We start from the raw sequence: 53,498 nt of genomic DNA on the forward strand, positions 1-53,498 counted from the left end.
GCTGATGGACGCGATTTCGACCCATGTCGCCAAGCAGAAGGGCACGCTGGCGTCGTAAAGTTTCAGGATCGGGGCAGCCGGTGAGGTTTTCGTGGCAACGATGACCCCACCGACGCCTCGGCCGCGTCATTGCGACGGTCGCGGCCGAGGCTATTCTATTTCGCGCGGCTCAATTCGGCGTGCGTGACCAGCGCACGGTCAGATCTCTCCTCAGCAAAAATCCGAAAATCTTTCGTCCGTCGCCCCGGCCGTCAGAGCCGGGGCCTACTTGCGTCGCGTCTCGCCGCAGTGCCGGCTGATCGGGGATTGGGTCCCGGCTCGCCCTGACGGGCGTCCGGGACGCCAAGAGGGAGATGCCCTAGAGGGAAACCCTTCGGCGAGGTGCGGCCACGCCTTTGCTCTAAAGCAGCTTCCCTGGATTGAGAATGCCGAGCGGGTCGAAGGCCGATTTGATGCGGCGCATCAGCTCGATCTCGAGCGGCGCCTTCACCTCCGGCAGCAGGTCGCGCTTCATGCGGCCGATGCCGTGCTCGGCGCTGATCGAGCCGCCGAGTTCCAGCACCACCTCGTTGATGGCGTGCGTGACCTCATCCCAGCGGGCGAGGAAGGCGGCTTTGTCCGCGCCCTCGGGCTGGCTGACATTGTAGTGGATGTTGCCGTCGCCATAATGGCCGAACGGCACCGGACGGCAGCCCGGCACCAGCTTGGTGACGATTTCGGTGGCGCGGGCCAAAAATTCCGGCAGCGCGGCGACGGGCACGGAGACGTCGCTCTTGATGCTGCCGCCCTCATAAAGCTGCACCTCCGAGAGCATTTCGCGCAGACGCCAGAAATCGCCGGCCTGGGTCAGCGACGCGGCCACCACCGCGTCGGAGACATAGCCGGCCTCGACGCCCTGCATCAGCAGCGACTCGGCCCGCGCCTGTGCCTCGTCCGGGCGCTGGCTGGCCAGCTCGATCAGTGCGTACCAGGGATGCTCGGCGGTCATCGGGTCGCGGGTGCCCTCGACATGGCGCAGTACGAAGTCGATGCCGATGCGCGGCATCAGCTCGAAGGCGGTCAGCTCGCCCGCGCCGAGATCGTTGGCGAGTTCGAAGAAGCGGGCCGCCGCGTCGAGGTCGGGCAGGGCGGCATAGGCGGTCGCCTTGCTCTTGGGCTGCGGCAGCATCCGCAGCACCGCCGCCGTGATGATGCCGAGCGTGCCTTCCGAGCCGATGAACAGATCGCGCAGATCATAGCCGGTATTGTCCTTGCGCAGCGCGCGCAGGCCGTCCCAGACCCGTCCGTCCGGCAGCACGACTTCCAGGCCCAGCACCAGATTGCGCGCATTGCCATAGGCGAGCACCTGCAAGCCGCCCGCATTGGTCGCCAGATTGCCGCCGATCTGGCAGGAGCCTTCCGAGCCGATGCTGAGCGGGAACAGCCGCCCGGCCTCCTCGGCCGCCTTCTGCACGCCCGCCAGCGTCACGCCGGCCTCGGCGATGAGGACATTGCCGCGCGGATCGACGGAGCGGATGCGGTTCATGCGCTGCAAACTCAGCACGACTTCGGTGTCGAAGGGGATCTGGCCGCCGACGAGGCCGGTATTGCCGCCCTGCGGCACGATGGCGGTTCCGGTCTCACTCGCCAGCGCCATGATGCGCGAGACTTCCTCGGTGCTGCCGGGGCGCAGGATGAGCGGGGTCTTGCCCTGGTAGAGCCGCCGCCACTCCGTCAGATAGGGCGCCTGGTCGTTGCCGTCCGTCAGCGCGTATTTCTCGCCGACGATGGCGGTGAAAGCGCGGATGGTGTCGGCCGAAGGCGCGGCGGGGAGGGCGAATTTGGCGGTCATGCTGTCAAGTCCTTGGGGCGGCGGCGCGGCGCAGCCGGTCGTTGATCGCTTCGCCGAGCCCGGCTTCGGGGATCGGCGCGACGGCGATGGTTGCGGTTTCCGCCGCGTCGAGCAAGCGGAGATGAGCAAAGAGATTGGCGGCGGCTTCGCGGAGGTCGCCTGAGGCGCTGAGATTGAGCGAGGCGGCAGCGGTCGCCGCGTGCGGGCCGAAGCCGAGGAAGGCTTCGCCCGGCTTGGGCCGTTCGGCGTTGAGACGGAGTTGCGCGCGGGGCGCATAATGCGAGGCGAGCATCCCCGGCGCTTGCGGCTTTGCGCTCGCCTTATGCGCGGCGAGCGGGCGGCCCAGCACCGCCTCGATCGCCTCGCGCGGGACGGCGCCGGCGCGCAGCAGGACCGGCTCGCCATCGGCAAATCCGACGATGGTCGATTCCAGACCCTCCGCGCACGGCCCGCCGTCGAGGATCATATCGACGCGGTCGCCGAGATCGGCGGCGACATGCACCGCCGTCGTCGGGCTGACCTGTCCGGAGAGGTTGGCGCTCGGCCCTGCAAGCGGCACGCCCGCCGCCCGGATCAGCGCCCGCGCGCCGTCATGCGCAGGCACCCGCAAGGCCACGGTCGGCAATCCAGCGCTGACCAGATCGCTTAAGCCCGCCTCCGCCCGCCTCGGCAGCACCAAGCTCAGCGGGCCGGGCCAGAAGGCGGCCGCCAGATCCCGAGCGTCCGGCGAGAACGCTGCCAGCGCCTCCGCCCCGGCCATATCGGCGACATGCACGATCAGCGGATTGAATCGCGGCCGCCCCTTCGCCTCGAAAATCCGCGCCACCGCCTCGCCGTCCAGCGCATTCGCGCCGAGGCCGTACACAGTCTCCGTCGGAAACGCGACGAGGCGGCCGGCGCGGATCAGCCGCGCAGCTTCACGCATATTTTCCGGGGAAATCTCTGTAATCACGGGCATTTTCGGGCGGCGGCGCTGGCCGGTTGAAGGCATCCGTGGAAATCGGAACCTATCCTTGCGGTTAAGACCATTCCCTATACATTATATAACTAACCGAAGCTGCCGAAAAACCGGGCAGCCGCATGTCCGGGGAGGAGTCATGGCCTATAAAGCCCCTGTCGCTGATATTTCCTTCGCACTCAATAGCATAGCCGGGTTTTCAGGCCATTTGCAGGACGGCATGTTCGGCGATCTGGACGCCGCGACCGTCGAGGCGGTGCTGGAGGAGGCGGGCCGTTTCGCCAGCGAGGAACTGGCGCCGCTCAACTGCAGCGGCGATGAGGACCGGGCGCAGCTCAGGGACGGTGAGGTCGTCTTACCGCCGGGCTGGGCGGAGGCCTACCGCAAATTCTGGGAAAGCGGCTGGAACGCGCTGCCCTCGCCCGTCGATCATGGCGGCCAGGGGCTGCCGCTGGCGGTGTCGATGGCCGTTTCCGAGATGTGGAACGGGGCGAACATGGCCTTCGGGCTCAATCCGATGCTGACTCAGGCCGGCGTCGAGGCGCTGTCGAAATACGGCTCCGAGGAACTGAAGGCGAAATATCTGCCGAAGATGGTGTCGGGCGAATGGACCGGCTCGATGCAGCTCACCGAGCCGCAGGCGGGCTCCGACCTGCGCTTCATCAAGACACGGGCCGTGCCGCAGGGCGACGGCAGCTACCGCATCAGCGGCACCAAGATCTTCATCACCTTCGGCGAGCATCCGCTGACGCCGAACATCGTCCATATCGTGCTCGCCCGCCTGCCCGACGCGCCCGAAGGCACCAAGGGCATCTCGATGTTCCTGATCCCAAAGTTCCTGGTCAATGAGGACGGCTCGCTCGGCGCGCGCAACGATGTGCATTGCGCCAAGCTCGAGCACAAGCTCGGCATCCATGGCAGCCCGACCTGCGTGCTGAATTACGGCGATGCCGGGGGCGCCATCGGCTGGATGGTCGGCGAGCCCAATCGCGGCCTGACCTACATGTTCACCATGATGAATCAGGCCCGGCTGGCGGTCGGGGTGCAGGGCGTCGGGCTGGCGGAGCACGCCTATCAGGATGCGCTCGCCTATGCGCGGGAGCGCAGGCAGGGCAGCGTCGAGGGCACGCCGCCGAACGAGATGACGCCGATCATCAATCACCCGGATGTGCGCCGGATGCTGATTTCGATGAAGGCGAAGATCGCCGCCGCCCGCGCCATCTACGCCGTCAACGCCATGGCGATGGACGTCGCCCGCAGCAGCGCCGACCCGGCGGCCCGCGCCCGCGCCGAAGGGCTGGCCGCGCTGCTGACGCCCGTCTCGAAAGCCTATGGCTCCGACATCGGCGTCGAGGTGGCCTCGGAGGGCATCCAGGTGCATGGCGGCATGGGCTTCATCGAGGAAACCGGCGTCGCCCAGCATTATCGCGACGCCCGCATCGCCCCGATCTATGAAGGCACCAACGGCATCCAGAATGTCGATCTGGTCGCGCGCAAGCTGCCGGCCAACAATGGCGAGACGGTCCGGTTGTTCATCGGCGAGCTGAAGGCGACGCTGGCCGAGCTAAAAGCCTCCAATGAGCCGGCTTTCGGCGCGATGTTCGAATGCCTCTCCGAAAGCGTCGCCGATCTCGAGGAGACGACGGAATGGCTGCTGCGCAAGCTGGCCCAAGACCGCGACGCCGCGCTGGCGGGCGCGACGCCTTACGGGCGGCTGTTCGCCAATGCGGCGGGCGGCGTGTTCCTGGCGCGCGGTGCGCTGGCGGCGGCGCGGTCTTGGGCCAGCTTGCGCAGCAGCCATTNGCGCTGGCGGCGGCGCGCGGCGCCAACGGCTCCGGCGCGGCGGCGGACGGGCATATCGCGCTCGCCCGGCATTTCGCCGAAACCCAGGCGCCGCAGAACGGCGGCCTGAAGCGTATCGTCTTCAACATGCATGAAACCGTCAACGGCAAGGCGGCCGACGCCGCGCTTGCCTGAAAGCCAAGCAGGGACGCATGGACACGCTCAAAGGCAAGACGCTCTTCATCACCGGCGCCAGCCGCGGCATCGGCCTCGCCATCGCCCTGCGCGCCGCCCGCGACGGCGCCAATGTCGCCATCGCCGCCAAGACCGCCGAGCCGCATCCCAAGCTCGAGGGCACCATCTACACCGCCGCCGCCGAGATCGAGGCGGCGGGCGGCAAGGCGCTGCCGCTCGTCTGCGACATCCGCAATGAGGAGCAGCTTGCCGACGCGGTCGCGAAAACCGCCGCGGCCTTCGGCGGCATCGATATCTGCGTCAACAATGCCAGCGCCATTTCGCTGACCGGCACGCTGGCGACCGACATGAAGCGCTACGATCTGATGCACCAGATCAACACGCGCGGCACCTTCCTGACCTCGAAACTGTGCATCCCCTATCTCGCCAAGGCGGAGAACCCGCATATCCTGATGCTGTCGCCGCCGCTCGACATGAAGCCGAAATGGTTCGGCCCGCATGTCGCCTATACGATGGCGAAATTCGGCATGAGCATGTGCGTGCTGGGGATGGCGGAGGAATTAAAGCCGCAAGGCATCGCGGTGAACGCGCTGTGGCCGCGCACCACCATCGCCACCGCCGCCGTCAACAATCTGCTCGGCGGCGATATGCTGATGCGCATGAGCCGCAAGCCCGACATCCTGGCCGACGCGGCGCATCTGATCTTCACCCAGCCCTCGCGTGAGTTCACCGGCCGCTTCCTGATCGACGACACGCTGTTGAGCGAATTCGGCGTCACCGATTTCGACCGTTACCGCGTCGACCCGAGCAAGGACCTCGCGCCGGATTTCTTCGTCCCCGAGGACAGCGTTCCGCCGGTCAGCCTGAAGGCGCTGACCGCCTAGCCACCGCCGCGAGCGGGCCGCGTGCCCGCCCTCCGCCTTGCCGAATCTTGCAAAGCATGGTCACCTAGCCCCATGGCGACACTCTACCTCACCCATCCCTGCCTCGTGGAGCACGACACCGGCCCCGGCCATCCGGAGCGGCCGGACCGCATCCGCGCGGTCGAAAAAGTGCTCGCCCATGAGACGTTCGACGCGCTCATCCGCGAGGAGGCCCCCGAGGGCGCCGAGGAGGACATCGCGCGCGTCCATCCGCGTGCCTATATCGAGGCCATCAAGAACGTCGCGCCGGCGCGCGGCCTGGTCTATCTGGACGGCGATACGCCGATGTCGCCCGGCACGCTCAACGTCATTCTGCACGCCGTGGGCGCGGGCACCCGCGCCGTCGATGCGGTGATGACGGGCGAGGTGCAGAACGCCTTTTGCGGCGTCCGCCCGCCCGGCCATCACGCCGAGCCGAGCCGCGCCATGGGCTTCTGCATCTTCAACAGCGCCGCCATCGCCGCCGAATATGCGCGCGCCAAGCACGGCGCCGAGCGCGTCGCCGTCGTCGATTTCGACGTGCATCACGGCAATGGCACGCAGGCCGCCTTCTGGTCGGAGAAGAACCTGTTCTACGCCTCCAGCCACCAGTCGCCCTTCTATCCCGGGACCGGGCGGACGGGGGAGACGGGCGTTGCCGGCAACATCGTCAACGCGCCGCTGCGGGCGGGCGACGGCGGCCGCGAATTCCGCGCCGCCTACAAGGATCTGATCCTGCCGTCGCTGGTGAATTTCGCGCCCGACCTCTTGATCCTCTCCGCCGGCTTCGACGCCCATCAGGAAGACCCGCTCGCCGAGATCAACCTCGTCGAGGAGGATTTTTCCTGGGTCACCTATCAGCTTGCCGAGGTCGCGCAGAAATGGTCGGGCGGGCGCATCGTCTCGATGCTGGAAGGCGGCTATAGCCTCAACGGGCTCGCCCGTTCGACTGCCGTGCATGTCGCCGCGCTTATGGATGCCGGGCGCTGAGCGGCGCACCGGCGCCAAGAATAACGCTGAGAAAGGATTTCCATGGCAAAGCCACCTGCCACTCATGAGGACATTCAGGCGCTGAGTTTCGAGCAGGCGCTTAAGGAGCTAGAAACCATCGTTGGCAAGCTCGAGCGCGGCGACGTCGAGCTGGAGCCGTCCATTTCGCTCTACGAACGCGGCGAAGCCCTGCGTGCGCATTGCGAACGCCTGCTTCAGCGCATCGAGGCGAAGGTTGAAAAGATCACCTTGGATGCCCAAGGCGCGCCGAATGGCAGCGTGCCATTGGAAGCCGGACAGTGACATTTCGTCTCATAAAAAGGCAATTATGACAGTGTTACGGCATAATTTCCGTGATTTTGAGGCGAAGATTGGGGTCTAATCACGAGGATATGGCCGACCCCGACCGGGCCGGCTTACTTTTGAGGAGACTGCCTCGTGACGGTTCCGAGTAAGACACCGCTTCTCGATCAAATCAAAATCCCCTCCGACCTGCGCAAATTTACCGAGAAGGATCTCATTCAAATCGCCGGGGAGTTGCGGCAGGAGACGATCGACGCCGTGTCGGTGACCGGCGGCCATCTGGGCGCGGGGCTCGGCGTCGTCGAGCTGACCGTCGCGCTGCATTACCTGTTCGACACGCCGGACGACCGCATCCTCTGGGACGTCGGCCACCAGGCCTATCCGCACAAAATCCTGACCGGCCGCCGCGACCGCATCCGCACGCTGCGTCAGGGCGGCGGGCTCGCCGGTTTCACCAAGCGCGCCGAAAGCGAGTATGACACGTTCGGCGCGGGCCATTCCTCGACCTCAATTTCGGCCGGGCTCGGCATGGCCGTGGCGCGCGACCTCGAGGGGCGAAAGAACCACGTCATCGCCGTGATCGGCGACGGCGCCATGAGCGCGGGCATGGCCTATGAGGCGATGAACAATGCCGGCGCCATGGACAAGCGGCTGATCGTCATCCTCAACGACAACGACATGTCGATCGCCCCGCCGGTCGGCGCGCTGAGCGCTTATCTCGCGCGCATCAATTCCAGCCACACCTATCTGGCCATTCGCGATTTCGTGAAGCAGCTCGCCAAGCGCCTGCCCAAGGACTGGGAGCGCCGCGCCGCCCGCGCCGAGGAATACACCCGCAGCTTCTGGGCCGGCGGCGTGTTGTTCGAGGAACTCGGCTTCTATTATGTCGGCCCGGTCGACGGCCATAATCTGGATCATCTGATCCCGGTACTGCGCAATGTGCGCGACGCCGATGTCGGGCCGGTGCTGATCCACGTCGTCACCCAGAAGGGCAAGGGCTACGCCCCGGCGGAGAAGTCCCCGGACAAATATCACGGGGTCAACAAGTTCAACGTCATCACCGGGGCGCAGGCCGTCGCCAAGCCGAACGCGCCGAGCTACACGAAGGTCTTTGCGCAAAGCCTGATCCAGGAGGCGCGCAAGGACGACAAGATCGTTGCCGTGACCGCCGCCATGCCCGCGGGCACCGGGCTCGACCTGTTCGGGCGCGAATTCCCCGATCGCTGTTTCGATGTCGGCATCGCGGAGCAGCATGGCGTCACCTTCGCCGCAGGCCTTGCGACCGAGGGCTATAAGCCGTTCGCCGCGATCTATTCGACCTTCCTGCAGCGTGCCTACGATCAGGTCGTGCACGATGTCGCCGTGCAGCATTTGCCGGTGCGCTTCGCCATCGACCGCGCCGGTCTCGTCGGCGCCGACGGGCCGACCCATGCCGGCTCCTTCGACGTCGCCTATCTGAGCTGCCTGCCGGGTTTCGTGGTCATGGCCGCCGCCGATGAGGTCGAGTTGCGCCACATGGTGGCGACGGCCGCCGCCATCGATGACGGCCCGTCCGCCTTCCGCTATCCGCGCGGCGAAGGCTGGGGGCTGGACATGCCCGAGGAAGGCACGCCCCTGGAGATCGGGCGCGGCCGTATCCTGCGCGAGGGCACGGCGGTGGCGCTGTTATCCTTCGGCGGTCGCCTCGCCGAATGCCTGACCGCCGCCGACCAGCTTTCCGCGCGCGGCCTCTCGACCACGGTGGCGGACGCCCGCTTCGCCAAGCCGCTCGATGAAGCGCTGATCCGCCAGCTTTGCGCCCATCACGAGGTGGTGGTGAGCATCGAGGAAGGCTCGACCGGCGGCTTCGGCGCGCAATTGCTGCATTTCCTCTCGGCGGACGGCCTTCTGGACCGCGGCCTGAAGATCCGCACGCTGACCTTGCCCGACCGCTTCATCGATCAGGACAAGCCGGAGCGCATGTATGAGCAGGCTGGGCTGGACGGAGCGGGAATCGTGCGCAGCGTGTTCTCGGCCCTTTCGCTTTCGCCAAGGGCCGAGGCCGATTTCAACGCCTGATGCGGCGGGGGACTCAGCTTTGGCCGGCGATATGGCCGTTTTGCTGCGTCCCTGAATAGGTCGTGTTGAAGGCCCCGGCAAAGCTCGGGTCGAATTCGTAATAATTGCAGGTGATCTCCTCACCGGCGGCAATATCGCGAATGGCGTAGCCTTGGCTGAACTCGGTGAAATCCGTGTTCGGCTGCTCCGTATGGTTCATGAACCGGCCATTATCCAACTCGATCACGAGATGGTTGCCGTTCTCGACATGGGGAAATGAATATTTTTCGACGAACTCCCTGGTATGGGGCGGGAGCTCTTCTATATCGCTAGGCGAGAAGCTCGCAATGAATTTCGGGTTGAATTGCCAGATCAGCGTGCCCGAAGGGATGAACTCATCTGCGTAGACGCCCAAGCCTTCAATCTGGCTGGGAGCAACATACGTGCGGACAAGCATCATTTTCTACTGATTCCTCATATGGGTTCGGGGTTGGGTCGCGGTAATTTCACGTGCATCAGCACTTCAAGCTCTCAATATTTCCATGCGCGATATAAAGGGCGAACCCATCACGCGACATCAGTAGTTTTGCTGCAAAAACGCTCATAGATTCAATACTCGACTGCGGTTCACTCAGATTCCGCTGAGTTTCATGCTGCGGAGACTGAGATTCCGACGGCCAGCGGTCGGCCGACCGTCAAAAGTGGTCACCGTTATGCCGTATAAACGCGTATGTAAAGCGAAAAAACAACTGTCGGCTTTTTTTGACGGATGGGCCGGCCGGCCGCACCCGTCAGCGCCGCCGCAGCCGGTCGATCCGCCGCTGCAGGTAGGGCGAGAAAAACCCATGATAACGGTCCCATAGCGCGGGATCGCGCCAGTCATTGCCGGTGATCCGGCCCCGGCAATTGCGCGCTCCGCAACTGCAGAAAAACTCGTCATAGGACGAGCCGTCCGCCATGGCGTAATCGAAGGTGATTTCTTCGCCCGGCAGGATGTTGCGCATCGCCACCAGCGAGATCTGGCCGGAGAGCCCGGTATTGGGCTCGCAGCAATGGTTGACATAGTCCGGCGGCTCGCCGGCGTCGAAGGAAGTGAGGTACAGCCCCTCCTCGACCTGCACGGTGTAGGTCTTCAGGATCGCCGACAGGAAGGGCAACTCCTCCCAGGAGACGATGCGTCCGCTCCAGACGCCGATGAGTTCGCCCGCCGGGATCGGCTCGCGCGCGATGACGGCATGACCGCCCTTGGCGGTGGCGCCGACGACGTAGCATTTAGGGGACAAATAGGAGAATGAGCGCTGCGCTAAGGCAGGCTCGGCCAACTCGGATTGCATCGATGATTCACCGAAGGAAAGCAGCAATTCGTTGTGGTTGGGATTATGTCACCCACGCGGGGAGCGTGGGCGCGCGAGGCGGAAATCAAAGATCAGCACCGCAATTTCGACGACCGGCATTGGGCCGACAATCGATGGCGTGATCCAAAAAAGGTAAAACTCTGCCAGGCGCCCTGACGCCAGATAAGCCGCCAGTGACTATGCCGGTCTTTCGGTTTCATTCGGTCCGGACCAAGCCGCTTTCGCGTTGTGGCATGATCGTGCGTGCCTCCAGGGCGCGGCGAAAACTTCGCTAAACTCATGCATTAACACAGAAGCGCAGCAGAGGCGATTACGAAAAATCGGCCTGCGGAACTTACCCATAAGCAAATGGCGAGCACCGGCAACGGTTTTGGCACGGCGCCCGCTGCGTCAAAACAGCTTGCCGCCATTGGGGACGGCGAGACTCGGCCCGATCAGCACGACGCCGCCCTCCTCGTCGGGAAAGCCGAGCGTGAGCACTTCGGAGAGGAATTTGCCGATCTGGCGCGGCGGGAAATTGACCACCGCCGCGACCTGCCGGCCTTTCAGCGTATCCGGTGCGTAATGCCTGGTGATCTGGGCCGAGCTTTTCTTGACGCCGATCTCCGGCCCGAAATCGATCCAGATCTTGATCGCGGGTTTGCGCGCTTCGGGAAAGGCCTGCGCGTCGACAATTGTGCCGACACGGATATCCACGGCCTCGAAATCGGCAAAGCTGATGGTGCCGCGCGGCTCTGTTTCGGTCATGCTCGGGCTCTGTTGTCCGTGGCTAGAGGGCAGGCGCTGGACCGGGTTCGCCGCCGCCCGGCGTGTGCCCGTTGGGTGATGGGGCGGGGGCGGCCGCAGTCTCGGGCGCGCCGGCCGAGGCGCGCTCGCGCCGGGACGGGACGATGCTGTTGAACATCCGCTTCGCCGCCGCGCCGATGTCGTCGGTGCGCTGCATGACGCGCTCGCCGCGCCGCAGGCGGCTGTCGAGGGCCGCCATGGTGCGGGCAAGGCCGGGATCGGTGTCTTCCAGCCAGATGTCGAAGACGCGGGCATAAATGCCCATGATACCCGGCAGCCGCAGCGCGCCGCGCGTGCCTTCGGCGTCGATGCCGGCGGCGGCCAGCATCCAGTAGAGCGAGCGGGCCGCGACCCCGAACTGCGCGAGGCTTTCGCCGGGCCGGTATTGCAGATCGTCTTTAATGCGGGCGAGGCCTGCCTTATGCGGCGCCATCAGCTCGAAGCGGGTCATCAGCACGTCGAACAGCCGGTCGCGCGGGGCAAGGGCCGCATCGGCGGGGCTGATCTTGGCCAGCACGGCGTCATCGATGCTGCGCGTATAGGCGGCCAGAATATGCGCCTTGGAAGAGAATTCCTTGCGGAACTGGGCGAGGCCGACGCCGGCTTCGTTGGCGATCTGGTCGAGGCTCAGCCCGTCCCAGCCTTTGCTGGCGGCAAGGCGCAAGGCTGCGTCGACGATCTTTCCCCTGATGCTCGTGAGGTCCAGCATGGCTTGGCTCCCGTGATCCCGCGGTTCAGGCTCGGCCGCTCCCAAGGGGGCGGTCCGTCACCATCACTTAATGGCTTCGGGGTTCAACTTAAAGGCCGAAATGGGCCGAGTTCGCGGTGGTGGCCGAGCTTGTTCACCAGCGCTTCGAGGCGGCGGTCGAAAATCCCGCATTCGCGTAAGTGCCGCACCGTGTTTACCACATAATCGATATTGATGCCGGAGCGGCCGCGCCCCTGACGCACCAGCCGCGCCTGGACTTCGAGCGGCAGGTCGCCCGCATATTGCCGGTGATGGCGGTTGACCATGTAGCAAAGCGCGCGGACGTCCTCGCCGTCCCTGGCGGTCAGGAGGATGCTGCGATTGACGGCGCGGTAGACATTGTTGGCTTGCTCGCGCCGGCGCAGATAGGCGAGCGTCGCGCGGATATCACGATCGGCGACGCGGTAGGCGATGCCTTCGCAGCGGCCGCCCGCATCGAGGCCGAGCACCAGCCCCGGAACCGCTTTCGTGCCGCGATGCACATGCGAGTAGATGCACAGAGCCCGGTGGCCGCCGGGGAAAATGGCGTGCTGGCGCTCCTCATAGGGAAAACCCGGCCGCCACATCAGCGAGCCGTAGCCGAACACCCAGAGGCCGCCGCCCGCGCTCACGCCGATTTTTTCTTCTCGGCCGTCGCGCCATGCGGACGCCCGAAATCCGGGGCCGGCGTTTCCTGGCCGGCCTCGATGATGGCCCGCCGGATCGCCCGCGTCTTGGTGAACAGGTCGAACAGCGCATCGCCGTCGCCCCAGCGGATGGCGCGCTGCAGGGCGGCGAGGTCTTCGTTGAAGCGGCCCAGCATCTCCAGCACGGCTTCCTTGTTGTTGAGGAAGATGTCGCGCCACATGGTGGGGTCGGAGGCGGCGATGCGGGTGAAATCGCGGAAGCCGCTGGCCGAGAATTTGACGACTTCCTTCTCCGTCACCTTCTCCAGATCGGAGGCCGTGCCGACGATATTGTAGGCGATCAGATGCGGCACGTGGCTGGTTATGGCGAGCACGAGGTCATGATGCTCGGCCGTCATGATCTCGACCGAGGCGCCGCAAGCCTCCCAGAAGCGCTTCAGCCTGGCGACGGGTTCCGGCTCGGCGCCGGGCAGCGGCGTCAGGATGCACCAGCGGCCGTCGAACAATTCGGCAAAGCCGGATTCGGGGCCGGAATGTTCCGTGCCCGCGATCGGGTGGCCGGGAATGAAATGCACGCCCTCGGGAATATGCGGGCCGATGTCGCGCACGGCGGCGGTCTTCACCGAGCCGGCGTCGGAGATGATGGCGCCGGGCTTCAGCGCCGGGCGGATCGCCTCGGCGACCGGCCCGAAAGCGCCGACCGGCGTGCAGATGATGACGAGATCGGCGCCAGCCACGGCTTCCGCCGGGTCGGCATAGACGGCGTCGCACAGCTTGATGCGCTCGGCGATTTTGCGCGTCTCTTCCGAGCGCGCCGCGCCGGTGATGCGCTTGGCGAGGCCGCCGCGCCGGATCGCATGGCTGATCGAGGAGCCGATCAGGCCGAGGCCGATCAGCGCGACATGGTCGAAATGTGGGCCCGGCATCAATGCCCGCCTTTCATGAAATCGCTGAGCGCCGCGACGACGGCGCGGTTATGATCCTCGAGCCCGACCGTCAGGCGGATGCCCTGCGGAATGCCGTAAGCTTCGAGCCGCCGCGTAATGATGCGGCGGCCGCCCAGGAAGGCGTCGGCATCGGCGGCGGTCTTGCCGGGCGTATCGGCGAAATGCAGCAGCAGGAAATTCGCCGCGCTGTCGGTGACGGGAATGCCGAGCGCCCGGATCTCCTTCGCCAGCCATTCCAGCCATTCGCTATTATGCGCCTTCGAGCGCTCGATATGCGCGCGGTCGTCCAGCGCGGCAATGGCGGCGGACATGCTGGGCCCGGCGAGATTGAAGGGCCCGCGAATCCGGTTCAGCGCGGAGGCGATTTCGGCGGGGCAGTAGACCCAGCCGACGCGCGCGCTCGCCAGCCCGAAGATCTTCGAAAAGGTCCGCGTCATCACGGTGTTCGGCGTGGTCGCGACCAGCTCGATGCCCGCTTCGTAATCATTGCGGTTCACATATTCCGCATAGGCGCCGTCGAGCACCAGCAGCACGTTGTCGGGCAGGCCCTTGCGCAGGCGGCGGATCTCGCCGAAGGCGACATAGGTGCCGGTCGGGTTGTTCGGATTGGCGATGAAGACGGCGCGCGTGCGCGGCGTGACCGCCGCCAGGATCGCATCTACATTGGCGCAGAAATCCGTCTCCGGCACGACGACCGGCGTTGCTCCCGCCGCCAGGATGACGATCTTGTAGACCAGAAATCCGTGCTCGGTGTAGATCGCCTCGTCGCCGGTCGCGAGATAGGCCTGGGCCAGCAGGTGGAACAGCTCGTCCGAGCCCGCGCCGCAGACCAGATGATCTGGGTTCAAGCCGTAAAACGTGCCGAGCGCCTGACGCAGCGCCGTCGCCGAGCCGTCCGGATAGCGGTCGAGCTGGCCGGCGGCCTCGCGAAATGCCGCGACCGCCGCCGGGCTCGCACCGAACGGCGTCTCGTTGGAGGACAGTTTTATGACCGGCCCGGCGCCAGGGAGCTTGCTGCGCCCCGGCACATAGGCGTCGATCTCGAATACACCCGGCCGCGCTTGCGGCCCTTGCGCCAGAGACACGTCCCTCTCCTTAAATCTTTTGCCGCGGGGCTCACCCTAACATGGCCCGCAGCAGCCGGAACTCATAGGATCGGATGGCGTCGAATGCAAAGAAAAGATTGACTTTAGCTGCCGACACCCTAGCTAACCATCAAAGCGCTGCCCCAATTTCGTGCAGCCTTCGCGCGCGCCCGGCCCCCCGCGCGAAAATCCTGTGGTGGTGGCCGGGTCGGCTGAGGGAGGCTCCATAGCATATGGCGCAGGCGTCGACGGCGCAGTGTGATATTGCGCATTTCTCCGAGGATGAACCGCTTCCCCTGGATAGCGGCGCTATGCTCGCGCCTTATTCCATCGCCTATCAGACCTACGGCACGCTGAACGCGGACAAATCCAACGCGGTCGTGGTCTGCCACGCGCTGACCGGCGATCAATATGTCGTCGGCACGCATCCCGTCACCGGCAAACCCGGCTGGTGGGCGACCATGGTCGGCCCCGGCAAGCCGGTCGATACGGACCGCTATTTCGTCATCTGCCCGAACATCATCGGCGGCTGCATGGGCTCGACAGGGCCGGCTTCGCTCAATCCGCGCACCAACAGGGTCTATGGGCTGGATTTCCCGGTCATCACCATCCGCGACATGGTGCGCGCGCAGGCGCGTTTGATCGAGCGGCTCGGCATTGACAGCCTGTTCTGCGTCATCGGCGGCTCGATGGGCGGCATGCAGGTGCTGGAATGGGCGGCGAGCTACGGCGACAAGGTGTTTTGCGCCGTGCCGATCGCCTCCGCCCCCCGCCACTCCTCGCAGAACATCGCCTTCCACGAGGTCGGCCGGCAGGCCGTGATGGCCGATCCGGACTGGCGCGGCGGCCGCTATCTCGACGAGGGCGTGTTGCCCCGCAAGGGCCTGTCGGTCGCGCGCATGGCCGCGCATATCACCTATCTGTCCTCCAAGGCGCTGCACGAGAAATTCGGCCGCAAGCTGCAGGACCGCGAGACGCTGACCTTCGGCTTCGACGCCGATTTCCAGGTGGAGAGCTATCTGCGCTACCAGGGCTCGACCTTCGTCGACCGCTTTGACGCCAATTCCTATTTATACATCACCCGCGCCATGGATTATTTCGACCTCGCCGCCGACCACGGCGGCACGCTGGCCAATGCCTTTGCCGACATCAAGACGCGCTTCTGCGTGATTTCCTTCACCAGCGATTGGCTCTATCCGACCCGCGACAGCCGCGAGATCGTGCGGGCGCTGAATTCCGTCGCCGCCAATGTCAGCTTCGTCGAGATCGAATCCGACAAGGGGCACGATGCCTTCCTGCTGGACGAGCCGGAATTGTTCGGCACCGTCTCGGGCTTCCTGAACGCCGCAGCCGCGCGCCGCGGCATCGCGCCCGCGCCGGCGCGCATCCTGGCGAGCGCCTAACCTTGCGCGCGCTGAACACTATCCCGCTGGTCCCGGCCCGCGTCGACCATTTGCTGATCGCGGAGATGGTGACGCGGGGCGCCCGCGTGCTCGACATCGGCTGCGGCGACGGCGAACTGTTGTCGCTGCTGGAGGTCAATCGCGACGTCGACGGGCGCGGCATCGAGCTGAGCCAGTCGAACGTGAATCTGTGCGTGGCGCGCGGCCTGTCCGTGATCCAAGGCGACGCCGACCGTGATCTGGTGCATTTCCCGGATAAGAGCTTCGACTACGCCATCCTAAGCCAAACCTTGCAGGCGACACGGCATCCGCGCCACGTGCTGGAGCAGCTTCTCCGGATCGGGCGGCACGCGATCGTGTCGTTCCCCAATTTCGGCCATTGGCGCATCCGGCTGCAATTTCTCATGCATGGCCGGATGCCGGTGACGCCGAACCTGCCCGAATCCTGGCACGAGACCCAGAACATCCACTATTGCACGATCAAGGATTTTCTGGCGCTGTCCGAGGCCGTCGACGCCAAGGTCGAGCGGACCGTGGCGCTGAACGCCTATGGCAAGCGCATGGGCCTGAACCTGCCGCTCGCCTGGCACAATCTGATCGGCGAGCAGGCGGTGTTTTTGCTGACGCGGAACGGCACGGAGTAGCGCGCCGGCAACCAGCTTTTCGACGAACCTCTCCTCCTCGTCGTCCCGGACACCGCGAAGCGGTGAGCCGGGACCAAATCATCGATCCGCGGGCACTGCGGGAAAGAGGTGAGGCGAGTAGGCCCCGGCTCTGACGGCCGGGGCGGCGGAGGATTTGACCCCTGCTTAAGCCCGCTTCGCGCCGACGAAATGGTGCAGATAGCGGACATGGATCATCACATCCATGATGCTGGCGAAGAACAGGATCACGAAAACCGAGGTCCAGGCCAGCGGCACGAAGAACAGCTCGATGCTGGTGACGACCAGCAAGAGGATCGAGCCATAGAGGTCATATTGGCTGCCGGTGAAATTGCGCTCGACGCCGTAGCGCACCATGCGGCCCATCTCCAGATAGAGCGCCACCAGGATGCCGAAAGTGATGATGGCGCCATAGGTGATGACGAATGCCGGCCCGCTCGCGCCGATCAGGCTGCCGAGGTCGAGCACATACAGGCTCTCATGCAGAAAAGCTTCGTTGGCGCCGGTCGCGACCGGGCCGCCATTATAGAGATGCAGGCCGGCAATGATGTGGTAGAGCAGCCACGCGCCCATGAGCCATGTGAACATCGAAATTCCCCTGCGCCAAAAAACTGATGCCGAGCTTTTTGCTGTTCGGCGGAAAGCGCAAGGCGTGAAACTGGGGCGCCCGGAGCTATCTACAATTTTCTTCAAAGGGCGCGGACATGGCAAAACCGCCAGCGAGGGCTGGCGGTTTGTTGATTCGTCGGGAGCCTGAGCGCCTAGCGCAGTCCGAGGCTGGACATCAGGCTGTCGCTCTGGCGGCTGCCATAGCGCTTCAAGTCGCGGATGAAGCGGCGGCGCTTGCCCGAGGTCGACAGGTCGATGTCGCGGAGCCAGCGCGGCGGGTTGCTCCAGTCGAAATTCGCCATCAGACGGCGCTTGTTGACATTGGCGTCGGGCAGCCAGTCGCTGCTGGACGAGAAGAAGTCGGAGATCGAGCGGCGCGACGGTGCGTTGTCGTAGAACCAGCTTTTGGCGCGCGAGCCGGTTTCCTCGGCGGTGTCGCGCAGATCCGGCCAGATGCCTTGCCAGCGGTTATTGGCCTGGGAGAGCAGGCGGTCATGCCAGGGACGGTGCCGCTCTTGGGCGGCTGCCGCGCGGGCGACGACGAGAAGCGCAAAGCCAGCCAGCGCGATGGGCAGCCAGGGGCTGATACGGCCGCTCGATTGCTGGCGCGGACGGCGCGCGACGGAGTTGGTGCCGGCACTGTTGGTCGAGTTGGCGCGGTTGCCGGAACCGGAATATCGAGGTTCGTTAACGGATTTTGGCGTGGGCTTCATTCTTACCTCCGATGGGGGACGCGGATTGGCGCGCGGGGATCTCGGTAGGATAATTCGTAGCGCTCCCGGCAGTTCCATCGGGCGGCACAATGCAAAAAAGCGCCGGGCGATGCCGCGGCGCTTTCTAATCTTGCAGAAATCTTTGGCCGGCCTCCCTGGGGAGAGGCCGTCAGGCTCAGCCAGTGGCCGCTTCCGCGTCCGAGGACTGGGCGATTTCCTGGCCGGTGGTCTGGTCGACGACCTTCATCGACAGGCGCACCTTGCCGCGATCGTCGAAGCCCATCAGCTTGACGTAGACTTCCTGGCCTTCCTTGACCACGTCCTTGACCTGCTTGACGCGGTCGGCGGCGAGCTGGGAGACGTGGACGAGGCCGTCGCGGGCGCCGAAGAAGTTCACGAAGGCGCCGAATTCGACGATCTTCACGACCTTGCCCTTATAGACCGTGCCGACTTCCGGCTCGGAGGCGATCGACTTGATGCGGTTCAGCGCGTCCTCGATCGACTTCTGGTTGGAGGCCGCAACCTTCACGGTGCCGTCGTCGCTGATGTCGATCTTGGCGCCGGTTTCCTCGACGATGCCGCGGATGACCGAGCCGCCCGAGCCGATCACTTCGCGGATCTTATCCGTCGGGATGGTGATCATTTCGATGCGCGGGGCATGTTCGCCGAGCGAGGAGCGCGGCGTCTGCAGCGCCTTGGACATCTCGTTCAGAATGTGGATGCGGCCGCCCATGGCCTGTTCCAGGGCGATCTTCATGATCTCGGCGGTGATGCCGGTGATCTTGATATCCATCTGCAGTGAGGTGATGCCGTTCGCGGTGCCGGCGACCTTGAAATCCATGTCGCCAAGATGGTCCTCGTCGCCCAGGATGTCCGAGAGCACGGCGAATTCATCGCCCTCCTTGATCAGGCCCATGGCGATGCCGGCAACCGGACGCACCAGTGGCACGCCAGCATCCATCAGCGCCAGCGAGGAGCCGCAAACCGTCGCCATCGAGGAGGAGCCGTTCGACTCGGTGATCTCGGAAACGATGCGCAGCGTGTAGGGGAACTGCTCCTTGGGCGGCAGCACCGGGTGCAGCGCGCGCCAGGCGAGCTTGCCATGGCCGACTTCGCGCCGGCCGGGGCCGCCCATGCGGCCGGTCTCGCCGACCGAGAAGGGCGGGAAATTGTAATGCAGCAGGAAGTTTTCCTTATAGGTGCCTTCCAGCGCATCGACCCACTGCTCATCCTCGCCGGTGCCGAGCGTCGCGACGCAGAGTGCCTGGGTCTCGCCGCGCGTGAACAGCGCCGAGCCGTGCGTGCGCGGCAGCACGCCGACCTCGGAAACGATCTGGCGGACGGTGGAGAGATCGCGCCCGTCGATGCGCTTGCCGGTCTTCAGGATATTGCCGCGCACGACGCTCTTTTCGAGCGATTTGAGCACGCCGCTGATCTCGCTTTGCAGCGAGGGATCGGAATCGGCGGTCACCAGCTCTTCCAGAACCTTGGCCTTGACCTCGGCGACCTTGAGCTGGCGCTCGGTCTTGGCGGGGATCGCATAGGCCTTCTTCAGCTCCTTCTCGGCCAGCTTGCGAACTTTGGCCTCGAATTCGCTGACGACCTGTTCCTTGATGTCCCAAGGCTCTTTCGCGGCGTTCTCGGCGAGGCGGATGATGGCGTCGATCACCGGCTGGAAGCTCTCATGGCCGAACATGACGGCGCCGAGCATGACTTCCTCGGACAGTTCCTTGGCCTCGGATTCCACCATCAGAACGGCGTCGCTGGTGCCGGCGACGACCAGTTCGAGGTCAGTGTCCTTAAGCTGGTCGACCGTGGGGTTGAGCACATATTCGCCGTTGATATAGGCGACTTTGGCCGCGCCGACCGGCCCCATGAAGGGAACGCCGGAAAGGGTAAGTGCGGCGGAGGCGGCGATCAGCGCCACCACATCGGGTTCGCTTTCGAGATCGTGCGAAAGGACCGTCGCGATGATCTGCACCTCATTGCGGAAACCGTCGGCGAAAAGGGGACGCACCGGGCGATCGATCAGGCGGGAGACCAGTGTCTCGCGCTCGCTGGGGCGGCCTTCGCGCTTGAAAAAGCCGCCCGGGATCTTGCCGGCGGCATAGGTCTTTTCCTGGTAGTGAACGGTGAGTGGGAAGAAATCCAGACCGGGCTTGGGCGCTTTTTCAGCAACCACGGTGGCGAGAACGGTGGTGTCGCCATATTGGACCAGCACCGCGCCGGTCGCCTGGCGGGCAATGCGGCCCGTCTCGAATTTCAGCGGGCGGCCGGCCCAGGTGATTTCTTCACGATGTATTTCGAACATTCTTCAAATTCCGATAGTTCGTCTCAAGCGCTGGATTGCGCTGGGAGTTTGTTTCATTCGCTATTTAGCGCGCATAGCCTTAGCCGAATTTGTCGCCGGAGAATAGTGTTGACTGTGTCTTTCCGCAGCTACCCTCAGGAAAGTGACGAGGCGGCCCGGCTTAAGCCCCTTGCTTTGCTCTTGTTTCAGCGCCAACGACAATAGCCGCGGCGGCCGACAAACGCAGCCACCACGGCGATAAGTACGATTACAGAGGACGGGCGAGCCTAGCGGCGGATGCCGAGACGGCCGATCAGGTCCCGATAGCGCTTTTCGTCCTTCGACTTCACATAGTCGAGCAGACGGCGGCGGGTGGAGACCATCTTCAGAAGACCCCGGCGCGAATGGTTGTCGCCCTTGTGGGTCTTGAAATGTTCGGTCAGCGTGACGATCCGGTCGGTCAGAATGGCGACCTGCACCTCGGGCGAGCCTGTATCGCCGGCCTTGGTGGCATATTCGGAAATGAGCGTTTGCTTGCGCTCAGGCGTAATCGACATCGGGAATCTCCTCAAATCGGATGAGGTTCCATCAGAGCGGGATGTTGAAAACCCGTGAGGGCCGCAACTCTCCCTGTTCGACCTCGCCGAGCGCGATCAGCGTTCCGCGCGAGGTGGCATAGATGAGACCAGTGTGGATGGGGGCGTCCCTTCCGCGAAGGATGATGGGCTTGCCCCGCTTCAATTGCGCCGCGTCCGATCCGTTGACAGCCAGGGCCGGGATGCCGTCCAGCGCGGTTTCAACGGGCAGAAGCGCTCCAAGGAGCGCCTCGCGGCCGGCCTCACTATTGCTCAATTCGAATAGCCGTTCCAGCGAAATTGCGCGTGCCTGCGGGAATGGCCCGACGCGGGTGCGGCGAAGCTGCGCGACATGGCCGAAGCAGCCGAGCTGACGGCCCAGGTCGCGGGCGATGGAGCGGACATAGGTGCCCTTGCCGCATTCGGCCTCGAAGACGCACGCATCTGGCGAGGGCATCTCGGCGATTTCGAGCCGTGTGACTTCGACGACGCGCGGCTGCAATTCGAACTCCTCGCCGTCGCGGGCGAGGTCATAGGCGCGCTCGCCCTCGATCTTGATGGCGGAGAAGCGCGGCGGCGTCTGCATGATGCTGCCGCGAAAGGCCGGCAGCGCCGCTTCGATGGCCTCGCGGCCCGGGCGCTCGGCGCTGTCGCGCGAAGGCTCGCCTTCGGCGTCGTCGGTCGTCGTCTCAACGCCCCAGCGCACCAGGAAGCGGTACTCCTTGGCGCTGTCGACCACATGCGGGATGGTTTTCGTCGCTTCGCCGAAAGCGATGGGAAGGATGCCTGTCGCGAGCGGATCGAGCGTGCCAGCGTGGCCCGCCTTGTCGGCGTTGAAGAGGCGCTTCACCTTGTTCAGAGCATGGGTCGAAGTGATCGATTGCGGCTTGTCCAGGACCAGCCAGCCATGAACGGGTGTGCCTTTGCGACGGCGCATGAAACGCTCCGAGAGTGGGGAGTTCAGTCCAGATCGCGGCTGACGTCCGGCGAGCGCAGGATGGCGTCGATCCGCGCGGCTTCGTCGAATGTCTCATCGATCTGAAACGACAAGCTCGGCATGTATTTCAGATCGACCCGCTTGGCAAGCTCGCCGCGCAGGAATCGCTGGTTGCGGGCGAGCGCGTCCTTCAGCGCCTTGGTGTCGCCGCCGCCGAAGGGCAGGGCGAAGATGGTGGCATTGCGCAGGTCCGGGCTGACGCGCACTTCGGTGACGGTGACCTTGGCGCCCTGCAATTCCGGATCCGCGATGCCGGAGCGCCAGAGGATGTCGGCGAAGGCGTGCCGGATCATCTCGCCGACGCGGAGCTGGCGCTGCGACGGGCCTTTTACGCCTTGCTGTTTCGACATCTCATCCCCGCTTGAAAAAGAAGCGGCCATTTAGCCGGTCCGGACCGGCGGTGCAATCGTTCAATTCAACACGCCCATCCGCGACGCATAGGCCGCAAAGGCAAAGGCTGCGGTGCTGAGCACGGCCGCGGTCCAGGTCTTGGTCCAGTGCGCGTCGCCGGCAGGAGCTTGTGGCGTGGTCAGCAGCCAGGCCGCACCGTAATAGAGCGCCTGCACGGCGAGGCCGCCGCCAAGTAGCCAGACGGCCAAGCCGCTCCTCGCCAGAAGGGCAAGGCCCGCCGCGCCGTACAACATCGCCGAAGCCGCCATGAAGGCGAGGCGGCCATGGTCCGTTTCCGGCTCCTTGGCCAGCGACTTGACCGCGCGGTCGAACAGCCATTCGAGCCGCGCGCGCCGCAGCACCATGACGGCCGACAGCAGATAGAAAGCGCCGAGCACCGTGGCGATGAAGACCATCGAGGGCCGTCAAACGCCCGCTAAAGCGAGCGTTTGACCTCTTCGGAACGGAAGCACTCGATGATGTCGCCCTTGCGCAGGTCGTGGTAGTTCTCGAAGCCCATGCCGCATTCCTGGCCGGCCTGGACCTCGCGGACCTCGTCCTTGAAGCGCTTCAGCGTCGACAGCTTGCCCTCGTGGATCACGACGTTGTCGCGGATCAGGCGGACATTGGCGCCGCGCTCGACCTTGCCGTCGGTGACGCGGCAGCCGGCGATGTTGCCGACCTTGGTGATGTTGAACACCTCCAAAATCTCCGCATTGCCGAGGAAGGTCTCGCGGATGGTCGGCGAGAGCAGGCCCGACATGGCCGCCTTGATGTCGTCCACCAGGTCGTAGATGACGTTGTAGTAGCGGATCTCGATGCCGCCGCGCTCCGCCAGTTCCTTGGCCTGGGCGTTGGCGCGGACATTGAAGCCCACCATCGCCGCGTTGGAGGCCGAGGCCAGCGAGACGTCGGATTCTGTGATGCCGCCGACGCCTGCATGGATGATGCGGGCCGCGACCTCATCGGTGCCGAGCTTTTCGAGCGCGGCCGAGATGGCCTCGACCGAGCCCTGCACGTCGCCCTTGATGATGAGCGAGAACTCTTTCTTACCGGCCTGGCTGAGCTGGCTCATCATCTGCTCGAGCGAGCCGCGGCCTCCGGCCCCGACCGCCTTCAGATCGCGCAGCTTGCGCGTCCGGTAGGATGTCAGCTCGCGGGCGCGGGCTTCGTTCTCGACGACGGCGAGCTGATCGCCCGCTTCCGGCGCGCTGTCGAAGCCGAGCACTTCGACCGGCACGGACGGACCGGCCGATGCGATATGCTCGCCCTTGTCGTTGATGAGGGCGCGGACACGGCCCCAGGCGCGGCCGGCGACGACGATCTGGCCGACCCTAAGCGTGCCGCGCTGGATCAGCACGGTGCCGACCGGACCGCGGCCGCGTTCCAGCTTGGCCTCGATGACCACGCCTTCGGCGAGACGGTTCGGATTGGCGCGCAGCTCCAGAACTTCGGCTTGCAGGCCGATCATTTCGAGCAGCTTGTCGAGATTGGCCCGGGTCTTCGCCGAGACCTCGACTTCGAGCGTGTCGCCTCCCAGCGTTTCGACGACGATCTCATGCTGCAGCAGCTCCATGCGGACGCGCTGCGGATCGGCGTCGGGCTTGTCCATCTTATTGATGGCGACGATCATCGGCACGCCGGCCGCCTTGGCGTGATTGATCGCCTCGACGGTTTGCGGCATGACGCCGTCATCGGCCGCCACCACCAGGATGACGATGTCAGTCACCTTGGCGCCGCGCGAGCGCATGGCCGTAAAGGCGGCATGGCCCGGCGTATCGATGAAGGTGATCGGCGCGCCGCCGGGTGTCACCACCTGATAGGCGCCGATATGCTGGGTGATGCCACCGGCCTCGCCCGCCACGACATTGGTCTCGCGCAGGGCGTCCAGCAGCGAGGTCTTGCCGTGATCGACATGGCCCATGATGGTGACGACCGGCGCGCGGCCTTCGAGTTCGGAGGTGTCGTCGTCGGTGCCGATGAAGCCTTCCTCGACGTCGGCTTCCGAGACGCGCTTCACGCCATGGCCGAATTCGGCCACGACGAGCTCGGCCGTGTCGGCGTCGATGACGTCGTTGATCTTGTGCATCTGCCCCTGTTTCATCAGGAACTTGATGATCTCCACCGACCGCTCGGCCATGCGATTGGCGAGTTCCTGGATGGTGATCGCTTCCGGCAGCTGCACTTCGCGAATGATCTTCTTCCTCGGCTCAGGCCCAAGCGCCTGCTTCTTCAAACGCTCGCGCTGGCGGCGGAGCGAGGCGAGCGAACGCTCGCGCTGGCTCTCGTCGAGCGCGTTGGTGATGGTCAGGCGCTGGCGGCCGCGGCGGTCGTCCTCGACCTTCTTGACGGGGGCGCGCTCGACCGGCTTTTTCTTCAATGCCGCGGGGCTGCCGGGGCGGCCGCGTGCGGGACCGTCATCATCCTCGGTGGCGGCGGCGGCGCGGGACGTCGTCTCGCGATCCTCGCGCGGCGGACGCGCGGTGGTCTCGGTCGCCGCCTCGCCGGTCTTGGGCGTGGTCGTCGTGGCGCGGCGTCCGGTGACATTGGTCGCGGATCTCGGCCTCTCGCCGGCCGGCTTCGCGGCGGCGGGGGCTTCGGCGACGGGCGCCGGCGCCTCCGGCTGGACGGGCGGCGGATTGTTCTTGGCCTCCAGCGCGGCGAGAGCGGCCTGCTTGGCCTCTTCCTCGGCGCGGATCGCATCGAGCGCGGCCTGGCGCTTGGCCTCTTCGGCGAGCCGCTTTTCCTCTTCCGCGCGTTCGATCTTTTCGATCTCTTCGCGCTTCCTGGCTTCGGTCAGCGCGCGCGCGCGGGCATCGACCTCGCCGGCGGAGAGCTGGCGCAGGACGTTGCGGGGCTGCTGCTTGTCGGCCTGGGATAATTCCGGCCTCGGCTTGCGGAAGGCGTCGCGGGCAGGCTTGGGGGGCTCCGGCACCACGGGCTTGGCGGGCGTCTCCGGCGGAACCGAGGCGACCGCTTCCTGCATGCTCATCGGCCGCTTGGAACGCTTCTTCTCAACCACGACCGATTTCGAACGGCCATGGCTGAAATTCTGGCGCACCAAGCCCTGCTCGACCGTCCTCTTGACGTTCAAGGTGATGGTCTTGCGTCCGGCATTTCCGGCTTTGTCTTCGGGGTCTCTCGTTTCGCTCATTCTTTATCCTGTGCCGGCATGTCCGCAACCGCTGCAGCCGCCAGACGTGTTCCCAAATAGCTTATATAACGTTTAGCCGACCAGAGAAACTTCCGGCCAGCGCCATCGTCCGCAATGGCGGCATGGATGACGTTTTCTTTACCGAGCGCCGAACTCAGATCGGCGGAGGCAAACCATGTGACGGGGCCTGCCCCGTCCGCGCCATCTGCGGGACGGACCGGGCCAATCCGATCCAGTTTCCGTGCACCGTCGCGGGAGGCGTCGGATGCATGGACGAGGACGACCGGCCTGGCGCTCCTCAGCGCCTTTTCGACTTTCGTAAATCCGGTGACGACGCAGCCTGCCTTATTGGCCAGGGCCAAATCTTGCAGAGCGGCGCGCCGCAAAAGATCCGTGACGACATCGGCTAGATCTGGATCGACCGCGACGGCCCGCCGGAACGCTTTGGCAAAGACCTTTTGACGGACAGACCTTGCGACAGCCTCATGCTCGGCAGTAATCCAAACGCCGCGCCCAGGAAGCTTCCTCTTGATGTCGGGCACGACCCGGTTGTCCGGGTCGAGAACGAAACGCAAAAGCTCGTCTTCCCGGCTGCGTGTCCGCTCGAGCGCACATTGCCGGACAGGTCTTATCCTATCTCTACCCTCTTCACCGGAAAAATTCACTAATTCTATTCGCCCTAAAGTCAGCGATGCCGTCAAACTGTTTCCCTGGTGACACAGACGATGTGCGAAATTGCTGTGTCACGCGTCTTTGCCGGCCGGCGCGGCCTCTTCGGCTTCGCCTTCGGCAAGTTCTGATTCGTCGGAGGGCTCTTCCTCCGGCTCCGGCGCCGCCTCGATCCAGCCGGCGTGAACGCGGGCGGCGAGGATAAGCTGCTCGGCCTCTTCGCGGCTGACATCGAACGGCTCCAGGAAGCCCTTATGCCGGGTCGAGGCGCCGTCCTTCTTTTCGCTCCAGCCGGTCAGGTCGTCGGTGGCGCAATCGGCCAGGTCCTCGACGGTCTTGACGCCCTTCTCGCCGAGCGCCACCAGCATGGCCTTCGAGAGGCCCGGGATTTCGGTCAGCTCGTCCGCGACGCCGAGTTCGCGGCGCTTCGAATCGAGCTCGTTTTCGCGGCGCTCCAGATAGTCGACGGCGCGGCTCTGAATTTCTTCGGCGGTCGTCTCGTCGAAGCCCTCGATGGCGGCGACTTCATGCGCATCGACATAGGCGACTTCTTCGACGCTGGAAAAACCCTCCGAGGCGAGCAACTGGGCGATGACCTCATCGACATCCAGCGCTTCCATGAATGTGTTGGAGCGCTCGTTGAATTCTTTCTGGCGGCGCTCGGATTCCTCAGCTTCGGTGAGGATGTCGATGTCCCAACCCGTGAGCTGGGAGGCGAGGCGCACATTCTGCCCGCGCCGTCCGATCGCCAGGCTTAGCTGGTCATCCGGGACGACAACTTCAATACGTTCGGCGTCCTCGTCGAGCACGACTTTGGCGACTTCGGCAGGCGCCAGCGCGTTGACGATAAAAGTCGCGGCGTCCGGCGACCATTGGATGATGTCGATCTTTTCACCCTGCAGCTCGTTGACCACGGCCTGCACGCGCGAGCCGCGCATGCCGACGCAGGCGCCGACCGGATCGATCGAGCTGTCCTTGGAGACCACGGCGATCTTGGCGCGGCTGCCGGGATCGCGGGCGACCGACTTCAGCTCGACCACGCCGTCATAGATCTCGGGCACTTCCTGGGCGAACAGCTTGGCCATGAATTCGGGCCGGGTGCGCGACAGGAAGATCTGCGGCCCGCGCTGCTCGCGGCGAACGTCGTAAATGTAAGCGCGGATGCGGTCGCCATAGCGGTAGGTCTCGCGCGGCAGCGCTTCGTCGCGGCGCACGACCGCTTCCGCGCGGCCCAGATCGACGACGACATTGCCATATTCGACGCGCTTGACGACGCCGTTGGAGATGTCGCCGATGCGGTCCTTATATTCATCGAACTGGCGGTCGCGCTCGGCCTCGCGCACCTTCTGCACGATCACCTGCTTGGCGTTCTGCGCGGCGACGCGGCCGAAATCGAGCGGGGGGAGCGGCTCGGCGATGAAATCGCCGATATTGGCTTCCGGATTGCGCTTCCTGGCATCCTTCAGCGAAATCTCGATGGCGTCCTGCACCACGGCCTCGACCACTTCGAGCAGCCGGGCCAGGCGAATTTCGCCGGTCTTGGGATCGATCTCGGCGCGGATCTCGTTCTCGCTGCCATAGCGCGACTTGGCCGCCTTCTGGATCGCGTCTTCCATGGCGCCGATGACGAGCATTCGGTCGATCGACTTCTCGCGCGCCACCGCATCCGCGATCTGCAACAGTTCCAGCCTGTTCGCGCTAACACCTTGCTGCGCCATTCGCATCACTCCAAATTTTCGTCGTCAGGGTCGATTCCCGCTTCGGCGTTCTCCGCCTCTTGCGCCGCCCTGGCCATCTTCAAAAGCTCATCGGTGAGGACGAGTTTCGCCTCGCCGATCATCGCCACGGGGATGCCGATCACCTGCGGCTCGTCATGCCCCTTCAACTCAACGCGCAATCTGGCTTCGCCGTCCTCGAACCCCTCCAGCACGCCGCGGAAGCGGCGGCGGCCGTCGATCATCTCCCGCAGCTCGATCTTGGCTTCATAGCCGGCCCAATCGTCGAGATCGGCGGGCCGCACCAGAGGCCGGTCGATGCCGGGCGAGGAGACTTCGAGCACATAGCCGCCCGGGATCGGATCTTCGGTATCCAAAAGCGGCGACAGGCGGCGGCTGATGCGCGCGCAATCGTCGACGCTGATCGCCCCATCCGGCTTGTCGGCCATGATCTGCACGGTGGTGCCGCTTTGGGCGGAGACCTTCACGCGCACCAGCCGCAAACCCAACTCCTCGATCACGGGTTCCGCAAGCGCCGCGACGCGCGCCGCTACGCCGCTCTCGCGGGTGAAGCGCTGATGCAAATCGCCATCAAACGGTTCAGCCATTGCCGCTTGCCTGAAATCCTGCTCCGAGTGGTTTTGGAAAGGCCCCAACAAAGAAAGAGCGGACCCTGGTAGGGGCCCACTCTCCACAGTCGAGATGATCATGAGCAAATATAATTTAGGCAACTTTGCGTGATCGCGCAAGGCTGTCTTGCGGGAAATGCATCTTTTTGGGCGCGCCAGGGCGGGTTTTCAGACATGTTTACCAATCGGTAGCGGTGTTTTGGAAAAAACTTAGGCCCATCTGGCCGGTTCAGGCGCGCTCGAATTCGAAAAAGCGGCATTCGCGGCCGGCCTCGACGGCCTTTTCGGCATAGCGCGTCAGCGGCCAGTCGGCCGGGCGATCCGCGTAGAGTCCTGGCGCGGCGCGGAAATCGGCGCGCGAATCAATTGCGGCGGTGACCATCGCGGCGTAATCGGCGATGTCTGTGGCAAAACGCAATGTCGCGCCGGGGCGCAGCACGCGGGCGAGCGCGGACAGCCCGTCATCACCGAGGAAGCGGCGCTTGCGGTGTCGCTTTTTGGGCCACGGGTCGGGAAAGAGGACGAAGGCGCGGCCGATGCTGGACTCCGGCAGCCAGCCCAGCACATGGCGCGCATCGTCATCGTAGAGGCGCACGGTTTCGAGGCCGGACTCGGTGACGCCGCGGACGAGTTTGGCGACGCCGCTCAGGAACGGTTCGCAGCCGATGAAGCCGGTACGGGGGTGGCTTAGCGCCTGATAGAGCAGGTGCTCGCCGCCGCCGAAGCCGATTTCGAGCCAGATGTCCTCGACCGGCGCGGGGAAAAGCCTGGCGACGGGCTGCGGCGCGGGTGCGGAGAGATCCAGCCGCAGCGCCGGCAGGCGTTCCGCGATCTGCCGGGACAGATCGTCGGTGAGCGCACGCCCGACCCGGCGGCCGTAAATCTGACGGCCGCGCTGGGGTCTGGCGGACTGTTCGGCGGCAGACGGCATGAGCATCCGTCCCGCGGCGAGCGGGGCTGGTTCCAATTCGGTCTTCCCCGCCCTTGGCTTAGGTCAGCGCGGCCTTGATCGGCTCGACGAGATCGAGCTTTTCCCAGGAGAAGCCGCCATCATTGTCCGGCGTGCGGCCGAAATGACCATAGGCGGCGGTGCGCTGGTAGATCGGGCGGTTGAGGCTGAGATGCTCGCGAATGCCGCGCGGGGTGAGATTCATCACTTCCCCGAGCGCCTTTTCCAGCTTCAGCTCATCGACGCGGCCCGTGCCGTAGAAATTCACATAGAGCGACAAGGGCTTTGAAACGCCGATGGCATAGGCGAGCTGGATCGCGCATTTGTCGGCGAGGCCGGCCGCGATGACATTCTTGGCCAGATAGCGCGCGGCATAGGCGGCCGAGCGGTCGACTTTTGTCGGGTCCTTGCCGGAGAAGGCGCCGCCGCCATGCGGGGCCGCGCCGCCATAGGTGTCGACGATGATCTTGCGGCCGGTGAGGCCGGCGTCGCCATCGGGACCGCCGACAACGAAGCGCCCGGTCGGGTTGACGTAGAATTCGTCTTCCGGCGGCATCCAGCCCGCCGGGATGACGCCCTCGACGAAGCCGCGCACGATTTCGCGCACGCGGTCCTGGCTGACATCCTCGATATGCTGGGTGGAGACGACGATGGAGGTCGCCTTCACCGGCTTGCCATCTTGATAAAGCAGCGTCACCTGGCTCTTGGCGTCCGGGCCGAGCTCGGTGACGGTGCCGGCATGGCGGGCCTTAGCCATTTCATGCAGGATGCGGTGCGCGTAATGGATCGGCGCCGGCATGAAATCTTGGGTCTCGGTGCAGCCATAGCCGAACATGATGCCCTGGTCGCCGGCGCCCTCGTCCTTATTCTCCCCGGCGTCGACGCCTTGCGCGATGTCGCTGGATTGCTCGTGCACATAGCACTCGATTTCCAGATTGCGCCAGTCGAAGCCGGACTGTTCGTAGCCGATCTTCCTCACCGTCTCGCGCGCTGCCGCTTCCATGGCCTCATGCGTGACGCTGGCGGGGCCGCGCACTTCGCCCGCCAGCACGACGCGGTTGGTCGTGGCCAGCGTTTCGAGAGCGACGCGGGAATAGGGGTCGGCGGTCAGGTACAGATCCACGATGGAATCGGAGATCTGATCGCAGACCTTGTCGGGATGGCCCTCCGAAACCGATTCGCTCGTGAACAGATAATGCGTGCGGGACACCAAAACCCCCTTCGTGCACTCATGTGAAGAATCGGGCGCGACCATATGGCCTCCGCCCCCAGGACGCAAGCGTCGGAAAGCAGCACTCGCCGGTGTCAGTCCGCGGATTGAGCCGGTACGGGACGCAAGGGCGCGGCGTCGAGCACGACGTCGTCGCTGAGGGCCCGGACAAGCTCGACCACGCGCTTGCGCACCTTCGGATCGGTGATCTTCACAAAGGCGCGGTTCAGCTCGAGGCCGTCGCGGCTATTGAGAAAATCCAGAAGAAAGGCCTCGGTCTTGGATTCCGCGAAGCCTGCGGCATGAGCCGCTGCGCGCCCCATCATGCTGATCGGCGCGTCTTCGAAGAAAAATTGCACGGGCACGTCGAGGATCTGAGAGAGCTGAAACAGCCGGCTGGCGCCGATGCGGTTCGTCCCCTTCTCGTATTTCTGGATCTGCTGGAAGGTCAGACCCATCTTCTCCCCGAGCTTCTCCTGGCTCATGCCCACGACCATCCGGCGAAGCCGCACGCGGCTGCCGACATGGATGTCCATCGGATTTGGTTTACGGCCTTGCCCTTGCGGCTCCAGCCGATCCTCAATGCCCCCCGGCGTCGTTTGTTCGGTTCCCATTGCTCCCTACTGTGCCCTGTTACCCTGTGAATGCCACATTGCACCAAACTGAGAATTTCGTATGCAATGCGTGGTTGTAAGCTTCTGATGCCTCACCCGTCAAGAAACTATGAACTCAACCCTAAATTGTGGTTAGCGATGGTTGCTACTCGTAGGTAATGCTCAATTCCCGCCGCGAGATCATATTACTCGCGTTGCTTGTCTCTTTTTGGGTCACTCAACTATAATTAAAACTCTATACAATACGAAAATAAGAAACGCCACTAGGATTAACCAAAAATCCCCCCATCGCGCGTAAGGTGTTGCCGCAAGCGCAGCGGGCAGCGCGTGATCGATATGTCCGATCGCCCCGAGCGGCAGGCTGGCGGCGATCCGGCCATGCGCGTCGATGATCGCGGAGATCCCCGTATTGGCCGCGCGGATCAGCGGCAGGCCCTGTTCGACGGCGCGCAGCCGCACCTGCTGCAGATGCTGGTACGGCCCTGTCGAAATCCCGAACCAGGCATCGTTTGTCAGGTTCAGCAGCCATTGAGGCCGTCCGTCTTCCGCGTTGATCTGGCCGGGAAAAATCGCCTCGTAGCAGATCAGCGGGCTGAAGGGCGGCGCGCCCGGCGCCGTCATCAGGCGGCGCGTCGCGCCACTCGCGAAGCCGGTGTTCATATGCGTGAGCTGCTTGATGCCGAGGGCGGTCAACGCGGTTTCGAAGGGCACATATTCGCCGAATGGGACGAGGTGCAGCTTGTCATAAGTGCCGAGCACCTTCGCCTCTGGATCGAGGATGAAGAGGCTGTTGAAAACCCGGTCCACATTATATCTGCCGTCAGCGCGGGCCGTGCCTTCGACCCGTTCCGCCCCCAGGATCAGCGACGAACCTTCCGGGACGAGTGTGGCAAACGCGTCACGGGCATCCGGCAGGGCGATGGCGCCGTTGAGCATGAACAGGAACGGCACCGACGTCTCCGGCCAGATCAGATGGGTGATCGGGCCGCCCTGTTCCGAGGGCTCGGAGCTGAGACTCAGCAGGCGTTCGAAAATCCTTTTCCGGTTTTCCGGCTTCCATTTCTCGGCCTGGGGGATGTTGGCCTGCACGATGCGCAAGGTGACGCCCGGCTGGGCTACGTCCGTCGCGGGGGCGAGCCTGAGCGTGCCCCAGCCCCAGCCGATCGCGAGCAGCCCGAGGCAGAGCGCGGGCAAGGGCCAGTTGCGGGCATCGGGGCGCGCCGTGCAGCCGGCGAGCGCCGCCGGACTGGCGAAGATCAGCAGCGCCAGCAAGGTCAGCCCGTAAATGCCGAAGATCGAGGCGCTTTGGGACAGGGCATCGTTGCCCGCCAGCGCATAGCCCCATAGATTCCAGGGAAAGCCGGTCAGGATGTTGCCGCGCAGCCATTCGGCGGCAAAGAGCGCGGCGGCGAGGATGAAGATGCGGGCAATGCCAGGGCGCCAGAGCCTCATCGCAGCGGCGCAGGCGAGTGCGTAGAACAGGGCCAGCCCCGCCGGCAGCGCCGCGACGGCGAAGGGCATCAGCCAGGCGAACTTGTCGGCCTCGACGAAGAAGGCAAAGCCCATCCAATAGAGGCCGGCGACAAAGAATCCGAAACCGAAACACCAGCCGGCGAAGGCGGCCTGCCGCCAGCGCGGCTTGGCGGTGCCATTCTCTGCCGCGATGCCGTCGAGCAGCCAGACCAAGCCGGGAAAGGTCAGGAACAGCAGCGGCCAGAGATGGAACGGCGCGAAGGCCAACACCGAGACGGCGCCGAGCCCGATGGCCATGGCCGCGCGCCGCCATCCCCGCAGCCCGGAAAGGCCGGATGCCAGCAAGGGCAGGGGGTTCAGCCGGGATAGGCTGGGTCGCGTCGCGGTCAGGCTCAAGGGTCACCTCGGCTCGGAAGGCCCTTCGCATGGCCCACCGCGCCGGAAATGGCAAGCGCAATGATATAGGACGATTGCGTATGCACGCTGGTGTTGCGCTGCGGACCGTGCCGGCGGCCCAGCTAGCCTGCGTAAAACACCAGGGCCGCGCCCGCGACGATCAGCGCGAAGCCGGCGGCGTGCTGGAGGGTGATCGGCTCTTTCAAATAGGTGGCGCTGAAAACGGCGAAAACCACCAGCGTGATGACCTCCTGCATGGTCTTCAGCTCGGCCGCCGAATAGACTTGATGGCCGATGCGGTTGGCCGGCACCGCCAGCCAATATTCGAAGAAGGCGATGCCCCAGCTCACCATGACGGCGGTTGCGAGAGGCACGGACATGTAATTGAGATGTCCGTACCACGCAATCGTCATGAACACGTTCGAGCAGATGAGCAGAAGAACGGGCGCCGCATAGGGCCAAAGACTTGACCAACTTCCAGCCAAAAGAGCGCCCTTTCCTGGCGTGATTACTTTTCTGCGCGCTGGGCGAAACTGGCGTCGACGCTTTCGATCACCAGCTTGTCCTGAAGGCTCTTGGAATCCGTTTCAACGCTCAAGGCGAAAAGACCCAAGAACATCGCCATCACGGCGATGCAGGCTGCAAGAATGCCGTACATTTCCAGACGCTCTCCCCACTGTGCCGTTCTAAGCGCCCACGTTACGCCGTTAAGGTTTACAAAGCGCTTAGAGTTCCCCCGATAGCTCGGTGTTTTAGGTCGCAGCCGATTGGGGCGCAAGGAAGGGTTAATGCAAAAATCACGATTTTTGTCACAATTTGCATCGAAGCCACGAGAGCGGCGGATGGCGAGGGATTGGGATCAGCCGCCTGGCGCGGCTGGCAGCGCGACCCCCGATAGGGCCCGGCAAAGCGACAGCAACTCGTCCTGCAAAGCTGGGTCCAGCGCCTGCGGGTTCGGTGCCCGCCGGCGCAGATGGTAGAAATACCGGCCGCTTACGCGGGCGCCCGCGTCTTCACTAACTGCTAGCCATGCCTGGGTGAGATGGGCCTGATCGATGTCGTCGGGCGCTCCGGCGCCGCCCATCCGGGTCGGCACCCAGCCCGGCTCCAGCGCGTTGGACAAGATTCCGGGCCAAAGCCTCGCAACCGCGAAGGCGAGCAGCACGTCATACAGCTTGCTCTCGGCATAGGCCGTCGATCCCTCCCAGCTCCGCTTGACCCATAGGGCGTCATCGAGATTGGCGCCCGCATGATGGTGCATCCCGGAACTCAGGTAAACGAGGCGGTCCGGGCGCTCCATCAGCGCAGTCAGAAGATATGGCGCCATCACGTTGATGGCGAAGACGTGGGGGAGGCCGTCTTCGGTCTCGATACGACGCGGCTCGCGATAGCCGATGCCCGCATTATGGATCACCGCATCGAAGCGCCCGAGGCCGTTCGCCTGTTCGGCGACGCGCCGCGCGCCCGATATGGTGGAGACGTCTCCCTCGACGACCGCCTCCGCCGCCGGCAGCGCGCGCCGGGCATCCTGCGCGCGCGCCGCATTGCGCGCGTGCAGGACGATCCGGTGCCCCTGCTCGGCCATAAGCTGCCCGGCCTTGAGCCCAAGGCCCTCCGAAGAGCCGGTGATGAAGACGCGGGACATGCCGTTTCCTTCGGTGTCGAGCCGTCGCGGACGGCCGAGGCGCTCAGCTCCGCTTCTGCCCGGCCGCTTCGAGAATGAGGCCGCTGATGGCATCCGGCTGCGAGATCAGGGACAGGTGGCTGGCGTTCACTTCGATGGTCGTGGCGCCCATGCGCTTGGCCATGAAGCGCTCAAGGTCGGGATTGATCGTGCGGTCCTCGGTCGAAACTGCATAAAAGCTGGGCTTCGAACGCCATGCGGCCTGCGTGGTTTTTCCTGCCAGCAGCGCCTTCCAGAAGGGCTGTTGCACGGCATAGAGGACCAGGGCCTTCTCGCGTGGCAGATCGCCCGCGAAATCCCGAAGGAACGCTTCCTGGCTCAGCCGGCCTTCATCGCCGTCGAAGACGATGCCCGCCGATGCCGGCGGTGTGGGATAGGTCTTGGCGAGGGCCGCATAATCTTCACCCGCGTCGGGCGCTCGGGCCGCGACATAGACGAGCGATGTTACATTCGGATGGACGCCGGTCTCCGAGATCAGCACCCCGGAAAAGGAATGGCCGACCAGCACCGTCGGGCCGTCCTGCCGGGCCAGCACGCGGCGCACCGCCTCGACCGCCTCGGGCAGCGTCGTCAGCGGGTTCTGCACGGCGGTTGCGTTGAGGCCCGCCGCCTGAAGCCGCGGGATGACCTCGCTCCAGCAGGAGCCGTCGGCGAACAGGCCATGCGCCAGCACGACATTATTGGCCTTCGTTGGCGCCGCGCTCGCCGGCGACCGGGCGCCCGAGATCAGCGCGGCGGCGGCGGCACCGGCGAGCGTGGCGGAAAACATGCGTCTGTTCATCATTCCCTGGCGACCTTTGAATGGATTCGATGCGGCGGGCGGACACGAGGTCTGCCCCCCATCGGAGAGGTTTCGTATCATGCGAGACATAAGCCGCCGCCGGGCTTATTCAATCTAGAACTCTGTAAATTAGATATTAAAGCAGTTGTTTCGATTTGCGCTAAGTTATCATACCAAAGTATATTCGAACAAATTTCGTTGATCTCCTGCGCACCTCCAATCACAACTTCGTTATAACTTCGTCCGGTGCTGGTGAGAGAGGGCGGGCGCGTCGGAGGCTTGGGCCTACGCAAAACCGATCGCCGGCGCCGGGCGTTACGCTCCTGTCACCGGAAGATGCGCGCACCCGCTGCCGCGCTCACCGCAGCCGTCCAACCAGGGAATAGCGTCATGATCCGCATCGACCGCCTCGACCATCTCGTGCTCACCGTCGCCGATATCGATCGAAGCTGCGCCTTCTACCGCGACATCCTGGGCTTCGAGGTCGTCACCTTCGGGGAGGGGCAAGGCGCTGAAATTCGGGCGCCAGAAATTCAACCTGCATCAGCTCGGGCATGAGTTCGAGCCCAAGGCGCTGAGGCCGACCGCCGGCTCGGCCGATCTCTGCCTGATCGCTCTCACGCCGCTCGGCGACGTGCTTGCGACGCTCGGCCGGGCCGGCATTCCTATCGAAGAGGGCCCGGTCGACCGAACCGGCGCCGAAGGGCCGCTCCGCTCGGTCTATATCCGCGATCCCGACCAAAATCTGATCGAGATCTCGAACGAGCGGGCTTGAACCCTGGCTCCACCCTCGGGCCGGAATAGCGGGATTTCAGGACCAGCGCCGGTTGGACCACATCCACTGTTCGGGATGCTCGCGGATCCAGGCTTCGAACTGGGCCTGCAGCGCCGCCAGCGCGGCGGTGATGTCGGCATTGGGGTCGTCGGTCCAGGGCACCTTGATCTCGACCATGCGCACCCGGAAGCGCGACTCGTTGCCGACCCGGATGCAGCGGCCGGCCCACAGCCGCGCGCCCGCCCGCCGTGCCAGCATCACCGGCACCACATTCGATCCCGCCGGCTTGCCGAAGAACGGCACCTTGATGCCCTTGGCCTCGTAGCGGTCGGCAAGGAAACCGAGCCGCCCGCCCTCGCGCACATAGCTGGCGATCATACGCGCCGTGTCGTGGCCGAGCTTCATGCCGTTCATCTTGCCGCGCGCGAACAGGCCGCCGGGATAGAGTTCGGTGCGCTGGCCGCGCAGATAAAGGTCGATATAGGGATTGTCGACCAGGCGGTAGACAGCGGCGGGCTTGGCCCCGACGCGCGTCAGCGGCCACATCGCCAGCTCCCAATTGCCCATATGCAGCGAGCAGGCGATGGCGGCGCCCATCTTGCCCTGATAGCGGCCGAGCAGTTCCGGGTTCTCGATCTCGATCCGCTCCGGCTGTTTCAGAATGCGGTCGAGCAGCATGGTCTCCGCCATCACCCGCCCGAGATTGCCCCACATCTCCAGCGCGATCGCCTCGCGCTCGGCCGCCGACTTTTCGGGAAAGGCGATGGCGAGATTGTCCAGCGCGCGGGCATGGCGGCGCCCGTAGGGGGCGAGCAGGCGCCAGGTCCTCGCCGACATTTCGCGCGCCATGTCGAGCGGAAAGGCGCGCACGAAGGCGATGACACCGCGCAGCAGCACATATTCGGCGAGGTAGCGAAGGTTCAAAAGAGCGGACATTCAGAGGGATCGATTCGAAAAGGGCTGGCGGGGAAAAAGGCCATCGGGGCTTAGTGCCAATGCGGCCGGCTGCCGTCAAGCCGCGCGGCGATCTGCGGTAAAAATCACATGTGTACGGGGTCGGGCGACGTTTTCCGGCAACTATTAGCGGTCGTCCTGGAGCGGTTCGGGCGGATTACGCGCCGGCGGCAGCCATGCCCCGGCGCATTGCGGCACGCCTCAACGGTCCGGCGAGCGACAGCGCCATGAGGCCGGCGCCGCGCGCGAGCTGGAGCGGCAGCAGGCCGGAGGTCAGCGTGCGGTTGAGCAGATCGGCGGCAAGAGTGCGGGTCAGCACGTCGCCGCGCCGGGCGGCTTCATAAGCCGCCAGCACGTCCGGCGCGCCGGGGTCGGTCGCGCCGGCAATGCAGCGCGCCAGATCCGCTACGTCGCGGAAGCCCAGATTGAGCCCTTGAGCGCCGATCGGCGGCATGACGTGACCGGCCTCGCCGACGAGGGCCAGCCTTTCGGCGGTGAGCTTTTTGGCGATCAGGCCGGAAAGCGGAAAGCTGCTGCGCGGGCCGACCTCCGTGATCTCGCCGAGCAGGCCGTCGAGCCTCGCGGCGATGGCGGCGGCGAATTCGGCGTCGCCGAGGGCGGCGAGCGCGGCGGCTTCGGCGGGACGCTCGACCCAGACGAGGCTGGAATTGCCGCCGGGGAGCGGCACCACCGTGAACGGGCCGCCCGAATAGTGAAATTCCGTGCAGGCGCCGCCATGCGGCCGCCCGTGGGCGAAGTCGCAGACGGTCGCGGTCTGATCGTAAGCCCAGCTCCGCGTGCCGATCCCTGCGGCCTCGCGGCAGAAGGACTGCCGGCCATCCGCGCCGACGACAAGTCTGGCCGACACTTCGTGGCCGTCGGCTAGAGCGAGGCGCGCGCCCGCGCCGTCCTGCTGGATGCCGGAGACGCCGGTGCTCGGAACGAACCCCGTGCCGAGCGCATCGAACAGGGTCGCGGTCAAAATCGCGTTCGGGATATTGTAGCCAAAGGCCTCCTGGCCGATTTCGCTCGCCTCGAAGGCGGTGTCGGGCGCGCGGAACAGCCGTCCCGTGCGATCGATCAGGCGGAGTGCGGCGAGCGGGGCGGCGTGCGGGCGCAGCCTCTCCCAGACGCCGAGGCCGGTGAGGAAGCGAACCGATCCGTGCAGCAGCGCGGTCGTGCGGCGGTCCGGCCTGCCCGGCGCGGGCGCCGGTCCGACGCAAATCGCGTCCAGCCCCGCATGGCGCAGGGCAAGCGCGGCGGCCAGTCCGGCGGGGCCCGCGCCGACGATCACGGCATCATGCTGAGGATGGGTCATGGCCGTACATTGGGCGCGGCGCGGCTTGGCGACAAGGTATATTCGGCCGCAGCATCCCCCGGCGGCTATTGCTGCCGGGAGATTCTCTTGGCGCTGAGGGCGGGATCGGTGTTCTCGCAGAGCACCACCGGGCCGTTGGAGCTGTTCACCAGCTTGCACTGGCTGTTGTCGCAGCCCCCGAGCGAAGCGGTGCCCGGACCGAGGCTCAGGCTGCCGAGCTCGGAATTGCCGAGCCGCGCCGCCTGCTCGTAAAACTCCTTCGCCTTGACGGCATCGCCCGACACGCCCAGCACCTTTTTGTGATTGAGGTAGATCGGATCGTAGGTCTTGGCGAGGCCGGCATAGGCTTCGGGCAGGTTGCGGCGGTCGGCGAGGTAGCGGAACATCAACCGGGCGGCGGCGATGTCGCCGCGCTCCAAAAGCGTGTTGCCGCGCGCCAGCATGGCCTCGTCGGCCGGGGCGACCGTGGCGCGCTTCTGAATGGAGTGCGTGTTCATCGCCTCGGGCGCCGGCAGCATGCCCTTGAACTGCAGCGGCGGGCGCGATCCGGCTTTGGCGGGCGTGCGCAGCGGCAGTCCGCAAGCGGTGATGAAATCGGCCAGGTCGGCGGCCAGCACGCCGTAGGAGATGCCGTTCGCCTCCTTGTGGATCGAGGTGCTGATGCCGACCACGACGCCGTCATTGTCGATCAGCGGGCCGCCGCTATAGCCGGGAATGATCGGCGTCTGATGCTGCAACTGGCTGCTGAACCAGCGGTTGGTGAGCACGCGCGAGACATAGCCCTTCAGCACGGAGGGGAGGAAAAAGGTCTCGTCGTCGCCCTGCGACCAGGACAGCGCGCCCTGCGGATCGGCGGCGGCCGGAAAGCCGATGGCGAACAGGTCGGAGGCGGTGCCGGGATATTCGGTGGACAGAGGCAGAGGCTGTCCGGGCAGATCGTCGAGCGCCTCGAGCAGCGCCAGATCCTTTTGTGGAAAAACCGCGAGCACGCGCAAGGGAATGCGCTTGATCGAGCCCTTGTCGCCGACATAGCCGACCGAGTAGGCGGTGCCCTTGTCGATGACATGGTGATTCGTGGCGATCACCCGGCTGCCGCTCACCAGAAAGGCAGTGCCGCCCTTCATGGCGCCCTCGACCTCCACCAGCAGCCGGTACACTTGATGAGTCAATGCCGCCACGGTATGGGCGACATCCGGCGCCGTCTTCGTCGGAGCAATCTCCACGGGCTGGTCAGCCGGCGTCTCCGCACGCACGATTGCGCTTTGCGCCAGGCCGAAGCCAAGAATTGCCGCCGCGGCGACGCCCATGCCTCGCCGGCCGGCGATCGTCAGGCGAAACATAGCCGAACCGTTTGCAATGCGCCCCATCCCGTCATGCCGTAGTTTACGCTTCAGGTGCCAGCCCACGCAAGGTCTCAATGCCAGTTTCAAATCAGAAGAAGGCCGCAAGGAAACGGCAAAAATATGACTTACGCAAGAGGAATTCCCAGCCTGTTTAGAACCTCTCGCAAACGTTAAAATCGAGTAGCCTGCGGTGCTGGGTGAATGAAAGGAGAGAGGCTTGTATCGTAAGATTACTTACATATATCTCCGCGCAATCGGCTTCTGAATGAGCACTCTGCGGGCATTCAGCAGGGCTTTGTCTGCGGCCACCCATATTTTTTGGTCGTCGTCGGCGCGCAAATAGTCGAAAACCAGTTTGGAGACGACCGCGCCGATCACGAAGAGCAGCACCATCGCAATTGCCGCGCTGGCGAGGAAAGTCTTATCATACATCGAAGCTGGGCCGCGCTGAAGAATCAACCAGCCCAGCAGCGCCAAAGCCGCGGGAAAGGTGGCGAGGAAACCGAAGACCGCGACTTTCCACCAGCGCGCGCGATTCCGGATCAGGGAAATATTCTCCGGCAGCCGGGCGATGGCGCCGGTGGTGTGGTTCTCCAGATAGATGCAATGGCCGTAAGGCGCGCTCTTCTTGGCGGCCCAGACGGCGGTGACGGCGTGGCCGTTGCGGAAGCCGATGCCGCTATCGATCAGGAAGATCTCGATCTCGCGGCCGTCGCGCTGACGCAAAAAAAAGCGCTGCCGGTTGATCGGCGGCGCCTGAACGGGCACTCGGCCGGCATCGGCGCGCTCGCTCTCCTTAGATGGCGGGACATCGGGAGGCGCCGCCCAAGTCTGCAGCCCCCCGACCAAACCCGTCGCCGCCCAGGCAAAGAATTCTCCCATCCCCAGCCCATCAATTCATCGGCCGCGCCACGTCTCGATGTCGGCGGTCGCGCGGTAGCGCCTCGTCCATGCCCCAGTGTCGAGAACCGGAACGCCCCATCCGCCCTGGTCCCACCGCGCACGCTCTCTATAATGGCTCGCACGCAGCCGGAATTCCCTGAGCCGGAATTCATCACGGTCATCAGCCGGAATAAAGGCCAATGGCTGCGCCCTGTCGAGCAAAAACCCATCCTGAGAGACAGATTAGCCGAAATCGGCGCAAATAGGCGATAATCACGCTTGACGCCTGAAAACCGGAGGGCTATCTATCGCGAACCGATTTGGCAGGCAAGTAGCGCCGTGCGCCCTGTTTCGCGCGTCCAGCGACCTAAACGCTGCCAGAAAAAAATGAATTCAGACTTGGGTGTATGACCCTCCGGAAGAGTTCTGGATGGTCCTCTCGTTTTTGCCGGTCGTCAGATCGCGCCAAGCCTTCGGGTGATGGTGCGTCTGGAACCGACGGCATTCTTTGCTTGGGTTGGATGGCGCATGCCGACAATACAACAACTGATCAGGAAGCCGCGCAAGGCGCCGGTGAAGCGGAATAAGGTTCCTGCCATGCAGGCTTGTCCGCAAAAGCGTGGCGTTTGCACCAGGGTTTACACGACGACCCCGAAGAAGCCGAACTCGGCGCTTCGCAAGGTTGCCCGCGTGCGCCTGCAGAACGGCTTCGAAGTGACGAGCTACATTCCTGGCGAGGGCCATAATCTGCAGGAGCACTCCGTGGTGCTCATTCGCGGCGGCCGCGTCAAGGACTTGCCGGGCGTGCGCTATCACACGATCCGCGGCGTGCTGGATACGCAGGGCGTGTCCAAGCGGCGTCAGCGCCGGTCGAAATATGGCGCCAAGCGGCCGAAATAAGCAGTTGAACGAAATTTGGAAGACGAGCCATGTCACGACGGCATAGAGCGGAAAAGCGCGACATCATTCCCGATCCGAAATACGGGGATCTCGTGCTGACCAAGTTCATGAACAGCCTGATGTACGAGGGCAAGAAGTCGGCGGCCGAACGCATCGTTTATGGCGCTCTCGACAAGATCGAGGCCAAGGCTAAGCGCGACGCCATCCAGCTTTTTCATGAAGCGCTCGATAATGTGAAGCCGGCGATCGAAGTGCGCTCGCGCCGGGTCGGCGGCGCCACCTATCAGGTGCCGGTCGAAGTGCGCATGGACCGCCGTCAGGCGCTGGCGATCCGCTGGATCATCAGCGCGGCGCGCGGCCGCAATGAAAATACCATGGAAGAAAGACTGTCCGGCGAGCTGCTGGACGCGGCGAACAATCGCGGCACGGCCGTGAAGAAGCGCGAAGACACTCACCGGATGGCCGAAGCCAACCGCGCCTTCTCGCATTATCGCTGGTAATCGGTTACTTAGGATCTAGGACGATGGCACGCCAGACACCAATCGAGCACTACCGCAATATCGGTATCATGGCGCATATCGATGCCGGGAAAACCACGACCACCGAGCGGATACTGTTTTATACCGGCAAGAGCCATAAGATCGGCGAAGTGCATGACGGCGCCGCGACGATGGACTGGATGGAGCAGGAGCAGGAGCGCGGCATCACGATCACGTCCGCCGCGACGACCGCTTACTGGAAAGACGCCCGCATCAACATCATCGACACGCCGGGCCACGTGGACTTCACCATCGAAGTCGAGCGCTCGCTGCGCGTGCTCGACGGCGCGGTCGCTCTTCTCGACGCCAACCAGGGCGTCGAGCCGCAGACCGAGACCGTTTGGCGCCAGGGCGACAAATACGGCGTGCCGCGCATGTTCTTCGTCAACAAGATGGACAAGATCGGCGCCGATTTCTACGCCTCGGTCGCCTCGATCCATAAGCGCCTCGCCGCCAAGACGCTGGTGATCCAGCTTCCCTACGGCGCCGAAAGCGATTTCAAGGGCGTCATCGACCTCATCCGCATGAAGGCGGTGGTGTGGGAAGAAGAGACGCTGGGCGCGGCCTTCCATGACGAGGAAATCCCCGCCGACATGCTCGAGCGGGCCAAGGAATATCGCGAGAAGCTGATCGAGACGGCCGTCGAAATGGACGAAGCCGCGCTCGAAGCCTATCTCGAAGGTGTCGAGCCCGATGTGGAATCGCTGAAGGCGATGATCCGCAAGGGCACCTGCACGAGCACCTTCTATCCGGTGCTCTGCGGCTCGGCCTTCAAGAACAAGGGCGTGCAGCCGCTGCTCGATGCGGTCATCGACTATTTGCCCTCGCCGCTCGACGTGCCGCCGATCAAGGGCATCGACGTCAAGAGCGGCGACGACATCGTGCGCAAGCCGGCCGACAACGAGCCGGTCGCGGTGCTGGCCTTCAAGATCATGGATGACCCGTTCGTCGGCACCTTGACCTTCTGCCGCATCTATTCCGGCAAGCTGGAATCCGGCTCCAGCATCATGAATTCGACGCGCGACAAGAAAGAGCGCGTCGGCCGCATGCTGCTGATGCACGCCAATAACCGCGAAGACATCAAGGAAGCCTTTGCCGGCGACATCGTCGCCCTGGCTGGCCTGAAGGATGTGCGCACCGGCGACACGCTTTGCGATCCGGCCAAGCCCGTCATCCTGGAGCGGATGGAATTCCCCGATCCGGTCATCGAGATCGCGATCGAGCCCAAGTCGAAGGCCGACCAGGAGAAGCTGGGCATCGCCCTGTCGAAGCTGGCCGCCGAAGATCCGTCCTTCCGCGTCTCGACCGATCCGGAATCGGGCCAGACCATCCTGAAGGGCATGGGCGAGTTGCATCTCGACATCAAGGTCGACATCCTGCGCCGCCAGTACAAGGTCGACGCCAATATCGGCGCGCCGCAGGTGGCCTATCGCGAAACGATCACCCGCAAGGCGGAGATCGACTATACGCATAAGAAGCAGACCGGCGGTTCCGGCCAGTTCGCCCGCGTCAAGCTGGTGATCGAGCCGAGCGAGCCGACGCAAGGTTTCGTCTTCGAGAACAAGGTGGTCGGCGGTTCGGTGCCGAGGGAATATGTCCCGGGCGTCGAAAAGGGCCTCAAGAGCGTTCTGGATAACGGTGTGCTGGCGGGCTTCCCGATCATCGACCTGAAGGTGACGCTGGTCGACGGCGCCTATCACGAAGTGGACTCCAGCGCCCTCGCCTTCGAAATCGCCTCCCGCGCCGCATTGCGCGAAGGCATCCAGAAGGCGGCCCCGAAACTGCTCGAGCCGATCATGAAGGTCGAAGTGGTGTCCCCGGAGGAATATCTGGGCGGCATCATCGGCGACCTCACCAGCCGGCGCGGTCAGGTTCTGGGGCAGGAGATGCGTGGCAACGCGGCAGTGCTGAACGCGCTCGTGCCGCTCGCCAACATGTTCGGCTACGTCAATACGCTGCGCTCGATGAGCCAGGGCCGCGCGCAGTTTACGATGACCTTCGAAAGCTACGCCCAGGTGCCGCAAAATGTGGCGGAAGAAGTCCAGGCAAAATTCGCTTAAGCGAGCCCGGACCGAAGCGCCAAGAGTTAAGAAGATACGGAGAGCCAGATGGCCAAGGCAAAATTTGAACGCAACAAGCCGCATTGCAACGTTGGTACAATCGGCCATGTCGATCACGGCAAGACAACGCTCACGGCTGCGATCACAAAGGTGCTGGCGAAGTCCGGCGGTGCCACCTTCCAGGCTTACGACCAGATCGACAAGGCGCCCGAAGAGCGCGCCCGCGGCATCACCATTTCCACCGCTCACGTGGAATATGAGACCGAGAACCGGCATTACGCCCATGTCGACTGCCCCGGTCACGCCGACTATGTGAAGAACATGATCACCGGCGCCGCGCAGATGGACGGCGCGATCCTGGTGGTGTCCGCCGCCGACGGCCCCATGCCGCAGACCCGCGAGCACATCCTGCTCGCCCGTCAGGTCGGCGTGCCGGCGCTCGTCGTATTCATGAATAAGGTCGACATGGTCGACGATCCGGAACTGCTCGAGTTGGTCGAGCTGGAAGTGCGCGAACTGCTCACCTCCTACGAGTTCCCGGGCGACGATATTCCGATCATCAAGGGTTCGGCTCTGGCCGCCCTCGAAGGCAAGAATGACGATATCGGCGAGAAGGCGATCCTGGAGCTGATGAAGGCGGTCGACGCCTACATCCCGCAGCCGGCCCGTCCGATCGACAAGCCCTTCCTGATGCCGATCGAAGACGTGTTCTCGATCTCGGGCCGCGGCACCGTCGTCACCGGCCGTATCGAACGCGGCATCGTCAAGGTTGGCGAGGAAGTCGAGATCGTCGGCATGAAGCCCACGACCAAGACCGTCGTCACCGGCGTCGAGATGTTCCGCAAGCTGCTCGACCAGGGCCAGGCCGGCGACAATGTGGGTTGCCTGCTGCGCGGCATCGACCGCGAGGCCGTCGAGCGCGGCCAGGTTCTCTGCAAGCCCGGTTCCGTGACTCCGCACACCCAGTTCAAGGCTGAGGCTTACATCCTCACCAAGGAAGAGGGTGGCCGTCACACGCCGTTCTTCACCAACTACCGCCCGCAATTCTACTTCCGCACCACGGACGTGACCGGCGTCGTCAAGCTGCCCGAGGGCACCGAGATGGTCATGCCGGGCGACAACATCGCCATGGAAGTCGAACTGATCGTGCCGATTGCGATGGAAGAGCGCCTGCGCTTTGCTATCCGCGAAGGCGGCCGCACGGTCGGCGCCGGCGTCGTTGCCAGCATTTTGAAATAGTGAACTTTAGGGGACGCTTCACGGCGTCCCCGCTTCGAGGCAATGGACATGCAAGGCCAGAATATCCGCATCCGGCTCAAGGCGTTCGATCATCGGATTCTCGACGCCTCGACCAAGGAAATCGTCAATACAGCGAAGCGGACCGGTGCCGAAGTGCGTGGGCCGATTCCGCTGCCGACGAGGATCGAGAAGTTCACCGTCAACCGCTCGCCTCACATCGACAAGAAGAGCCGCGAGCAGTTTGAAATGCGCACGCATAAACGGCTGATCGACATTGTCGACCCGACCCCGCAGACCGTCGACGCTTTGATGAAGCTCGACCTTGCGGCCGGTGTCGACGTCGAGATCAAGCTCTAAGAGATTTGGACCGAGGCAGCGCGATGCGGTCAGGTGTAATAGCACAGAAGCTGGGCATGACCCGGATCTTCACGGATGCCGGCGAGCATGTGCCCGTCACGGTGTTGAGGATCGACCACTGCAAGGTGGTCGCCCATCGCACCGATGAGAAGAATGGCTACACGGCCATGCAGCTCGGCGCGGGTCTGGCGAAGGTGAAGAATGTGACGCGCGCACAGCGCGGCCATTTCGCCGTCGCCAAGGTTGAGCCGTCCTCGAAGGTGGTCGAATTCCGGGTTTCGCCCGAGAATCTGATCGATGTCGGGGCGGAGATCACGGCGGATCATTTCCTCGAAGGCCAGTTGGTCGACGTGACGGGAACGAGCATCGGCCGCGGTTTTGCCGGCAGCATGAAGCGGCATAATTTCGGCGGCCTGCGCGCCTCGCACGGCGTCTCGGTCTCGCATCGCTCGCACGGCTCGACCGGCCAGCGGCAGGACCCCGGCAAGGTGTTCAAGGGCAAGAAGATGGCCGGCCATATGGGCGATGTGCGGGTGACCACGCAGAACCTGAAAGTGATCAAGACCGATGCCGACCGCGGCCTCGTCATGGTGCGCGGCGCGGTTCCGGGCGCCAAGGGCGGCTGGGTGCTGCTGCGCGACGCGGTCAAGTCCGGCATGCCGGAAGGCGCGCCGACGCCGGGGGCGATCCGGGGCAATGGCGCCGGTGGGAATGGGAAAGCATAAGCCATGAAAGCGGACGTCACGACGCTCGAGGCCAAAAAGGCCGGCACGGTCGATCTGCCCGACGATGTTTTCGGGCTGGAGCCGCGCGCGGATATTTTGCACCGCATGGTGCGCTATCAGCTGCTGAAGCGCCAGGCCGGCACGCATCACGCCAAGGACCGCTCGCTGGTCTCGGGCCGCCACCAGAAGATGTACAAGCAGAAGGGCACCGGCCGCGCCCGTCACGGCAACAAGCTCGCCCCGCAGTTTCGCGGCGGCGGCAAGGCGTTCGGACCGGTGCCGCGCAGCCATGCGATCGAGCTGCCGAAGAAGATCCGGGCGCTCGCTTTGAAGCACGCTCTGTCCTCGAAGGTGAAAAGCAACGAGCTGATCATCCTCGACAAGGCCGAGCTCAGCGAAGCCAAGACCAAGGCGCTCCGGGTGCAGTTCGAGGCGCTCGGCCTGGAATCGGCGCTGATCATCGGCGGCCGGGAGCTTGACAGCAATTTCTCGCTGGCGGCGCGCAACATCCCCAATATCGATGTGCTCGCGGTCGCCGGCCTCAACGTCTACGACATCCTGCGCCGGCGCAAGCTGGTGCTGACGAAGGCCGCCCTTGAGGCGATCGGGGAGCGCTTCAAATGAACGAGGCCGATCTTTACGACGTCATCGTGGCGCCGGTCATCACCGAAAAGGCGACGATCGCGTCCGAGCATAATCAGGTGGTCTTCAAGGTTCGTAAGAGCGCGACCAAGCCGCAGATCCAGGAAGCGGTCGAGCGTCTGTTCAACGTGAAGGTCAAGGCAGTGAACACGCTGATCCGGGCCGGCAAGAACAAGCGCTTCCGCGGCATTCCGGGCAAGCAGAACGACATCAAAAAGGCCATCGTGACGCTGGAAGACGGTCATTCCATCGACGTCACGACGGGACTTTGAGCTTAAAGAGCGTTGAGCCATGGCTTTAAAAACCTATAATCCGACCTCGCCCGGCCGCCGCCAGCTCGTTCTGGTGGATCGCTCCGAGCTCTGGAAGGGCAAGCCGATCAAGACGCTGACCGAGGGACGGTCGGAGAAGGCCGGCCGCAACAATCTCGGCCGCATCACCGCCCGCCGCCGCGGCGGCGGCCACAAGCACAATTACCGGCTGGTCGACTTCAAGCGCGGCAAGCTGGAGATGAGCGCGGTCGTCGAGCGGCTGGAATATGATCCCAACCGCACCGCCTTCATCGCGCTGATCAAGTACGAAGACGGCGAACTGTCCTATATCCTGGCGCCGCAACGCCTCGGCGTCGGCGACAAGGTCATCGCCGGCAAGCAGGTCGACGTCAAGCCGGGCAACGCCATGCCGCTCTCGGCCATGCCGATCGGCACCATCGTGCACAATATCGAATTGCGCCAGGGCCGCGGCGGCCAGATCGCCCGGTCGGCGGGATGCTACGCCCAGCTCGCCGGCCGCGACGCGGGCTACGCCATCCTGAAGCTGAACTCGGGTGAAACCCGCATGGTGCGCGCCGAATGTATGGCGACGGTCGGCGCGGTGTCGAACCCGAACAATTCCAACACCAGCATCGGCAAGGCCGGCCGCAAGCGCTGGATGGGCAAGCGTCCGTCGGTCCGCGGCGTGGCGATGAACCCGATCGATCATCCGCATGGCGGCGGCGAAGGCCGCACCTCGGGCGGCCGTCATCCGGTGACACCGTGGGGCAAGGGCACCAAGGGCACCAAGACGCGCTCGAACCCGTCGACGGACAAATACATCGTCCGTAGCCGTCACGCGAAGAAGAAATAGGGAGCCAGGACGTGACACGCTCAGTCTCGAAAGGTCCGTTTGTCGACGGGTACATGCTGAAGAAGGCGGAGAAGGCGCGCGAGACCCGCTCCAACGCGATCATCAAGATCTGGAGCCGGCGCTCGACGATCCTGCCGCAATTCGTCGGACTGACCTTCGGCGTCTATAACGGCCAGAAGCACATTCCGGTCCTCGTTTCCGAGGACATGATCGGGCACAAATTCGGCGAATTCTCACCGACCCGGACCTATTACGGCCACGGCGCGGACAAGAAGGCCAAGAGGAAGTAATCATGGGCAAGGCTAAACAGGAACGGCGCCTGGCCGAGACGGAAGTGCAGGCGGTGACGCGCAATATGCGCGTCAGCCCCCAGAAGCTCAATCTCGTCGCCCAGATGATCCGCGGCCAGAAGGTCGACAAGGCGCTCGCGGACCTCACCTTTTCGCGCAAGCGCATCGCCCTGGACGTCAAGAAGACGCTGGAATCGGCGGTCGCCAACGCTGAGAACAATCACAGCCTCGACGTCGATTCGCTCGTCGTCTCGCAGGCATTCGTCGGCAAGAATTTGGTGATGAAGCGCTGGCGCCCTAGGGCGCGCGGGCGCATCGGCCGGATCATGAAGCCCTTTTCGCAGCTCACGGTGATCGTGAAGGAAGTTCAGGAGTCCGTCTGATGGGCCAAAAAGTCAACCCGATCGGTCTTCGCCTCGGCATCAACCGCACCTGGGATTCGCGCTGGTACGCCGATGGCCGCGAATATGGGCGGCTGCTGCAGGAAGATTTGAAGATCCGCAAATATATCGCCAAGACCCGGCGGCAGGCGGGCATTTCGAAGGTCGTCATCGAGCGGCCGCATCGCAAATGCCGGATCACCATCCACAGCGCCCGTCCCGGCATCCTGATCGGCAAGAAGGGCTCGGACATCGAGAAGCTGCGCGGCGAGCTGGCGACGATGACCTCCTCCGAGGTGCATTTGAACATCGTCGAAGTGCGCAAGCCCGAAATCGACGCCACGCTCGTCGCCGAGAGCATCGCGCAGCAGCTCGAGCGCCGCGTTGCCTTCCGCCGCGCCATGAAGCGCGCGGTGCAGTCGGCGCTGCGGCTCGGCGCGCTCGGCATCCGCATCAACTGCTCCGGACGGCTTGGCGGCGCGGAAATCGCGCGCATGGAATGGTATCGCGAGGGCCGGGTGCCGCTGCACACGCTGCGCGCCAATATCGATTACGGCACCGCGCTGGGCGTGACCGCCTACGGCATCATCGGCATCAAGGTGTGGATCTTCAAGGGCGAGATCCTCGACCACGACCCGATGGCGCAGGAGCGCCTGGCGCTCGAGGTGCAGGAAAGCGGCGGCGGTGGTGGTGGCGGCGGACGTGGCCGGCGCGACGAGTCCCGGGCTTAAGGGCCGGGCGGGAATAGGTAAAGGGCAGGACCATGCTGCAACCGAAACGCACAAAATTCCGCAAGGTGCATAAGGGCCGCAACCGCGGCAATGCCAAGGGCGGATTCGACTTGAACTTCGGCTCGCACGGGCTGAAGGCGATGGAGCCGGAGCGCGTCACGGCGCGCCAGATCGAAGCTGCTCGCCGTGCCATCACGCGCCAGATGAAGCGCGCGGGCCGCGTCTGGATCCGGATCTTCCCGGATCTGCCGGTGACCAAGAAGCCGATCGAAGTGCGCATGGGCAAGGGCAAGGGCTCGGTGGAGTTCTGGGCCTGCCGGGTGAAGCCGGGCCGGGTGATGTTCGAGATCGACGGCGTGCCGGATGTGGTGGCGCGCGAGGCGCTGCGGCTCGGTGCGGCCAAGCTGCCGATCAAGACGCGCGTCGTCGCCCGCTTCGGCGAGCAGGCGGTCGCGGCAGGGAAGGCATAAGACCATGAAGATCGAGAAAATCCGGGATTTGACCCCCGACCAGCTTCGCGACGAATTGATCAAGCTGAAGCGCGAGCAGTTCAACCTGCGCTTCCAGAAGGCCACGGGACAGCTCTCGAACACCGCGCGGGTGCGCGAGGTTCGCCGGTCCGTCGCCCAGGTGAAAACTGTCGAGCGCCAGAAGAGCGCCGCCTCGGCAAGCAAGGAATAAGGCGAACCCATGCCGAAGCGCATTCTCCAAGGTGTCGTGGTCTCCGACAAGAACGACAAGACCGTCGTCGTGAAGGTCGAGCGCCGGTTCACCCATCCGGTGATGAAGAAGACCGTGCGGCTGACCAAGAAATATCACGCCCACGACGAGACCAACGCCCACAAGGAGGGCGACATCGTGCGGATCGAGGAATGTCCGCCGATTTCGAAGAACAAGAAATGGGTGGTGCTGGCCGAGACGCGCGCCGCCGGTTGATCCGGCCGGCTGACGGGGCGGCGACAAGGACGAATTTTCCGCGCGCGCATGCCGCGCAGGCGGGCCGGAGTTTGAGGAATTTGACATGATACAGATGCAAACCAATTTGGATGTCGCCGACAATTCCGGCGCGCGCCGGGTGCAGTGCATCAAAGTGCTGGGCGGTTCGATGCGCCGTTTTGCGACGATCGGCGACATCATCATCGTCAGCGTCAAGGAAGCCATCCCGCGGGGCCGCGTGAAGAAGGGCCAGGTCATGAAGGCCGTGGTCGTGCGCACCGCCAAGGGCGTGCGCCGTCCCGACGGCAGCCTGATCCGCTTCGACCGCAACGCTGCCGTGCTGGTGAACAACAACAAGGAGCCGATCGGCACCCGCATCTTCGGGCCGGTTCCGCGCGAATTGCGCTCCAAGCAGCATATGAAGATCATCTCGCTCGCTCCCGAGGTGCTGTAATGGCGAAGCTGAAGATCAAAAAAGGCGACAAGGTCGTCGTCCTCGCCGGCCGCGACAAAGGCAAGCGCGGCGAGGTCATCAAGGCTTTCCCGACCGAGAACAAGGTCGTGGTGCAGGGCATCAATCTGGTGCGCAAGCATCAGAAGCAGACGCCCGGCCAGGAAGGCGGGATCATCTCCAAGGAAGCCCCGATCCAGGTTTCGAACCTGGCCATCGAGGATCCCAAGGACGGCGCGCCGACCCGCATCGGCTACAAAATTTTGGACGATGGACGCAAGGTTCGCTACGCCAAGCGTTCGGGAGAAGTGATCGATGACTGAAGCAGCCGCCTACGAACCCCGGCTGAAGCGCCAATATCGCGAGGAAATGCGCAAGGCGCTCGTCGAGGAATTCCAGTATAAGAACCCGATGCAGGTGCCCCGGCTCGAGAAGATCGTGCTGAACATGGGCATCGGCGAGGCGGTTTCGGATCGCAAGAAGGTCGACAGCGCCGCGCGCGACCTGGCCATGATCGCCGGCCAGAAGCCGGTTCTGACCAAGGCGCGCAAGTCGATCGCCACCTTCAAGCTGCGCGACGGCATGGCCATCGGCGCCAAGGTGACCTTGCGCCAGGCGCGTATGTACGAGTTTCTGGACCGGCTGATCACGATCGCGTTGCCGCGGGTGAAGGACTTTCGTGGGCTGAACCCGAAGAGTTTCGACGGCCGCGGCAATTATGCCCTCGGCATCAAGGAACACATCGTGTTCCCCGAAATCGACTACGACAAGGTCGAGGCGATCTGGGGCATGGACGTGATCGTGTGCACCACGGCTCCGACGGATGACGAGGCCCGCGCGCTTCTGAAGCAGTTCAACTTTCCGTTCCGCAAATAAGGCCACGCTGGCGGACGAGGAGAAAAGAAAAACATGGCAAAAACGAGCATGGTGGAGCGCAACCGTAAGCGCCAGACGCTCGCCAAGAAATACGCGTCGCGCCGGGCCACGCTGAAAGCCAAGGCCGGGGACGAGAGCTTGCCGGCCGAGGAGCGCTTCCAGGCGCGCCTGAAGCTGGCCGAGCTGCCGCGCAATTCCGCGCCGAACCGGGTTCGCAATCGCTGCGAGCTGACCGGCCGCCCGCGCGCCTATTATCGCAAGCTGCGCCTGTCGCGCATCGCCCTGCGGGATCTGTCGTCGAACGGCCTGATCCCCGGCATGGTCAAGTCGAGCTGGTAGAGGGAAAGAGATGACGGTTTCGGACCCTTTGGGAGATATGCTGACCCGCATCAGAAATGCTCAGATGCGGAGCAGGCCGAAAGTCTCCACGCCCGCCTCCAAGCTGCGCGAGCGCGTGCTTGAAGTGCTGAAGGATGAAGGCTACATCCGCGGCTTTGCCCGCATCGATTATCAGGACGGCAAGTCCGAGATCGAGATCGAGCTGAAATATTTCGACGGCCAGCCGGTCATCCGCGAGATCAAGCGGGTGTCGACGCCGGGCCGGCGGGTCTATTCCTCGGTCCGGGATCTGCCCACCATCGCCAACGGCCTTGGCGTGGCCATTCTTTCGACGCCCAAGGGCGTGATGTCGGACAGCCGCGCCAGGCTTGAAAATGTCGGCGGCGAAGTCCTTTGCAGCATATTCTAACGGGGCTTCCGGCCTCGCGTTGAGATGAAAGGCTTGGACGATGTCCAGGATTGGAAAAAAGCCGGTGCCGGTGCCGGGCGGCGTGACCGCGAAGGTCGAGGGACAGCACGTCTCGGTCAAGGGGCCGAAGGGCGAGCTTTCGGTGACCCTCGTCGACGACGTCACGGTCAAGATGGGCGATAAGGGGATCGAGGTTCAGCCGCGCGATCAGTCGAAGCGCGCCCGCTCGATGTGGGGCATGTCGCGCTCGCTGGTCGACAATCTCGTCGGCGGCGTGACCAAGGGCTTCACCAAGCAGCTCGACATCACCGGCGTCGGCTATCGCGCCGCGCTGAAGGGCAAGGAGCTGCAGCTCCAGCTCGGCTACAGCCACGATATTCTCTACCCGATCCCGGAAGGCATCACCATCGTGGTGCCGAGGCCGACGGAGATCCAGATCAGCGGCATCGACCGGGCGCAAGTCGGTCAGGTCGCGGCGGAGATCCGGCGCTATCGCGGACCGGAGCCCTACAAGGGCAAAGGCATCAAATATTCGACCGAATTCATCTTCCGCAAGGAAGGTAAGAAGAAGAAATAGTGGAGACTTCGATGAGCGTCAGCGCCCATACCAATTTTGAGCGACGGAAGGTCCGGGTTCGGAAGACTGTGCGCAGCGCCGCCAATGGCCGGCCGCGGCTCTCGGTGTTCCGCTCGTCCAAGAATATCTACGCCCAGGTTATCGACGATGCGACCAGCCACACGCTGGCTTCGGCCTCGACTCTCGACAAGG

The 53,498-nt window shown here is 64.3% G+C and carries 63 protein-coding genes and 1 pseudogene (2 of these 64 running past the window's edge); 32 read left to right on the plus strand and 32 right to left on the minus strand.

Annotation, left to right across the window (positions count from 1 at the left end):
- On the plus strand, positions 1-58 hold the 3' portion of the coding sequence (gene gfa / locus BLEFHOIH_RS10085; RefSeq protein ID WP_088344966.1) for an S-(hydroxymethyl)glutathione synthase. 515 nt of this gene lie to the left of the window's left edge; only the last 58 of its 573 coding nucleotides appear in the window; the start codon falls outside the window, past its left edge; the stop codon is at positions 56-58.
- Between the two features lie 342 nt (positions 59-400).
- Here the strand turns inward: gfa and BLEFHOIH_RS10090 are convergent, their stop codons facing one another.
- Both BLEFHOIH_RS10090 and BLEFHOIH_RS10095 read right to left on the minus strand, forming a co-directional pair.
- The gene (locus tag BLEFHOIH_RS10090) at positions 401-1,831 is read right to left on the minus strand and encodes an FAD-binding oxidoreductase (RefSeq protein ID WP_088344968.1); all 1,431 of its coding nucleotides are present in this window, start codon (positions 1,829-1,831) and stop codon (positions 401-403) included.
- A gap of 4 nt (positions 1,832-1,835) precedes the next feature.
- Positions 1,836-2,789: an L-threonylcarbamoyladenylate synthase gene (locus BLEFHOIH_RS10095; RefSeq protein ID WP_088345174.1), complete on the minus strand. Its 954-nt coding sequence runs from the start codon at positions 2,787-2,789 to the stop codon at positions 1,836-1,838.
- Positions 2,790-3,009: 220 nt separating this feature from the next.
- Here BLEFHOIH_RS10095 and BLEFHOIH_RS10100 point away from each other — a divergent pair.
- The 5 genes from BLEFHOIH_RS10100 to dxs form a co-directional block, all read left to right on the plus strand.
- A partial coding sequence (locus BLEFHOIH_RS10100) for an acyl-CoA dehydrogenase (protein WP_245296964.1) occupies positions 3,010-4,591 on the plus strand: 1,582 nt, incomplete at its 3' end.
- A 192-nt stretch (positions 4,592-4,783) separates the two neighbouring features.
- Positions 4,784-5,650 carry an NAD(P)-dependent oxidoreductase gene (locus BLEFHOIH_RS10105; RefSeq protein WP_088344970.1) on the plus strand — a complete coding sequence of 289 codons (867 nt, stop codon included), beginning with the start codon at positions 4,784-4,786 and terminating at the stop codon, positions 5,648-5,650.
- Between the two features lie 72 nt (positions 5,651-5,722).
- The gene (locus tag BLEFHOIH_RS10110) at positions 5,723-6,658 is read left to right on the plus strand and encodes a histone deacetylase family protein (RefSeq protein WP_088344972.1); all 936 of its coding nucleotides are present in this window, start codon (positions 5,723-5,725) and stop codon (positions 6,656-6,658) included.
- Positions 6,659-6,700: 42 nt separating this feature from the next.
- Positions 6,701-6,961, plus strand: a complete 261-nt coding sequence (locus BLEFHOIH_RS10115) for an exodeoxyribonuclease VII small subunit (protein WP_088344974.1) — start codon at positions 6,701-6,703, stop codon at positions 6,959-6,961.
- 135 nt (positions 6,962-7,096) lie between these two features.
- Positions 7,097-9,019 (plus strand): 1-deoxy-D-xylulose-5-phosphate synthase, encoded by a 1,923-nt coding sequence (gene dxs / locus BLEFHOIH_RS10120; protein WP_088344976.1) that lies wholly within the window; start codon positions 7,097-7,099, stop codon positions 9,017-9,019.
- A 13-nt stretch (positions 9,020-9,032) separates the two neighbouring features.
- Here dxs and BLEFHOIH_RS10125 read toward each other — a convergent pair whose 3' ends face one another.
- The 7 genes from BLEFHOIH_RS10125 to BLEFHOIH_RS10155 form a co-directional block, all read right to left on the minus strand.
- Positions 9,033-9,458 (minus strand): SET domain-containing protein-lysine N-methyltransferase, encoded by a 426-nt coding sequence (locus tag BLEFHOIH_RS10125; protein WP_088344978.1) that lies wholly within the window; start codon positions 9,456-9,458, stop codon positions 9,033-9,035.
- Between the two features lie 331 nt (positions 9,459-9,789).
- Entirely contained in the window at positions 9,790-10,332 is a 543-nt protein-coding gene (locus tag BLEFHOIH_RS10130) for an SET domain-containing protein (RefSeq protein WP_088344981.1), read from the minus strand.
- A gap of 411 nt (positions 10,333-10,743) precedes the next feature.
- Positions 10,744-11,100: a tRNA-binding protein gene (locus BLEFHOIH_RS10135; protein WP_088344983.1), complete on the minus strand. Its 357-nt coding sequence runs from the start codon at positions 11,098-11,100 to the stop codon at positions 10,744-10,746.
- A gap of 22 nt (positions 11,101-11,122) precedes the next feature.
- Entirely contained in the window at positions 11,123-11,848 is a 726-nt protein-coding gene (locus BLEFHOIH_RS10140) for a TetR/AcrR family transcriptional regulator (RefSeq protein WP_088344985.1), read from the minus strand.
- A gap of 83 nt (positions 11,849-11,931) precedes the next feature.
- Positions 11,932-12,498, minus strand: coding sequence for a gamma-glutamylcyclotransferase (locus BLEFHOIH_RS10145; RefSeq protein ID WP_280950384.1), 567 nt, complete (start codon positions 12,496-12,498; stop codon positions 11,932-11,934).
- Positions 12,495-13,439 carry a prephenate/arogenate dehydrogenase family protein gene (locus BLEFHOIH_RS10150; protein ID WP_088344987.1) on the minus strand — a complete coding sequence of 315 codons (945 nt, stop codon included), beginning with the start codon at positions 13,437-13,439 and terminating at the stop codon, positions 12,495-12,497. The genes BLEFHOIH_RS10145 and BLEFHOIH_RS10150 overlap by 4 nt, the downstream gene beginning before the upstream one ends.
- On the minus strand, positions 13,439-14,539 hold the full coding sequence (locus BLEFHOIH_RS10155; protein ID WP_088345178.1) for a histidinol-phosphate transaminase: 1,101 nt from the start codon (positions 14,537-14,539) through the stop codon (positions 13,439-13,441). Before BLEFHOIH_RS10155 ends, BLEFHOIH_RS10150 begins: the two co-directional genes overlap by 1 nt.
- Before the next feature lie 239 nt (positions 14,540-14,778).
- Here BLEFHOIH_RS10155 and BLEFHOIH_RS10160 point away from each other — a divergent pair, with 239 nt between their 5' ends.
- Together BLEFHOIH_RS10160 and metW are read left to right on the plus strand one after the other, a co-directional pair.
- On the plus strand, positions 14,779-15,948 hold the full coding sequence (locus BLEFHOIH_RS10160) for a homoserine O-acetyltransferase (protein ID WP_088344989.1): 1,170 nt from the start codon (positions 14,779-14,781) through the stop codon (positions 15,946-15,948).
- A 2-nt stretch (positions 15,949-15,950) separates the two neighbouring features.
- Positions 15,951-16,592, plus strand: a complete 642-nt coding sequence (metW, locus tag BLEFHOIH_RS10165) for a methionine biosynthesis protein MetW (RefSeq protein WP_245296956.1) — start codon at positions 15,951-15,953, stop codon at positions 16,590-16,592.
- 165 nt (positions 16,593-16,757) lie between these two features.
- Here metW and BLEFHOIH_RS10170 read toward each other — a convergent pair whose 3' ends face one another.
- Positions 16,758-17,198 (minus strand): hypothetical protein, encoded by a 441-nt coding sequence (locus BLEFHOIH_RS10170; RefSeq protein WP_088344991.1) that lies wholly within the window; start codon positions 17,196-17,198, stop codon positions 16,758-16,760.
- On the opposite strand from BLEFHOIH_RS10170, the gene BLEFHOIH_RS26180 reads away from it, so the two are divergent.
- A complete protein-coding gene (locus BLEFHOIH_RS26180) occupies positions 17,182-17,367 on the plus strand; it encodes a hypothetical protein (RefSeq protein ID WP_125461652.1) in 186 nt (61 codons plus the stop codon). The two genes, BLEFHOIH_RS10170 and BLEFHOIH_RS26180, sit on opposite strands and share 17 nt — an antisense overlap.
- 4 nt (positions 17,368-17,371) lie before the next feature.
- Here BLEFHOIH_RS26180 and BLEFHOIH_RS10175 read toward each other — a convergent pair whose 3' ends face one another.
- From BLEFHOIH_RS10175 to BLEFHOIH_RS10255, 18 genes are all read right to left on the minus strand, one after another.
- The gene (locus BLEFHOIH_RS10175; protein WP_088344993.1) at positions 17,372-17,932 is read right to left on the minus strand and encodes a hypothetical protein; all 561 of its coding nucleotides are present in this window, start codon (positions 17,930-17,932) and stop codon (positions 17,372-17,374) included.
- 175 nt (positions 17,933-18,107) lie between these two features.
- Positions 18,108-20,243: a polyribonucleotide nucleotidyltransferase gene (gene pnp, locus BLEFHOIH_RS10180; RefSeq protein ID WP_088344995.1), complete on the minus strand. Its 2,136-nt coding sequence runs from the start codon at positions 20,241-20,243 to the stop codon at positions 18,108-18,110.
- A 266-nt stretch (positions 20,244-20,509) separates the two neighbouring features.
- The gene (gene rpsO / locus BLEFHOIH_RS10185) at positions 20,510-20,779 is read right to left on the minus strand and encodes a 30S ribosomal protein S15 (protein ID WP_088344997.1); all 270 of its coding nucleotides are present in this window, start codon (positions 20,777-20,779) and stop codon (positions 20,510-20,512) included.
- Positions 20,780-20,810: 31 nt separating this feature from the next.
- Positions 20,811-21,734, minus strand: a complete 924-nt coding sequence (gene truB, locus BLEFHOIH_RS10190; RefSeq protein WP_088344999.1) for a tRNA pseudouridine(55) synthase TruB — start codon at positions 21,732-21,734, stop codon at positions 20,811-20,813.
- 23 nt (positions 21,735-21,757) lie between these two features.
- Positions 21,758-22,144 carry a 30S ribosome-binding factor RbfA gene (rbfA, locus tag BLEFHOIH_RS10195; protein ID WP_088345182.1) on the minus strand — a complete coding sequence of 129 codons (387 nt, stop codon included), beginning with the start codon at positions 22,142-22,144 and terminating at the stop codon, positions 21,758-21,760.
- A 60-nt stretch (positions 22,145-22,204) separates the two neighbouring features.
- The gene (locus BLEFHOIH_RS10200; RefSeq protein WP_088345002.1) at positions 22,205-22,600 is read right to left on the minus strand and encodes a hypothetical protein; all 396 of its coding nucleotides are present in this window, start codon (positions 22,598-22,600) and stop codon (positions 22,205-22,207) included.
- Between the two features lie 20 nt (positions 22,601-22,620).
- Positions 22,621-25,338 (minus strand): translation initiation factor IF-2, encoded by a 2,718-nt coding sequence (gene infB, locus BLEFHOIH_RS10205; RefSeq protein WP_088345004.1) that lies wholly within the window; start codon positions 25,336-25,338, stop codon positions 22,621-22,623.
- Complete coding sequence (locus tag BLEFHOIH_RS10210) at positions 25,335-26,039, minus strand: RNA-binding protein (RefSeq protein ID WP_170937097.1); 705 nt, start codon at positions 26,037-26,039, stop codon at positions 25,335-25,337. Before BLEFHOIH_RS10210 ends, infB begins: the two co-directional genes overlap by 4 nt.
- A 42-nt stretch (positions 26,040-26,081) precedes the next feature.
- A complete protein-coding gene (gene nusA / locus BLEFHOIH_RS10215; RefSeq protein WP_088345008.1) occupies positions 26,082-27,725 on the minus strand; it encodes a transcription termination factor NusA in 1,644 nt (547 codons plus the stop codon).
- 5 nt (positions 27,726-27,730) lie between these two features.
- The gene (gene rimP / locus BLEFHOIH_RS10220) at positions 27,731-28,330 is read right to left on the minus strand and encodes a ribosome maturation factor RimP (protein ID WP_088345010.1); all 600 of its coding nucleotides are present in this window, start codon (positions 28,328-28,330) and stop codon (positions 27,731-27,733) included.
- A 250-nt stretch (positions 28,331-28,580) separates the two neighbouring features.
- Positions 28,581-29,282, minus strand: coding sequence for a tRNA (guanine(46)-N(7))-methyltransferase TrmB (locus tag BLEFHOIH_RS10225; protein WP_088345184.1), 702 nt, complete (start codon positions 29,280-29,282; stop codon positions 28,581-28,583).
- A 58-nt stretch (positions 29,283-29,340) separates the two neighbouring features.
- Positions 29,341-30,510: a methionine adenosyltransferase gene (metK, locus tag BLEFHOIH_RS10230; protein WP_088345186.1), complete on the minus strand. Its 1,170-nt coding sequence runs from the start codon at positions 30,508-30,510 to the stop codon at positions 29,341-29,343.
- A gap of 95 nt (positions 30,511-30,605) precedes the next feature.
- On the minus strand, positions 30,606-31,046 hold the full coding sequence (locus tag BLEFHOIH_RS10235; protein WP_245296957.1) for a helix-turn-helix transcriptional regulator: 441 nt from the start codon (positions 31,044-31,046) through the stop codon (positions 30,606-30,608).
- 291 nt (positions 31,047-31,337) lie between these two features.
- Positions 31,338-32,894 carry an apolipoprotein N-acyltransferase gene (gene lnt / locus BLEFHOIH_RS10240; RefSeq protein ID WP_088345014.1) on the minus strand — a complete coding sequence of 519 codons (1,557 nt, stop codon included), beginning with the start codon at positions 32,892-32,894 and terminating at the stop codon, positions 31,338-31,340.
- 221 nt (positions 32,895-33,115) lie between these two features.
- Entirely contained in the window at positions 33,116-33,478 is a 363-nt protein-coding gene (locus tag BLEFHOIH_RS10245; protein WP_088345016.1) for a DMT family protein, read from the minus strand.
- 23 nt (positions 33,479-33,501) lie between these two features.
- Positions 33,502-33,651: a hypothetical protein gene (locus tag BLEFHOIH_RS26630; RefSeq protein ID WP_170937098.1), complete on the minus strand. Its 150-nt coding sequence runs from the start codon at positions 33,649-33,651 to the stop codon at positions 33,502-33,504.
- Between the two features lie 201 nt (positions 33,652-33,852).
- On the minus strand, positions 33,853-34,638 hold the full coding sequence (locus BLEFHOIH_RS10250; protein ID WP_088345018.1) for an SDR family NAD(P)-dependent oxidoreductase: 786 nt from the start codon (positions 34,636-34,638) through the stop codon (positions 33,853-33,855).
- Between the two features lie 43 nt (positions 34,639-34,681).
- Positions 34,682-35,461 carry an alpha/beta hydrolase gene (locus tag BLEFHOIH_RS10255; protein WP_088345020.1) on the minus strand — a complete coding sequence of 260 codons (780 nt, stop codon included), beginning with the start codon at positions 35,459-35,461 and terminating at the stop codon, positions 34,682-34,684.
- 387 nt (positions 35,462-35,848) lie between these two features.
- On the opposite strand from BLEFHOIH_RS10255, the pseudogene BLEFHOIH_RS10260 reads away from it, so the two are divergent.
- Positions 35,849-36,233: pseudogene (locus tag BLEFHOIH_RS10260) on the plus strand (VOC family protein).
- Positions 36,234-36,269: 36 nt separating this feature from the next.
- On the opposite strand, the gene BLEFHOIH_RS10265 reads toward BLEFHOIH_RS10260, so the two are convergent.
- From BLEFHOIH_RS10265 to BLEFHOIH_RS10280, 4 genes are all read right to left on the minus strand, one after another.
- Entirely contained in the window at positions 36,270-37,169 is a 900-nt protein-coding gene (locus BLEFHOIH_RS10265; protein ID WP_088345022.1) for a lysophospholipid acyltransferase family protein, read from the minus strand.
- A gap of 175 nt (positions 37,170-37,344) precedes the next feature.
- The gene (locus tag BLEFHOIH_RS10270) at positions 37,345-38,505 is read right to left on the minus strand and encodes a UbiH/UbiF family hydroxylase (protein WP_088345024.1); all 1,161 of its coding nucleotides are present in this window, start codon (positions 38,503-38,505) and stop codon (positions 37,345-37,347) included.
- Positions 38,506-38,570: 65 nt separating this feature from the next.
- Positions 38,571-39,845, minus strand: coding sequence for a serine protease (locus BLEFHOIH_RS10275; protein ID WP_170937099.1), 1,275 nt, complete (start codon positions 39,843-39,845; stop codon positions 38,571-38,573).
- Between the two features lie 237 nt (positions 39,846-40,082).
- Positions 40,083-40,730 carry a hypothetical protein gene (locus tag BLEFHOIH_RS10280; protein WP_088345028.1) on the minus strand — a complete coding sequence of 216 codons (648 nt, stop codon included), beginning with the start codon at positions 40,728-40,730 and terminating at the stop codon, positions 40,083-40,085.
- Between the two features lie 528 nt (positions 40,731-41,258).
- On the opposite strand from BLEFHOIH_RS10280, the gene rpsL reads away from it, so the two are divergent.
- The 22 genes from rpsL to rplR all read left to right on the plus strand — a co-directional run.
- A complete protein-coding gene (gene rpsL / locus BLEFHOIH_RS10290) occupies positions 41,259-41,630 on the plus strand; it encodes a 30S ribosomal protein S12 (protein ID WP_088345032.1) in 372 nt (123 codons plus the stop codon).
- A gap of 29 nt (positions 41,631-41,659) precedes the next feature.
- The gene (gene rpsG / locus BLEFHOIH_RS10295; protein ID WP_088345034.1) at positions 41,660-42,130 is read left to right on the plus strand and encodes a 30S ribosomal protein S7; all 471 of its coding nucleotides are present in this window, start codon (positions 41,660-41,662) and stop codon (positions 42,128-42,130) included.
- A gap of 23 nt (positions 42,131-42,153) precedes the next feature.
- On the plus strand, positions 42,154-44,229 hold the full coding sequence (fusA, locus tag BLEFHOIH_RS10300; protein WP_088345036.1) for an elongation factor G: 2,076 nt from the start codon (positions 42,154-42,156) through the stop codon (positions 44,227-44,229).
- Positions 44,230-44,277: 48 nt separating this feature from the next.
- Complete coding sequence (gene tuf, locus BLEFHOIH_RS10305) at positions 44,278-45,468, plus strand: elongation factor Tu (RefSeq protein ID WP_088345037.1); 1,191 nt, start codon at positions 44,278-44,280, stop codon at positions 45,466-45,468.
- A gap of 48 nt (positions 45,469-45,516) precedes the next feature.
- A complete protein-coding gene (gene rpsJ / locus BLEFHOIH_RS10310; RefSeq protein WP_088345188.1) occupies positions 45,517-45,825 on the plus strand; it encodes a 30S ribosomal protein S10 in 309 nt (102 codons plus the stop codon).
- Between the two features lie 23 nt (positions 45,826-45,848).
- Entirely contained in the window at positions 45,849-46,550 is a 702-nt protein-coding gene (gene rplC / locus BLEFHOIH_RS10315; RefSeq protein WP_088345039.1) for a 50S ribosomal protein L3, read from the plus strand.
- A 3-nt stretch (positions 46,551-46,553) separates the two neighbouring features.
- Complete coding sequence (gene rplD, locus BLEFHOIH_RS10320) at positions 46,554-47,174, plus strand: 50S ribosomal protein L4 (RefSeq protein WP_088345041.1); 621 nt, start codon at positions 46,554-46,556, stop codon at positions 47,172-47,174.
- Complete coding sequence (locus BLEFHOIH_RS10325) at positions 47,171-47,464, plus strand: 50S ribosomal protein L23 (RefSeq protein ID WP_088345043.1); 294 nt, start codon at positions 47,171-47,173, stop codon at positions 47,462-47,464. Before rplD ends, BLEFHOIH_RS10325 begins: the two co-directional genes overlap by 4 nt.
- Positions 47,465-47,483: 19 nt before the next feature.
- Entirely contained in the window at positions 47,484-48,317 is an 834-nt protein-coding gene (gene rplB / locus BLEFHOIH_RS10330; RefSeq protein WP_088345045.1) for a 50S ribosomal protein L2, read from the plus strand.
- Positions 48,318-48,328: 11 nt separating this feature from the next.
- A complete protein-coding gene (gene rpsS / locus BLEFHOIH_RS10335; RefSeq protein ID WP_088345047.1) occupies positions 48,329-48,607 on the plus strand; it encodes a 30S ribosomal protein S19 in 279 nt (92 codons plus the stop codon).
- A 2-nt stretch (positions 48,608-48,609) separates the two neighbouring features.
- A complete protein-coding gene (gene rplV, locus BLEFHOIH_RS10340; protein ID WP_088345049.1) occupies positions 48,610-48,990 on the plus strand; it encodes a 50S ribosomal protein L22 in 381 nt (126 codons plus the stop codon).
- A complete protein-coding gene (gene rpsC, locus BLEFHOIH_RS10345) occupies positions 48,990-49,718 on the plus strand; it encodes a 30S ribosomal protein S3 (protein WP_088345051.1) in 729 nt (242 codons plus the stop codon). The genes rplV and rpsC overlap by 1 nt, the downstream gene beginning before the upstream one ends.
- A 32-nt stretch (positions 49,719-49,750) precedes the next feature.
- Positions 49,751-50,188 (plus strand): 50S ribosomal protein L16, encoded by a 438-nt coding sequence (gene rplP / locus BLEFHOIH_RS10350; protein ID WP_088345053.1) that lies wholly within the window; start codon positions 49,751-49,753, stop codon positions 50,186-50,188.
- A 4-nt stretch (positions 50,189-50,192) separates the two neighbouring features.
- Complete coding sequence (rpmC, locus tag BLEFHOIH_RS10355; RefSeq protein WP_088345055.1) at positions 50,193-50,399, plus strand: 50S ribosomal protein L29; 207 nt, start codon at positions 50,193-50,195, stop codon at positions 50,397-50,399.
- Between the two features lie 9 nt (positions 50,400-50,408).
- Positions 50,409-50,654, plus strand: coding sequence for a 30S ribosomal protein S17 (gene rpsQ, locus BLEFHOIH_RS10360; RefSeq protein WP_088345057.1), 246 nt, complete (start codon positions 50,409-50,411; stop codon positions 50,652-50,654).
- An 85-nt stretch (positions 50,655-50,739) separates the two neighbouring features.
- Entirely contained in the window at positions 50,740-51,108 is a 369-nt protein-coding gene (rplN, locus tag BLEFHOIH_RS10365) for a 50S ribosomal protein L14 (protein ID WP_088345059.1), read from the plus strand.
- Positions 51,108-51,428: a 50S ribosomal protein L24 gene (gene rplX / locus BLEFHOIH_RS10370; protein WP_088345061.1), complete on the plus strand. Its 321-nt coding sequence runs from the start codon at positions 51,108-51,110 to the stop codon at positions 51,426-51,428. The genes rplN and rplX overlap by 1 nt, the downstream gene beginning before the upstream one ends.
- Entirely contained in the window at positions 51,421-51,981 is a 561-nt protein-coding gene (gene rplE, locus BLEFHOIH_RS10375) for a 50S ribosomal protein L5 (protein ID WP_088345064.1), read from the plus strand. The genes rplX and rplE overlap by 8 nt, the downstream gene beginning before the upstream one ends.
- Before the next feature lie 33 nt (positions 51,982-52,014).
- Positions 52,015-52,320, plus strand: coding sequence for a 30S ribosomal protein S14 (gene rpsN, locus BLEFHOIH_RS10380; protein WP_088345066.1), 306 nt, complete (start codon positions 52,015-52,017; stop codon positions 52,318-52,320).
- A gap of 10 nt (positions 52,321-52,330) precedes the next feature.
- Positions 52,331-52,729 (plus strand): 30S ribosomal protein S8, encoded by a 399-nt coding sequence (gene rpsH / locus BLEFHOIH_RS10385; RefSeq protein ID WP_088345068.1) that lies wholly within the window; start codon positions 52,331-52,333, stop codon positions 52,727-52,729.
- Between the two features lie 40 nt (positions 52,730-52,769).
- Positions 52,770-53,306, plus strand: a complete 537-nt coding sequence (rplF, locus tag BLEFHOIH_RS10390) for a 50S ribosomal protein L6 (protein ID WP_088345070.1) — start codon at positions 52,770-52,772, stop codon at positions 53,304-53,306.
- 11 nt (positions 53,307-53,317) lie between these two features.
- Positions 53,318-53,498, plus strand: the start of a protein-coding gene (gene rplR / locus BLEFHOIH_RS10395; protein WP_088345190.1) for a 50S ribosomal protein L18. The gene runs 185 nt beyond the window's last position; only the first 181 of its 366 coding nucleotides appear in the window; the start codon lies at positions 53,318-53,320; its stop codon lies off the right edge, out of view.

This window comes from Rhodomicrobium sp. R_RK_3 (genome assembly GCF_002198715.1).
Classification (GTDB): domain Bacteria; phylum Pseudomonadota; class Alphaproteobacteria; order Rhizobiales; family Rhodomicrobiaceae; genus R-RK-3.

Bases quoted from the DNA above. Each gene is read 5' to 3' on its own strand.
- rpsL (WP_088345032.1), top strand. From the start codon at position 41,259: ATGCCGACAATACAACAACTGATCAGGAAGCCGCGCAAGGCGCCGGTG.
- BLEFHOIH_RS10105 (WP_088344970.1), top strand. From the start codon at position 4,784: ATGGACACGCTCAAAGGCAAGACGCTCTTCATCACCGGCGCCAGCCGC.
- BLEFHOIH_RS10200 (WP_088345002.1), bottom strand. From the start codon at position 22,600: ATGGTCTTCATCGCCACGGTGCTCGGCGCTTTCTATCTGCTGTCGGCC.
- rpmC (WP_088345055.1), top strand. From the start codon at position 50,193: ATGAAGATCGAGAAAATCCGGGATTTGACCCCCGACCAGCTTCGCGAC.
- rpsN (WP_088345066.1), top strand. From the start codon at position 52,015: ATGGCAAAAACGAGCATGGTGGAGCGCAACCGTAAGCGCCAGACGCTC.
- rplV (WP_088345049.1), top strand. From the start codon at position 48,610: ATGGGCAAGGCTAAACAGGAACGGCGCCTGGCCGAGACGGAAGTGCAG.
- rplX (WP_088345061.1), top strand. From the start codon at position 51,108: ATGGCGAAGCTGAAGATCAAAAAAGGCGACAAGGTCGTCGTCCTCGCC.
- fusA (WP_088345036.1), top strand. From the start codon at position 42,154: ATGGCACGCCAGACACCAATCGAGCACTACCGCAATATCGGTATCATG.
- BLEFHOIH_RS10265 (WP_088345022.1), bottom strand. From the start codon at position 37,169: ATGTCCGCTCTTTTGAACCTTCGCTACCTCGCCGAATATGTGCTGCTG.
- infB (WP_088345004.1), bottom strand. From the start codon at position 25,338: ATGAGCGAAACGAGAGACCCCGAAGACAAAGCCGGAAATGCCGGACGC.
- BLEFHOIH_RS10090 (WP_088344968.1), bottom strand. From the start codon at position 1,831: ATGACCGCCAAATTCGCCCTCCCCGCCGCGCCTTCGGCCGACACCATC.
- rpsJ (WP_088345188.1), top strand. From the start codon at position 45,517: ATGCAAGGCCAGAATATCCGCATCCGGCTCAAGGCGTTCGATCATCGG.
- rpsG (WP_088345034.1), top strand. From the start codon at position 41,660: ATGTCACGACGGCATAGAGCGGAAAAGCGCGACATCATTCCCGATCCG.
- BLEFHOIH_RS10115 (WP_088344974.1), top strand. From the start codon at position 6,701: ATGGCAAAGCCACCTGCCACTCATGAGGACATTCAGGCGCTGAGTTTC.
- BLEFHOIH_RS10225 (WP_088345184.1), bottom strand. From the start codon at position 29,282: ATGCCGTCTGCCGCCGAACAGTCCGCCAGACCCCAGCGCGGCCGTCAG.
- BLEFHOIH_RS10095 (WP_088345174.1), bottom strand. From the start codon at position 2,789: ATGCCCGTGATTACAGAGATTTCCCCGGAAAATATGCGTGAAGCTGCG.
- tuf (WP_088345037.1), top strand. From the start codon at position 44,278: ATGGCCAAGGCAAAATTTGAACGCAACAAGCCGCATTGCAACGTTGGT.
- BLEFHOIH_RS10250 (WP_088345018.1), bottom strand. From the start codon at position 34,638: ATGTCCCGCGTCTTCATCACCGGCTCTTCGGAGGGCCTTGGGCTCAAG.
- BLEFHOIH_RS10110 (WP_088344972.1), top strand. From the start codon at position 5,723: ATGGCGACACTCTACCTCACCCATCCCTGCCTCGTGGAGCACGACACC.
- pnp (WP_088344995.1), bottom strand. From the start codon at position 20,243: ATGTTCGAAATACATCGTGAAGAAATCACCTGGGCCGGCCGCCCGCTG.
- rplP (WP_088345053.1), top strand. From the start codon at position 49,751: ATGCTGCAACCGAAACGCACAAAATTCCGCAAGGTGCATAAGGGCCGC.
- nusA (WP_088345008.1), bottom strand. From the start codon at position 27,725: ATGGCGCAGCAAGGTGTTAGCGCGAACAGGCTGGAACTGTTGCAGATC.
- rpsQ (WP_088345057.1), top strand. From the start codon at position 50,409: ATGCCGAAGCGCATTCTCCAAGGTGTCGTGGTCTCCGACAAGAACGAC.
- BLEFHOIH_RS26180 (WP_125461652.1), top strand. From the start codon at position 17,182: ATGAGCCATGTGAACATCGAAATTCCCCTGCGCCAAAAAACTGATGCC.
- BLEFHOIH_RS10140 (WP_088344985.1), bottom strand. From the start codon at position 11,848: ATGCTGGACCTCACGAGCATCAGGGGAAAGATCGTCGACGCAGCCTTG.
- rbfA (WP_088345182.1), bottom strand. From the start codon at position 22,144: ATGTCGAAACAGCAAGGCGTAAAAGGCCCGTCGCAGCGCCAGCTCCGC.
- rplD (WP_088345041.1), top strand. From the start codon at position 46,554: ATGAAAGCGGACGTCACGACGCTCGAGGCCAAAAAGGCCGGCACGGTC.
- rpsO (WP_088344997.1), bottom strand. From the start codon at position 20,779: ATGTCGATTACGCCTGAGCGCAAGCAAACGCTCATTTCCGAATATGCC.
- BLEFHOIH_RS10150 (WP_088344987.1), bottom strand. From the start codon at position 13,439: ATGCCGGGCCCACATTTCGACCATGTCGCGCTGATCGGCCTCGGCCTG.
- BLEFHOIH_RS10255 (WP_088345020.1), bottom strand. From the start codon at position 35,461: ATGATGAACAGACGCATGTTTTCCGCCACGCTCGCCGGTGCCGCCGCC.
- BLEFHOIH_RS10325 (WP_088345043.1), top strand. From the start codon at position 47,171: ATGAACGAGGCCGATCTTTACGACGTCATCGTGGCGCCGGTCATCACC.
- BLEFHOIH_RS10275 (WP_170937099.1), bottom strand. From the start codon at position 39,845: ATGTTTCGCCTGACGATCGCCGGCCGGCGAGGCATGGGCGTCGCCGCG.
- BLEFHOIH_RS10270 (WP_088345024.1), bottom strand. From the start codon at position 38,505: ATGACCCATCCTCAGCATGATGCCGTGATCGTCGGCGCGGGCCCCGCC.
- rplB (WP_088345045.1), top strand. From the start codon at position 47,484: ATGGCTTTAAAAACCTATAATCCGACCTCGCCCGGCCGCCGCCAGCTC.
- BLEFHOIH_RS10280 (WP_088345028.1), bottom strand. From the start codon at position 40,730: ATGGGAGAATTCTTTGCCTGGGCGGCGACGGGTTTGGTCGGGGGGCTG.
- BLEFHOIH_RS10160 (WP_088344989.1), top strand. From the start codon at position 14,779: ATGGCGCAGGCGTCGACGGCGCAGTGTGATATTGCGCATTTCTCCGAG.
- rplF (WP_088345070.1), top strand. From the start codon at position 52,770: ATGTCCAGGATTGGAAAAAAGCCGGTGCCGGTGCCGGGCGGCGTGACC.
- BLEFHOIH_RS10170 (WP_088344991.1), bottom strand. From the start codon at position 17,198: ATGTTCACATGGCTCATGGGCGCGTGGCTGCTCTACCACATCATTGCC.
- BLEFHOIH_RS26630 (WP_170937098.1), bottom strand. From the start codon at position 33,651: ATGTACGGCATTCTTGCAGCCTGCATCGCCGTGATGGCGATGTTCTTG.
- BLEFHOIH_RS10135 (WP_088344983.1), bottom strand. From the start codon at position 11,100: ATGACCGAAACAGAGCCGCGCGGCACCATCAGCTTTGCCGATTTCGAG.
- rplC (WP_088345039.1), top strand. From the start codon at position 45,849: ATGCGGTCAGGTGTAATAGCACAGAAGCTGGGCATGACCCGGATCTTC.
- rpsH (WP_088345068.1), top strand. From the start codon at position 52,331: ATGACGGTTTCGGACCCTTTGGGAGATATGCTGACCCGCATCAGAAAT.
- rimP (WP_088345010.1), bottom strand. From the start codon at position 28,330: ATGGCTGAACCGTTTGATGGCGATTTGCATCAGCGCTTCACCCGCGAG.
- lnt (WP_088345014.1), bottom strand. From the start codon at position 32,894: ATGGCCATCGGGCTCGGCGCCGTCTCGGTGTTGGCCTTCGCGCCGTTC.
- BLEFHOIH_RS10235 (WP_245296957.1), bottom strand. From the start codon at position 31,046: ATGGACATCCATGTCGGCAGCCGCGTGCGGCTTCGCCGGATGGTCGTG.
- BLEFHOIH_RS10175 (WP_088344993.1), bottom strand. From the start codon at position 17,932: ATGAAGCCCACGCCAAAATCCGTTAACGAACCTCGATATTCCGGTTCC.
- BLEFHOIH_RS10125 (WP_088344978.1), bottom strand. From the start codon at position 9,458: ATGATGCTTGTCCGCACGTATGTTGCTCCCAGCCAGATTGAAGGCTTG.
- rpsC (WP_088345051.1), top strand. From the start codon at position 48,990: ATGGGCCAAAAAGTCAACCCGATCGGTCTTCGCCTCGGCATCAACCGC.
- rplE (WP_088345064.1), top strand. From the start codon at position 51,421: ATGACTGAAGCAGCCGCCTACGAACCCCGGCTGAAGCGCCAATATCGC.
- BLEFHOIH_RS10130 (WP_088344981.1), bottom strand. From the start codon at position 10,332: ATGCAATCCGAGTTGGCCGAGCCTGCCTTAGCGCAGCGCTCATTCTCC.
- rplN (WP_088345059.1), top strand. From the start codon at position 50,740: ATGATACAGATGCAAACCAATTTGGATGTCGCCGACAATTCCGGCGCG.
- truB (WP_088344999.1), bottom strand. From the start codon at position 21,734: ATGCGCCGTCGCAAAGGCACACCCGTTCATGGCTGGCTGGTCCTGGAC.